A 55578-nucleotide genomic window follows, 5' to 3' on the forward strand; every position below is an offset into this window, starting at 1 on the left:
TGGAGATGGCAGCCGGATTCGAACCGGCGATAAAGGTTTTGCAGACCTTTGCCTTACCTCTTGGCTATGCCATCATATTAAGATTTCGTTGCCTTACATTTGTAATAGAGAGGTGAGTCCCTTAAAACTAAAAAGAAATTTTAAATTTTTTATTTTTTGAATGGCAGCAGCTAAATTTACATCAGCAATTAAAGCTTTGGGACCTTTGCCTTACCTCTTCCTACGCCAACATTGCAGTATTTCATTGCCTTACGTTTGTAATAGAGAAGTAAGTCCACAAAAATTAAAAAGAGTGTAAAAAAAAGAAATTCGCACCTCATAAGTACGAATTTCTTTTTTACTTTGAGAAACTGTAAGAACTCTACATTAAGTCAATTTCTTCATCACGTTCACCCACACTCTCTTTATGCCTTCATATTTAATAGGACCGTAAGTTATACGAAATCTAACACAGAAAAAATTTATATTTCTTTTTACTTTTTTAGATCTTATTTCTCTACTACTTACGAGAAGAAAAAAGCGGAGGTATTGATTATGAAGAAAAATTATGGAGTTACTGTCTTTACTATGCCCCACTGTCCGGCTTGTATTAACTTAAAGAAATGGCTTATTAAAGAGAATATTACCTTTACTGAAAAAAATATTATTAAGGATTTAAAGGCTCAAAAAGAATTTGAAGAGTTAAGCTTAAAGTATACTCCAACCATTTTTATTGAAAATGGTGAAGAAACCCATAAGTTTATTGGAGCACCCATTAAAGAACTTGAAAAAATTTTACTATCAGAATCTAGTTCAAAATAAATGAGGTTACAATCATGGATATTATTGAAGAAAAGGTTAAGAAATATAATCAAGTTAAAATTGATTTAATGAAAATTGCCCAATGTATCGATTATTGCAATGAAGATGAAAGAGAAATTTATCAAGACATTGCTCTAAACTACTCAAAACACCTTAAATGTATACAGGAATCAATCGAGAAAATCTATGGTATAGATCTTTGTAATTGTTGCACTCTACCAAAAGAATAAGTAAAATTATTCCTATTTTATAGAGGCTAATTTTTCATATATTTTCACCATTCTTACCAATGAGAGCTAAGGCTCTCTTTTTTTATTTCCTTTCGTCAAAATATAAAATTAATAATTTGCTATCATTGTGTGAAAATCTTACATTTATCAACAAATTATTATTGTATTTTCAATTTTTAGAATGTAAAATATTTCAATGTAAATACATACCATTTAGGGAGATGGAGAAAGTTATGAAAAAACTATTAGCTTCAGCAACAGCGGTCACATTATTAACAGTAGGGTACAGCTCTGCTGCATTTGCAGCCAAGAGTCCTAATGATACAAAAAACTGTGGACATTTTAAAAATCAACAAGAGGCTCAAGCGTTCTGGGATCAAAATGGATATGGTGTTGGAAATGATCCAAATCGTTTAGACAATGATAAAGATGGTATTCCATGTGAAGATTATAAGTATTCAACAAACACAAATACTACAACGGACAATAAAGAGACTACTAAGCAGGAAAATACTAAACAAGAACCTGTAAAACAAGAAAATACACAACAAAACAACCAAGCATCAAACAATAAACAAGAGCAAACTAAACAAACAGCTGTAAAGACTGAAACGAAAAAACAAGGTGAAAAATTACCTAATACAGCATCAAACGGCGTTACAATGATGCTTGCAAGTGCTGCTTTAGTATTAGCAGGTTCAATTCTTGTATTCCGTCGTAAAAAAACGAATGCATAAACTAATACCTAAAAACGGCAGGAATGTTCCTGTCGTTTTTAATGTGGAGTGATAAGCTTGAAAAAACTTGATTGGTTGGGGGTTTTACTAATTACTATAGGCTCTTTTGCCTTTGTTTATTACTTTATAGATTGGTATGATGCAAGAAAAACTGTTGAAGCCTTAACCAGTACTGAAATTCAACAATATCAAAATATACAACCTGCCACTAAAGATGAAAAAGATGTCAACAATGAATCAAACAAAGGACAATCTCAACATACTATACCAAATCAAGAATCTAATCTTACAAACACTAGTGAACCCATACCAGAATCACAAAAACAGATCCCAGCTTCTCAAGTTCAGCATCAAATGGGAGAACAAATCGCCTATATGGTTATACCGAAAATTAAACAGAAATATCAAGTTTACTGGGGGGCTGATGCTAGAACTTTGAAAAAAGGGGTAGGAATGTTTGTTAGTAATATTACCACTACTCCTTCTGGTAATGGACATACTGTTTTAAGCGGCCATCGTGATACGGTATTTACTAAGTTAGGAGATTTACAAGAAAATGACTATATTTTAGTTGAGTATGATAAAAGAGTATACATTTATCAAATTCAAAAACATTGGATCACAGATGCAAATGATCGCACTGTAATAGTCGCAAAAGACAAACCAACATTAACACTAACTACATGCTATCCATTTAACTATATTGGGGATGCACCTGAACGATACATCATTGAAGCATCTTTGGTTGCTATTAATTGAAAGTGAGGGCTTCGGCTCTCTTTTTTATTTCCGTTCGACAAAATATGACAATGTAGTTGTAACTGGATTTGTTATGATTAAATAGATATCTTACATAATATAAATGGTTAGTAATAAGCAAGAGAAAAAAGTTAATAAATATAAAGGAGGTATGGATATAACATTGAAATAAACAAAATATACGTTTTATATTAAAAATGATGTAAAATAGATATAAATAGAGCTTTAATTACCTTTTTATTATTAATTAGACTTTAATTTATGTTATTTATTTACAAAGGTGTGATCTAATTATGGACGATACTGTAAATTCCAACGAGGAAAATAAATTAGAAATTAATATTGATATTAATACTAAAATGTTTAATGAGTATAGTTATGAGATAAAACATCAAGAAAAGATTGTATTAGCGGCTGAAGAGAGGAGAGCAAATATGATTGATTTTCTTGCAAAAGAAGCTGAGGAACAATATCATACTCAAAATAGAGAAAAAATTATTGAGCTCTTAAAAGATACAGATTGTCCTACTCATAAAATTAAAATATTAGAACAGGCACATGCTGATATCTCAAAATATAATGAGGACTTCAAAAATGCTATGTGTAGACGATCATTTCTTAGGTTTAATAACCTATATAGTGAGGTAAAGCCTTATCTTGCGAAAAAACGGTCTTTTTGGATTTTTAAAAAAAGTAATTAAAATTTATTTTTTAAAAGTCATAAATTTGGATGGAGGAAATGTTATGTTTTCCTTTCTTGTTCTGAAAAATGGAGAATTCTCAAAAAAAGATTTACGGTCTATGGAAAAATATTTGAATTTGAAATTTCGTTCTCAAATGGGGGATATATTAACAGCTGATAGTGAAGATTATAATTTTAATATCGTTTGTGATAATGATAGTTTAGAAATTTCATTTTATAATGATGTAGAGTATAAAAACCTTTTCAAAAATTATTTAGAAAACAATTTAGTAGGTCATATAAAAGGTTTTTATATTGATAAAGACTATGCAGATGACAATTATTACACTGTTCTAAAAGAATTTGCTAATGAAAATGCAATTGTTATTAACTGATTAAAAATAATTAAGATTGATTATTTTTATATTAAATACATAAAGGAGTATTTGATTATTATGAATATAAAAGATAAGAAAATAAATATTATAAGTTTAGTAGAGGAACAATTAAAATTAAAGTCTAAAAAGCACGAAATAACAGAAGAAGGGGATGATCCTGAAAAAATAGATATAGTAACATTAAATTTTGTTAGTAAAGAATCAGATATAGATATTGATATGCATTTAATTTTTGAGGAAGATCCTGATAGATTAGATATTGTTATTCCAGATGTTTATGATTTAGAAGATGTAGATTCAATGAAATCTAATGAAATCTTTAAAGAGGTTTTAGATATGAATAGTTCACGATTATTATATGGTAGATTAGGTTATGCCTCTGAACTCAATTCAATAACTTATATGAATTCTATCTCTTTAAAAGGAAGAAATAGTCTTGAGGCTGATGAACTAAAAGATTATATCAATTATTCTCTATTCATTACTAATAAAGCTAAAGAACATCTCAATGAACTTAAAAATAAAGAAGAAATTAAGGATATTTAATTATTATGGATGATAAAAAAGAAAAATTAATCGATAATACTTATGCAGTGATTCAAGCATTATTTTTCCTTATATCCTGTGTAGTAATTACCTCTATAATTTTAGTTGATAAATACAAAGATATCCAGATATTGAACTATTTGAATTTAATTTCTTTAATAGGGGCCATAGCTTTACTTATATTAATGATGAGAGATAAGGTTGATTTATTCAAGGATATTTCTGAATATGATAAGACAAAGCATAAAAAATTATTAGGCATATGTGCATCTATTTTCATCGTTATTGTTATTTCTATTGTACTACTCTTAATTTTAACAAATAAATTAATAATAGATTCAAGGACTGATGCTATAATAGGAGCAGCAGCCTTGGGGCTGGCTTTATCAAGTGATTTGCTCTCCATTCTTCTATTAAAAATAGTATTACGAAAATCTATAAAAAAATTTAAAAATATCTTTGATGTTTATGATAAAGCAAATTAATTATATAAATTCGAATTATACTTCTCAAAAAAATTTATATACCAGCGTAATAAAATGAAATAGGATTTCAATACATATTATTAAAATTAAAGTGATTCAAGTCGGAGGAAGGCACCTTTGGGTGTCTTTTTTTGTCTCCCTAATTTTATTTTTATTCCATTTTATTGGAGAATACCACTTACAATAATTACTTCCATTTTTAAAACAATTAACAAAGACCCTGCTATCTAAATAACAGGGTCTTAAATATAGTAAAGTGAGTACCTCTTCCTTTTGTATAGGTACTGCTGCATAGTCTGGTATATTTCAATGGTATCACGCACCCATTTGTTAGGATTAATTAATACGTTTTACTCTAGCAATCCTAACATCATTAATCTCAAATTCATTACAATATAATTGTGCTCTCTTTTTTTCGTGATTCTCAAATGTGAATAAGCATCTGTATATCGGATGAACATCAGGCCATCCCAGATAATCTTCTTCTATAAATTGTACATATTCACCTTTTTTAAAATCTTCACATGTATCAGTAGTAACTTTAACATACTGCCCTGGGGTTAATTCAGGATATTTCATATATACCACCTCAAACAAATTGAGTATTTGCGTGATTAATAAAATTATATAACAAAACACTACATTTTTACAATCCTTACATAGCCTCTTGAAATATTAAATTACCTTTACTTAATAACTTCATTAAGCCATTCGGGTTTGATTTGGTCACCTTGAACCAATCGTAACTCCCTAAACAAAAAAACTAAATCCGCCCCTGAAAATAGCTTTACAGGATATCCATCCTGATATACTTCCTCCTGAGCCTGTTTTGAATAATATGAAGTTGTAACAAAGATACCATATTGTCCACGAGATAACCGTGCCACTAAGCGTGATAAGTGCCTTGGCTCAACCCTATTTTTCCTGCCAAACCTTTTTGCTTCCCCCAGAAAATTTATATCATAGGCCAAGGGATATGGTAAGCTAAAATGCCCTATAAAATCGAATCCCCCATCTTTAGTCGGCCTTGTTTGCGTAATAGAGTGAGTTACATCTTTTAGCTGTTGAAATAAAGCTACTGTTACTGCTTCAAATTCTATTGGAGATAGCGAAACTAACTGTTCCAATATCTTAGCATCCGGACTTCCTTCTTTGGGTAATTGACTATCTAGAGTTCTTATTTTATTTTTCCATACATGTAATTTGTTTATTTTACCATTTTTGTATTCTCTCCATGAAGAAGGTGCATCCTTATCTATAAAGTTGATCTCCTCAAAATCATTTGCTCTTGCTCGATTATGTAACCAAGTAATATCTACTTCTTCAACATCAAGTATTGATAGGTGACATCTATAATTTTTTATTGGTAAACCACTTTTATTATCTACAAACCAAGTAAGTTCAAGTTTATCTAATATACAAAGTCCATTAAATCTAACAATTCCCGTCCTTGTTTTTGAAAAATGTAGTATTGGGGGGACATGCTTAAAATTACCATCTAATATAAATGATTGATAAGTTCAAGCGTTTTATTTCCTTCAAAGTCATCATATCTCTTTTCATAATTGAATTTTGCATCACCCCAATATAAAATTTCTCCCTCAGATAAATCTACAATATCATGCCAGGGATTACTTTCCCCCGAGTTTGTATCACTTGTCACCAATATTAGATATGCAGGTGCATCACTAAATCGTGATACATATTTTAAAGGGCGAATCCCTGGCGAATTTCTCATACCACTGTTCTTTATGTTTATCCAACGTGAAAACTGGTCTTCTTCATTACGGGTTGAAGCTTTATCTATGTATTCATGTCCTAACCTATATATGTTTCCCAACATAATTGCCCCCATTGACGAGTTATTCTTTTATAAGACTATCTTTATTTTAGAAAATACGATTAAAAACTCCTTATATTTTAACAGGAAAATCAAACCATAATAATATTGTTTTTTTATATAAAAAAGTAAAACATCTTGTAAATACTAACCTCATAAAAACTGTATACCGCGTACCTACAATCACTCACCGCAACGATACGAATTTAAGAAACGCTTTCTTCCCCCAAAACGATAAGAATGAACTTTAGCGTTATTAAAATAAAAACAATTCTGTTTAGAGAGAACTTTAAAATCTTATATTAATAGGGATATTTGTACCAGACCACCCCCAATAACATATGAAGATCAATAACTTTAAAAAAACAAGTTTTTAATAGTGGTTTTAAATTAAAACAAAAAATAAAACCCTATTAAGTCAAAACAAACGTTTATTTAATAGGGTTTTATTTTAAAAATGAAATCACCAAAAAAAATTACCTCTTGCATTCCATATACACACATTGTATACTGAGTTTATCGATAAGCAGTCAAAAAACTTGCTTTTCGCAATGCAATAAAGTTCCAATGACAGCAACACCAGCACTCCCATACATCCCCATGCATGAATGCTGGTGTTACACAAAAACATTAGGAGGTAACGTTAAAATGCAATTATATCAAAATGAAGAAATAAGAAGCAAGAAAATAGGACTTGTATTACAACCAGTCGGCCCACAAGGAAATGAAGAACGTACAATTCTTAAGGCAGTTCATTTAGACAATATAGCCGAGGCTTTAACTGATGTACAATATACATATTTAGAAAAAATTTTCCCAAATAAGGAATTTCTAATTTGGGGAGTAAACGATCGCGGACCTACAGCTACTCAGTACGATCTAATCGAGAAAGATTTTCATGTTTGGTTTTATAAGCAACGTAATTATTTTTTACGTGCAAAAATAGCTTGCAAGTTCCATAACCCAAAAGTAGCAAGCATGTTATGGAAACCAGATAAAAACGGTCGAAATTTCAATAATTTATATTTTTGCCCCGTTGAATCATTAGAGAATATCAACTTATCTGTATTTAAAGTGAATGAAGTATTGGAATCAAAGGAAGATATTTTACGTCGTATGACCGTTTATGTCGATGAAATAGCAACAGCTTTATTGAAATTACTATAAATATACAAAATCGTGACCAAGGACCTAATTCTCTGGTCACGATTTTATACTAGAAGTACTAAAAGGAGCAATTTAAATGACAGAAATAATGACAGGCTTACGTTATTTAATGAATGTCAAAGGGCAAAAAAATAAAGATATTGCGAAAATCCTTGGCATCTCTACCCAAGCAGTTTCACTTTGGACAAAGAAAGGCACTATTCCCAATAAACATTTAGAAAGACTTGCAAATCACTATAAAGTATCTCAAGAGTATTTAGTAAACCCACTCACTGCTGATACCATTAGTGTCATTGAAAAAGATGCAACACCCATGATGCAAATTGTCCATAATGGACTTAACATGTATGGAGATTTTAATATTGTATTGCAGCCAACCGGTGACAAAATAGCGCGTACAAATTATGAAAGCACAGTTCGTCAACTGCAAGACATTGAGGATTTTTCTGATTATGTAAAAACAAACGAATTAGCTGATTTACATATGATTTTTCCAGAAGGACAATGCGCGGTGTGGGGAACTAAGTCTGGTGTCAATGACACAACAAAGAAACAGTACGATAAATTAGCCCTTGGTGATTTCGTACTATTTTATCAGGATAAACATTTCTATAGCCGTGCAATTGTAGCATATAAAATACATTCACCTAGACTAAGTGAATACTTATGGGGAACCCCTATTTTTGAAAATATATACTTACTGCAAGATGTTCAACCATATAACTTATCTATTGTACGATTTAATGAAATTGTATATGGAAAATCAGAAGATTTCCCAGTAATGGCATTCCGCGTTTTAAACCGTGAACAAAGTTTACAGATTATTGATGCATTGGATATTGAAGCTGATTATTCTCCAACTAAATTAACTAGCAGAAAACAACCTCGTGAAGATATTTTGAAAGCATTGTTAAATTTAGAAAATAATAAAGAACTTGACCGTAATACAAAACGAAAATATCGCATTGAACAAAGTTTATTACGTGAATTTTTATTTAATGGTAAAAACGAGGTTGTATGTGCCTGCTGCCAAACAAAACTTTCGCCAGATTTTTTTGCGACAGCTCATATAAAAAAACGCTCGCACTGTTCAAAAAAGGAAAAACTAGATGTTAACGTTGTAATGCCTCTCTGCTACTTAGGATGTGACATGTTGTTTGAAAAAGGTCTACTTGTCGTCAATTCACATGGCCATTTCCAACGTACTGATGTAATAAATAAAACAGTTCCCTATGAAGGACGTTTAGGCAAACTGCTTGCAAAGTATGACCAAAAACCTTGTTCCTATTGGAACAACGAAACAGCCTTATATTTTCAATGGCATTATAATCACCATGTAATGAAATAAAGATCTACAATAAGTATTGGTGTAACAATGGAATCAAATCATGCGATAAGCATTAGCGGACATTAAAAATGAGAAAAACCATATTAATTGAAGCGGTAAAATAATATTTGGATGGGGGTCCAATACATATTATTAAAATTAAAGTGGTTCAAGTCGGAGGAAGGCACCTTTGAGTGTCTTTTTTAATGTATAAAAAAAGAGAGAAACAGTTGTGTTTCTCTCTCCTTTTATAAATAATTATAAATTAAAATTGCAAATGATACTTAATACTTACTTACAAGGCATCATATCACCAGTATGGCCATCCGAGTACTCTCCAACGCAAATTGCTTGCTGTGTTTCAGCTTTAGAATCAAATGAATACACCCCAACTACTCCAACTACTCCTAATAACCCTGCTAGTACTAAATTGCGAATCTTTTTCATCAATAATTCCTCCTTTAAAGATATTCAATTAATAAGATTCTCCATTTTTTTACTATTACCTTCTTTTAAAGCATACCTTTTCGATAAATTTAATAAGATATATTTCGACTCTTTTTTCATTTCCCTTCGACAAAGTATGACAATATACAGATATTTATTTTGATAAGATTGTCCAGAAATATTACATTTTATATATCTTGGAGGAATTAAATTATGAGCAAAAAATTATTAATGGCTTTATCATGCAGCGTGTTACTTATGGGATTGGCTGCTTGTGGTTCAAATGATAAAGCAAGTACATCAGAAGAACCACAACAAGAAACTAAAAAAGAAGAGGAACAAAAGAAGTTAGATGAGCAAAAACAGGAAGATGAACAAAAGAAAATAGAAGAACAGAAAAAGGTCCAAGAACAAAAAAAGGCTGAAGAACAACGCAAACAAGAAGAAGCTACGAAAAAGGACCAATCAACAATTACTTCTGGTAACACTATTAAAGGCTTAAAAGACGAGCTATCCATTGGTATGTCATTTAAAGATTATCTTGCTAAAAAGAAATCATTAAACGTAGAGAATCCCTTCAGTATTTCACTTGGGAAAGGTAATGTAGGAAGTGTCCTTCAAGCTCAAGATGGAGTACTAGTCGTATGTATTGATGGAGAAAAAATATTTGATTTAAAAACATTTAAAAATGTTGATGAAGCTAAAGAATACGAAAAGAGTTTAAAAGTAAAACACTAGAATTAATTCATATTTCACAATGACCAACTGTTGGTTTGAAATAAAACTTAATCAAAAAAGTATCACGTCCCCATATTATATGGTAAATACAAAGACTCTATTTTGAAAAAAGTTTAATCAAAATAGAGTCTCTTGTTAGAAAGCTAAATTTAGTTTTTATAAAAAAGATTGATCAAAACCCATAATCTTATCTATTATAACAATTTACTTATACCTAACCTATTCTTGAAACCAAAACAGAACTTCAATAGGTGCTTTTAAAACCTTTGCAATATCATAAGTAAGTTTGAATGAAGGGTTATATTTCCCATTTTCAAGATTGCCAATTGTTTCCCTTCTAACACCAACCTTATTAGCTAAATCTTCTTGAGACATATTTAACTTTACTCTATATTCTTTCATTCGAGTCTTAAGTGGCATCTTGCATCCCTTTCTTTTCTCTATGCTCAAATACTTCTAAATTAATTATGAATGTGCCTAAAGGTATGGAAAATGAAATTATAACGAATAACCGAATTATATGTGCATTTTCAAATATAAAAACACTTAAGAGTAGTATACTGCCTAGTACTATTGCTACGAAAAAAGCTCTTGTAGCGGCGATTCGAACATGCAGCATAAAAAGCTCATCTGGTACTACTCTTGCATATGCGAAGAAGAAAAAGAAACCGAAAAAGTAATATGCCCATAAAATATTACCTAAAAATGTAAGCGGACCTAAAAACCCCAAAAAACCAAGAAATCCTAAGTATGCTAATTTATTTTTCATACAAACCTCCTATGTGATATATTTCGCTCTTTATGTTATAAATATATCACATAAATTTGATAATAAAAAGGACAGAAAACAGTACAACTGTTTTATAAACGTCGCAAATTTATCTAAAAGTTACATCGATATTACTTAACATGGGAAAATAATATTCGTATGGGAGTCCATATTATTAAAATCAAAGTGGTTCAAGTCGGAGGAAGACACCTTAGGGTGTCTTTTCTTTATAGGGGCCCGCCAAATCATCATCAACAAAAAAATAAACGCCTCCAAAACGAAAAAAATGAGCTACCTTCTCAAAGTAACTACCTGTAGAGAAAGAAAATTTTCGTTAAGGGGGGACTTTAAAAGCTTAGCTTGATAGCGATGGGGTAGCATCACATGCCCTTTAAGTTAATATTTTTAAGTACCCAAAAACGATTTTTCCACCTTTTCACAGTTATTTAAGGGTAGTAGGCTCACTTTTTCCTTTTGGGGGAACAATTAATTTCTTAACTTGACGGCGATGTATGATGACCCCTAATAAGAAGAATGAAAAAATCAAGATTACAGCCAAATTTTTGCTAATTGAGAAACTCCTTCTATTATCTTTTTTTCACATAAATTACCCAATCCAAGTTGAATATGCGGATATCGTGGTGTATATTTCGAGAAATATTTTGAACAAGGATAAACTACAATTCCGTGTTCATATGCCCTTTCAATTAGCATTTTTTCACTCATTTCCGTTTTTACTTCAATAATAACGAAAATTCCGGAGCTACCACCTTTTATTTCAACATAATTCTTAAAATGTTTTAATAATTCCCTATTCAATAGTTTCATTTTACGTTTATACAAAGCTTTCATCTTCCTTAAGTGTGAGTACCAATATCCTTCATTCATAAAGGCCGCCAGTGTTCGCTGATGGATAGATGAGGATGTTTGCTCAAGCAAAGGGAGTATCTTTTTATATTCACTTATTAGCCTCCTAGGCAAAACCATATAACTGACACGGATAGAGGGTAGTAGTGCTTTTGAAAAAGTTCCTAAATAAACCACCCTATCATTAGAATCTAAGCTTTGAAGAGACGGTATAGGTTGATGGATGTATCGAAATTCACTATCATAATCATCCTCAATAATATATCCTTCCACCTTTTTTGCCCATTGAATTAACTTTAATCTTTCATTGACGGGTATAGTCACTCCATATGGAAAGTGGTGAGTAGGAGTGACATATACAAGTCTAGAAGGCGATTTTAAAAGGAGATCGACTTGGATGCCTTGTTCTTTTACCGGGATTGGATCAATGATAAATGATTGAAGAACAAAAAGTTCTCTTGCCACATTATATCCAGGGTCTTCGACTGCCAGATAATGATAGTCTTGCTGCTTTAGCAACAACGACAAAAGTAATAACAAGTGCTGTGTGCTACTGCCAATAATAATTTGTTCTGCAGAAGTATTAACTCCTCTTGATTGAAACAAGTAATCTGCTAGTACCTTTCTTAATTTAATGTCTCCTTGTTTTTCTCCATATGAAAACATGCTAGAGTCTTTAATGATTTTGTTTGTAAGCATTCTCCATTTTTTCAAAGGGAAGTTCTCTTGATCCACTGTCCCAATTTTAAAGTCAATAGTATTCATGGCAGCATGATTTGTTTCATGATGCTGTTCTCTAGTGGGTTCATAATTAAGTATCTCATCCGATATAGTAGCCTCTACAAAAAATCCCTTTTTGTTCTCACTTCGAATATATCCTTCCGATTGCAGTTGTTCATAGGCTACTTGAGTTGTGTTTCTACTGACCTCTAATTGGATAGCAAGTTGTCTAATCGATGGCAACTTTGTATTCTTTTCTAATTTACCAGATAAAATTTGAGTACGTATGTATTGATAAACTTGTTGGTACATAGGAGTGTTGCTTTCTCGATTGATATTAAATATTAGTTCATTCATCATTGTAATACCTCATCTGTCATTTGTTTTTATTATAAACTGTACCTTTTAGAAATGACGGTATAAATGAATAATAAATTTAGAAAAAAATTGAATTTGGGAGAAAACTTATGACAATATTTATGTACATATTTTGTTTGATTGTATGGGGACTCAACTTTATTGCAGTAAAAATTCAAGGAACTCCTGTCAGCTTAGAATTATCCTTAACGTATCGTCTAGTTATGACAGCTTTTTTATTTTTGATACTTGTTTGGTTCCTTCGACCAAGAGGGATACCAACAAGAAAAGATATCCCATTTGTAATAATTTTTGGTGTATGTAACTTTGCATTAAGCTATTTATGCCTTTATTACGCCACAATTTTGAGTTCTGCAGCAATCGTAACATTGATTTTTTCATTAAAGGTGATTTTGACCCCGATTACCCTTCGGATTTTTTTAAAAGAAAAGTTACATTCACGCGTTTTGGTTGGGGGGATTTTTGGTGTATTAGGCGTATGTATTCTCATCTATCCGAACTTGCACAACTTTCAAGGGTACAATGACATAAAAGGAATTATAGTTGCGATCTTAGGTACGTTTCTTACAGCAGTAGGCGATGCCAGCTCGGCACGAAATGCAAGTCACAAGGTGAATCCTATCTATGCAAATGCCATTGGATTTACAGTGGGCAGTATATTGATGGGAGTAATTGTATTATTTCAAGGACAAGAATTTATATTTCCAACATCGTTTTCATATTTATTTGGATTGTTATATTTAACTCTGGTTGCTTCATTTGTAGCATGGTTATTCTATTTGAAGCTTGTAGAAAAAATTGGAGGAGCTCGAAGTGGCTATATGGTTGCACTTTTCCCGGTAATTGGAGGAATAGCTTCCGTTTTAATCGGTGAGTCAGATCCATCATTGTATTTGTTTGCTGGTTGTTTTTCTAGCTGTATTGGCGCTGCTATCGCATTAGGGTTTAGAACTCGGAAGCAAGTTACGAAATTACCTCTAAAAAGAGTTACTTAAATGGTTAACAAATAACATTAAAATTATTAATTCACTAGATTATTAGAAAAAATGGTTCCCTATATAATTTTCCGGTAAAATATAGATATAATTTAAGAAGATAAAGTTAATATAGATCAACTAAATAACACAAAGAAAATGTTTTATTGCATAAAAAAAGGCTCCATTGCTGGAGCGCTCAAAAATAAAATAAGTAAATGAATTAAAACAAATAACAGACAATTTAACTATATAGATTAAATATAAATAAATCTATATATATGCAACATTGCATGTAAAGTTCTATTTATTGATGCTATAATAAGCTTACTCGATGATTGTTATATATTTTTATGGTTTTTAAGCAATATAATACCTTCTTAACACCAAGTGTACAAGTAAAAGAAGACATCTTAATTGATGTCTTCTTTTCTTATATAATAATAACACAATAAAATTATAAAGAGGCAAGTTGAAGGAAGGCACCTTTGGGTGTCTTTTCTTTTAGGGCACGGAATAAATTTTACTAGGATACATACCTAATAATCACTTTTTCTTCAGTAATAATCCCTTGATCCAACAACTCTTTATACCTCAATATTTTTTCAGCCCCACGGTTCTCCATGCGTATATTGTATAACGTTTGTTGTATTAACCTTTGATTGGTCCGTTGAAACATTTACTCCATTTAATAGTATGACCGTAATTATTAATCCAATTGAACTGCTGATGATTCTTTTCATTTTAAAGCCCCTTTCTGAAAACCTTTTTCTTTTTCTTTATATCCTAAATAGAAGTATTCACTGGATTTCATTGAATTTCCTTCTTCATGGTATTTAACCGCTAATTTTTCAGCATATTCCTGGACATATTGCCATAAACCTACTTCATTAAAGAAAGATATTCCTTTAGAAATAGCTAACTCTAATTCTTCAGCAGAAACATTTTCATTCATTCCCTTTAGAATTGTAAAGTGATGTTCATATTCTTTTTGTTCTAGTTCATTACAGATTACTAATCCTTTTTCAATTAAGGACGCTGCAAGCTTTGTGTTTCCTAACTTTAAATTCTCTCTAGCTTCCAAAAAGATCGCTCTAAAGTGATTCGGAATTTTTTGTGATACTTCAGATAAGTAACGAAGTGCTAAATCAGATAGGTTTTGCTCTGCATACATAACCCCTAAACTATGTCGAACTCGTAACATTAGCTCCTCTTCATTCTGCTTTTTCAAAATATCCAGAGACGACATAAAATAAACTTCTGCCTGTTCAAATTCATTTAGCTTTACACATGCTAAACCCATAACATTGTCACATGCTGCGACCTTCCTACTATACCCGTACAGCCCTTCAAATACATTTCTTGCTCTAGTTGCATATTGAATTACTAAAATAGGCTGGCAAACATGATAATAATAGCTGGATAGCTTAAAGTTAAATTCTGCTTTTTCGATTGGATCCTGAATATTTTTCAACAAAGATTCTGCTATTCCATAATGCTTTTCAGCCACTTTAAAATCACCGTTTACCGTAGCATGAGAAGCCTTAAAGAAATGGTAATAATATAATAAAGATTCATCTGATGGCGCTTCATCTAACTTCATTTTTCTTAGATCATTCTTAGATATGTCAGATTGATGGGGATAAAACTCTGCACTCAACATTTTAAATCTAAAATCTAAAAGTGAATAAAACTCTGTATTCTTTTGATCTTCTTCCATACTATTAATTTTTGTATCAATACTTTGTTTTAATTCCTTTGCCTTAACGAAATTCTGTGAACGAATTTCTCGATACCAATCATGTAAAAGTAAAGTAATTTCTTCCTTTTTTATTACATGTACACTCATATAGCTCCTTCTCCTTTGTCTATAGATTACTAACATAATAACAAAAATAAGCATATAAAACATTCAATTTTCTGAATATTATTGTTTCAAAAATATTTCTCAATACATTTTCACCATTTCAACTCTTTAAACTTATAACTTTTTCTGTTCCTTATTCGTTTCTATATAAAAAATAACAATTCATTATTGGTAATGATGAAATATGAAAGTCTATCCTCTCATAAGAAAGTCCCTTTTCTTTTTTTCAATGATCGATATTACCTAACATGTAAAAAAAGATTCGGACGGGAGCCCAATACATATTATTATAATTAGAATAATTCAAGTCAGAGGGAGGTACTCTAAGGATGTCTTTTCTTTTGTACATTATATCCATTACATGCTCATTGATTTTTTATATACGTTTGATATAATTATTGTAATAGTATTACAGTAATACCTTGTGTATATAATAAAAAGAAGAGATGCGCTAACATCTCTTCAAGTAACTGCTACCGCAAGGTGGTCGGTTGCTTAAACTTATTTTTTGCGTTTAGAACCGCCCTTTCGCTTGCCGGCATTTGGGGCGGTTCTTTTATTTCGTTTACTGCTAATCTTCTTCGCCAGCTCATTCGCATAAGCTGTTGCAAATACTGTAAGGAATACCTTAGCAGCGTCATACAATAAATTAAATAAAGAATCCATTCGGTCACCTCCTTTCTCTCTAGAATCAGAGAAAGGATAGCAACCTCCCGCCCTCACAATATACAGTTACATACAGTCTATCACACAATTTTATTAGAGGAAATATCATCGGAATAATCTCAAATTACATCGAGCTAAAAATAGAATATAGATTTTGTTCACTTTTACGATACATTTATGAAACATTCATATGTTACGTTATATAAGTCCTTTTTTGAATCATTTTCATTCTGTCAAAAAGTCCTAGTCCCCTCTAGGGCTTTTTACGTTTAAATAAAAGATTATAGCCTCTTTCTCAATATATAAAATAATATTTGGGTGGGAGTACAATACATCGCTTCTTCTAAATGGTACAATTAGGAGAAAGGGGTGGAAGAATATGTATGATTACAAATTTGCGAAAGTCGAAATTGATGGATGGAAAGGGCAACCCAAAGAAGATTATAAGCGTATTATTATCGAACATGCTGAGGATGGTTGGGAATTTGTTCAAGTCCTTACTCTCACAACCTCAGGATACACGACTTCTTTGGAGATTATCTTCAAACGAACCAAAGAACTTCTTTAAAAAATGAAAGAGGTTTGCCTTAAATAACATACAAAAAGAACTGAAATATTTGGATGGGAGTCCAATACATATTATTAAAATTAAAGTGGTTCAAGTCGAATAAAGACACTCCAAAGAGTGTCTTTTCTTTATAAAGGATAATTCTATTATTGTGCTCTTCCTTCATAATATCCCGTACTACCTTCGTAATATTTTAAATACCATTTTATTTTTACATACTCACCGTTGTAATATTCCCATTTTTCAAAGTAATTAGCGAAAACTCCACTCGGCTGACAAATATATTTTGAATACTTATCACCATCAAATCTAACTCTATCAAATTCAAATCTAGAATCACATTCCTGCGTAAGACTTGTTGTATTTTCTGTACTCGCTGACGCAGCCACTCCTCCTGTTAATGCGATACCAGCTGCTAATGCTCCTACTACTAATTTCTTGAACATAAAAATTCCCCCTCAAATATTTTTTGACTTGCACTTTAAATGTATCACCTTTGTAATTTTTGTAAATATTTTGAATTTGTAGAAATATTTATTTAAATCTTGTTAATATTGGTAATATACTTTATCAAATGGAAAATAGAGGGATTTGCAATGATATGTAATAATGCATGTTCATTCAGGAAAAAATTGTGATAAAATCCAAGCACCTGTTCTTTTTTCAGTTATATTGGAAACCTTACTTCTTATTTACCCCAACACAAAAACCCGCTGTCATGAAAATACAGTGGGTTTTTCTTTTGCACATAAAAAAGCCTCTCCACCCTATGGAAATGGATACCACTTTGCTATAGGATCGTTCAATTCGGAGGAAGGCTCCTTAGAATTTCTTTTTTCATTAAACTAACATGTAACCTGTAGCAAATCCTTTTATTTTTTATCATGTAAACCCCCATCTACAAATAAATCAGAGCAAAAATGACTATCTGTCCAAATTAGTTTTAAGGTAATATTTTACAATAATTACTATTATATCAAATTAAAAACTATTAAAATAGTCTATTAAATAAAAATGTTATATTTTACAATTTTAACAAATAATATTATTTTTAGGAGGTATTTTCCAGATGGATAACAAACAAACAAAAAAAATTATTAGTGCAGTTTTAGCGGGTACATTTATGTTTGGCGTTGCAGCCCCATTAACCTTTAATGTACAAGAAGTGAAAGCCTCAGGATTTGAAACAGTTGATGAAAGATTAAGCCAAGAAGAAATTTTAGATTTACTAAAATTAGAAAAAGAATTGAAAGAAAATAATATTTCAATTGAAGATATTATGACAGGGATTGAACAAGAATTAGCTAAAGAAGTTCCTGGAGAAGCATTACCATTATCAATCAAAAATGTTGATGGTCCACAATACGGTCCTAAGTCTCAAGCGGCAAAGATAGCAGCAAAACAAATGTTAAAAAATCTAAATAGAATTGGGAGAGTTGCTTGGGATAGAAGTGTAAGACAATATGTTGATAAATTACCAATTTCATGGGACAGTAAAAAAGCATTAAAAGGATATTTGAGTTATACTGTAGTTGTTAAAACTCTTAATGTAGTCATTGGTTTTAGCGGAACTATTACAACAGCTATATCAAACCAGCTTAAAAAGATGGGCTGCCCTGCATGGTTAGCAGATATGACAGCAAGAGCAATTGTAACATTGTTATTATAAATTTGAATTTCCAAAGAAGGTGGATATTCTATGAAAAAACTATTGCAAATAGCTATTACCTTTTTCGCAATATACACAATTTTACACATTATAGTAGGTTTTGATTTTAATCCAATTATTAGCTTAGTAACTAGAATTATTCAAGCCTTATTGGCACTTTGTTTATTAATTTATGTTATCAAATTTACAAGAAAAACAAATCGTTAAACTAAATCATATTGTTCAATTACGTACATTGTAACACTCGTAATTAGACATAGATATGTCGTACACCAAAGATACCTAAAAGTGCTCAATTCATTCATTAAAACATAAAGTAAGGTGAACCCGTTAAAATCCATAGAATGAACCCTAATTTTACCCTCAGATCTAAAGGAAGCACTATTGTTATGGAATATAGTGATAATCGCGGCGAAGGCTGCAGTTTTGCCGAAGAATTTACTTTACTAGTTGTATTGTTTATTCTATTAATCATTATCGGGTGCAGTTGTTTCTGCTAAAAACTATTAGAAAAGGCACCTTAGAGTGTCTTTTCTTTATTACATAATACCAAATTATGCTCTCGTTTTTTCAAAACTTTATGCAATTATACATAGTTGTATAAAATACACCAAATAAATATTACATGTAGTAAAATATAAATTGTGGATACATTCTATAAAGCAGATTCTTTTGAAAGGCGTAACATATCGATCATTACAGAAGGTGTGGCGTCACTCTAATACTGATCTCAAATCTCTTGTATTTTGTAAACTAACAATCTGATGTATATAGACGATTCTGTTTTATAGGATGTGTTTACACGTATAACAAAGGGGAATACGGATAGGTTTATACTATATGAACGTGGTTCAAGTCGGAGGAAGGCACCTTAGGGTGTCTTTTTTTATAAAAAAAGACGCATATTCCTATTGAAAGGATAAGGCCTTTACAACAAACAATAATTGCAACTAAATTATTTTTACATTACATTAAGATTAGAGAATATTATACTAATAAAGCACTAAATAGTAGGTGGAGAAAATGGAATTTAACGATTTGGGTATTACCATTAAAGAACTTCGAATGAAAAAAAATATATCACAATCCGAATTATGTCATGGAATATGTTCACAAAGTCAAATTAGCAAGATAGAAAAAGGTTTGATTTATCCATCTAGCATATTGTTATATCAATTATCAGAAAGACTTGGTGTTGATCCAAATAATATATTTGCACTAACTCAAAACAAAAAATTAAAATACGTACAAAATGTAAAATATGTAATGATCGATTGTACAAAGCAAAAACAATTTAAAGAACTTTATGAAATAGTCAAAAAAGAGAAAAACGAAAATAATTTCCAATCAAGAGAAGATAAACAATTTCTACTATGGTATGAAGCAATTGCTATATATCGTGTGAATAACGCAACAAAATTAGCTTTAACTCTTTTAAATAATGCATTAAAACTAACTGTAACGAATGTTGATTGTTTATCAGAAAGAGAAATAGATATTATGCAGTCAATTGCTATATTATATGCGGAAAATAAAGAATATGAAAAATCTATTAATATATTAAAAAGATGTTTAAGAAATTTTGACAATTTGGATTTCCCTAGAGATAAAGAAATTAAATTAAAAGTCGTTCTTAATTTAACGAAATGTTTAAATCTAATGGATCAATATGAAGAATCAATAAAATACAGTGACAAGGGCATCAAAATAGCTATTAATCTAAATACTCTCTACCTATTAGGTGAATTATACTATTTTAAAGCTTCGAATTTATTAAAACTTAAACAACCTAATGAAGAAGCTATTGTTAATAACATGAAAAAAGCATTATTTATATTTGAATTAACAGAAAAAGAACATTATATACAAATGATTAAAGAAAAACTTATTGAAATACAGAATGAAAAACACTCATAATTACGTAAAAACTACCTACAAAGCCCACAGGAAAAGTCCCTATAACTTTTAAAGTTAGCACTATATTATTAAAATTAATGTGCTTCAAGTCGGAGGAAGGCACTTTAGGGTGTCTTTTTTTATGGAAACTACAAAAACGAGTTTAATTCAAATCCTTTGGGATGGACCATACAGTATCACAGACCTCGTAAAACTAAAAAATGAAAAAATCGATTATGAAATTTATCAGATTTATGGGAATCACCCTGTGTATGGTAATGACGTTCTGTTGTATATTGGATGTTTTTGCCCATTCCTAAAAAAGGGGGGCTGTTACAAATATGGAGAAATATAGAAAATCACTGAAAATGATTGCAATTTGAGTTAACATAGTATTAAGGTAAATTTCCTAAGTAAGTATTTAAGGGGTGAATAATTTGAGTTTCACATATAAGAGACCGTTAATTTTTATAGTCCTACTGTATATTGTATTGGTAGCTTTTAACTACGCAAATCATAATCAATTTAATTGGTTTGAAAACCTTATAAAAACACTATTTATAGTAATGTTCTTTGAAATTATGATGTGGTTATTTTCTTCAAAAAAAACAACCTCTAGAAAATAAGAGGTTGTTTTTTATCAATCACCATGTTTTTCCTGTCCAGCCTTCTTCTTCATAAATACATGTACCTAGATACCAAGCAAGCTGACCAGCTAAACCAATTAAATTACCTTTGACGCCTAATCTAATCATTTTTCTAGCTGCTAATTCATATTCTTTGTTAGTAATATTAGCAATAATAGAACCTATAAAGCCTACTGATAGAAATTCTTTATAATTTGCTATAAGTTTTCTTTCTATACAGTTATCTACAGCTTCCGTTTCTTGTTTGAATGGATCTTCATAGCCAGGTGGTGTATTTACACGTTGGATTTCTTGTCTCAATTGTTCTAATTCTTCAGTTTTACCATATTTGTTTTCTATCATATCAATATCAATATCTACTACTCTTCCATGTTTATCTTTAATTGCAGCTTCTTCAACAACAAATTTCAATTGTGCAGCTACTTCTTGCACTAATTTTTCTTCTTCACTATTAATCTCTTGAGCTTTGGAGATTCCAGCGAAAGAAGTTGCAAACAACGCGAGTACAAGAGCCATCGATACAATATTTCTTAATACAGTCTTCATTTTTAATCCCATCCCTTTTTCCTTATTTATGCTTTTTTACCGGTATTTTCTAGCACAACTCTATCTTAATACATAAAACTATAAAAATATATACCCTTCAAAAAGCGGAAAAATAGTGAATTCCAACGATTATTACCTTTAATACTGCGGTTTCAAGATATTTACAATTTAATTATTTGAATATTCTGCATTTTATTTATCAATTTAATTACGGATACAGATATAATGTTAAATGGTAGATTAACTGTCTGTAAGAGCACGATTCGGGAGGACTGCTTAAAGTTTTATTGTTATCTAATCGTATGAAATTCGTAAAATGTCTGGTGCTATCTCTTATAAAAAAGTGGGTACAATGATATTTTCTTATTCCCCCTTTTCGGGGGATAGACAAAAGCACCCATAATCTGTTTTTCTTAAATTTCACGTACTATACCAGTTGTATAAAACCAAATTCAGCAATAAGGCCTATTCTACCATCCGTCCCCTTATCCTCTAACCAAGTAAGTAGTAAATTCCTTATTTATTCCACTATCTTAGTAAGTAGTTCCCCCAGGACTTAAACAATCTTAAGTTTTTCATCTTTTCTTCGTAATTAAGCTTGACTGAAGGTTTTGAGGGTTTTTATCATGTGGGAACGATTAAGGAACACGGCTGGAAGGCAGATTTATCCCCTACTTTGAAAGACTACAAAAAAGCAATCGATCAAAATAGATGGATAAGCGTCTTGTTTTCGCCATGCGGTCACTTATAAGGTATCCGTATGTATAGACCCTGTTCACTCAGCGATTTTCACCGCATACATCCTTTTTCTATGGCTTGTCCTTGTAATATCGTCCCTACACGACAAGCTGAATGTACTCCCTAGCACCGTAATGCTAACGATAACCACCCGAACCTTTTAGAGAATCGTCCCTGGGTAAGTTCTCACCCTCCCTCACCAGAAGAACAGGATTCCAATGAGGGGTGCTGTTTTTGTAGGCGCATACTCTGTACCCCCTGCACGACCAACAGCTAGCCACGCACGTAACACGTTCCTCCTATATGTATAGCAGCACGGAATTACGGCTTATCAGTTTTTATTTACGTGGTTTCAGGCAATTCCACGCGAACCAAAACAAAAAGGCATCTCCAATTCCTAAAATGGCCTGTAGATCCACAAGACTTCTAGGTTTAGAGATGCCCGTTATATATCTTTTGACTACAAAAAATACAATTCTAGCATTTACTAGTTGAATTTTAGTCAAACAATAGATAAAATGGGTATATCAAAGAAGCCTCGTGAAAAGGCATAGTTGTTTAAGGTTAGTGGTGGTACACTACTTAAACGTTAACACTGTCGTTGAATACAGTTCATTTCTAGCTAAGTGGTGGTACACTTGCTAGAGCTAGTCATTCCCGCTAAAGGTTGGTAGCCATTAGCATATGGGAGTGGCTTTTTGTTTTGTGTTCATATTCAATTGTTATATGGATCTTCGTTTATGTAAAATATCAAATTGTGTTTTGTTTTGTAGAATGTTGCTTGTTGTGTACTACGTTACAACAAGCATTAACCTTTGTAAACAGCGAATTTGCGTGCTTTTTTAATAATATCCCTATTTCCCTATTTCCCTATTTCCACTTATAGATATAGGGATATTTCCCCTTTTCCCTATATCTATATTTCCCTATTCTTCTTGTTTTTCCCTCTACTATTTTCTCTACGAAATTACATATTTATTTCTTAACTCTCTCTACTTCATACATCAAAAAGATCTTTTTATATCAACGTTTTTGTTATTAATTACTAACTCTATGATTCTATTGCATAACCCAAATATCATTGTTATAATTTCTTTAAAGATATAGAAATATCCCTATTTCTATAGTTAGAAATATCCCTATTTCCCTATTTCTATTTTTCCCTATTTCTATAAAGGGATATAGGGAAATTTCAAAAACTATAACTGGAGTGTTAAAAATGGCTATTACAATTACGGTAGGTAATTACAAAGGTGGCGTCGGTAAAACCACAAATGCTGTATTGAACTCTTATGAATTTGCTAAAAAAGGTAAGCGTACATTACTCGTTGATCTTGATCCACAAAGTAACGCCACAAAATCTTTAATGTTAACAAAATCAATCCTTAATCCTGATGAAATCGTTACTGTTGAAAAAACATTAATGAAAGGAATACAAGAGGGGAACTTAGATGGCTTAGAAGTAGAAATTACAGATAACTTATATTTAATTCCTTCTTACGTTGATTTCCAAGACTTCGCGAAATTTCTTTATAAAAATTGTGCTTCAGAAGCTGAAGAAGATCATTACTTTAAAGGATTACTCGAAAAAATCAAACATAAATACGATTACATATTTATTGATGTTCCTCCAATGTCGCTAGAGGTTACAAAGAACGCCGTTGTAGCTTCTGATTACGTTCTAATTGCTTTGCAAACGCAAGAACGTTCTCTAACTGGTGCTGAGAATTATGTTAATGAGCTTATCAAGTTAAAAGAGCAATATGATCTTGATATTGAAGTTGTCGGTATTCTTCCAGTTCTATTAAAAAACAACGGTAAGGTTGACGAATATATCATGGAAAATGCACGTGAAATTTTCGGTGAAGAAAACCTATTCAAAAACATCGTTCCTCAAATGGAACGTATTAAACGATTTGATGTTAATGGTATTACTGAAAAAGATAGACATGATATGAATGTAATTGAACTATACGAAAAGATTAGTGATGAATTGTTGTCTCGTATTGATATGTTCGAAAAAATGAAGGTTGGTGTGTAAAATGGCGAGAACTCCTGGTTTACTAGGCAGAAAGAAAAGTAACTTTGAACCTACTGAGCCTTATGTACCGGAGCAAGGACAAGCTGTAGTGGAAAATAATGAAGTGCCAGCTGCTCCTTCTCAACCTAAGACAGAAGAAAAACAAGTAACTCGAAAAGAAAAAAGAAACGAAAAAAATGAACCAAAAAAGAAATTTAAAAATCAGCAAGGTAGCATTAAAATTTCTAATCAATCAAAAGAAGAACTAGAAGTATTAATGAAACTTACAAATACAAAATTCGCTTATGAAATCATCGATTTACTTATAGATCGATATGTAGAAAATGAGTTAACCGCTGAACAGAAAAGGAAATTCAAGCTCTTAACAGAGATGTAAAAAATATAGAAATATCCCTATTTAGAAATAGGGATATTTCTATATTTTTAACTTTTCCACTATATAAAAATAACTTTACTTAAGAATAGGAGACGTTAGCAATATGAACAAAAAATTTCCAACTTATATTAAAATTTTTGAAGAAACTCAGAGAATATTAAAAGAGATACGGAGAATCTGTTCAAAGAATAAAGAAATAGATGAAGTAGATGAATTAATGTTTTATCTTGTCGGAAATATCAATTTAAGAATGAATACTATTTTTCACCTGTTGGAGAATAATATTACTGATGGAGTTCTACCATTACAAAGGACGTTGTTTGAGTTACAAATAGCATTTGACACTTTTAGAAATGCTGAAGATAAAGATAGATATGTTAATTTTTTAAATAAGAAAAACAGCTTTGAAACTGCTAATAAATTGAGTAAATTCTTCCAAATTGACAATGAATTAATAAAAAAAATTGCTAATCCTGAGGAAATTGATCTACTGTCTCAGCTTAAGAGTACAGCGTTAGAACAAATTAAATTAGAAAAATTAGAAGGAAGGCGACCAGAATTTAAACCGTGGTATGAGTTAGCGAGCGGAAAAGGCTTGTTCGATTTGAGTGTTGAAATTCAAGAAATAACCTATTACCAATGCTATGATGAACCTTCAAATTGGGTCCATCCACAAAGAATAATTGAAAATATGAATCTTGAAACATTTAGTCAGCAAATGCCTCACCATTTTTATGGATTAATGTTAAGTAATACACATTGGAGTATCGATAAACTTTTACACAACATTGCATTTTTAGCAGATTATTATAATATTAAAAAAAACAATTCGCTATTTGAATATGGAGAAAAGCTTTTTGAATTGGCCAGTCAATTAAAGTTATTAATAGAAAATAGGAATAAATAGGAGTGGTACCTTTGGAGAATGAAAGTAAATCTTTTGTAGTAACTGTGACACCTATTACTGAAAGTTCAGATTTAACTATTCAAAACGATCAGACTAATACGAAAAAGGAAATACAAGCACCAGATAAACGTTTAGTTCCATCTAAAACAGCAAAACTTTCACCTGCTGTTTTGCTAAAGCTAAATACTCTTAAACCATTTATACAGGAGCAAGAAGGTATGGATAAAACATCAATTAACAACATCATTGACATGCTTGTTGAGCATTATGTAGATTCCCAACTAGTCAACCGACATTCTAAAGCATATAAAGACATGTATAAACGCCTATATGAGACGTTAGAGAATAAATAAATAAAAAAGAAGTGTCCCTGTTTTTCATTAAGGATACTTCTTTTTTATGCGACCTCTTACCAGAACCTCTACAACTAGCTCATTTACAGATTTTTCGTTAGCAGAAGTCATTTTAAAATTCTATGTGTCGATTTTTTCTTTGCCCTTGCAGATAAACCACCATATCAAAGCTACAAGCAGTATGAGGAGCGGTATTGCCTGAATAAAGAGAAATCCTCCCCAAAAATCAAGTTCCGTACTATATGGTGAGTCTGTTGCCATCACACCTATAAATAAAGCCACTGGAATTGTGCATAGATTTACCCCTAAACTGACCATTATGAATGTTAGATTTTTATTCTTAGTTTTTGGTGAATCAGAATTGAAGAATGAGAATACTGCCATACCGCTTATAAAATACAGTATTACATAAAGCTGATTAAGATATCCCATAATATTCCTCCATCATCCTAATTGTACCATCAGCAAGGACGAATTTGAACAAATAGGATATTTATGTAAGTCAGGTATAGTGTCTCATTATCAGTAACAAGAAAAAAGTGGCTCCCTATTCTCACAAGGAATCCACTCTTTCTATTTCTACAACTCTATTTTTTTATGTTCCTCTTCTGATCCTTACCAAAACTTCCACCAAGGCTTTTTTTTCTCTTTTGCAGCAGCAACCTCGTCCCGAAATTCCTGCATCATTCTCTTTGTTTCCTGCATCTCACGCAGTGTCTTCATAAGCGTCTCATCCCGCGCTTCCAATCGTTTTTCCACTCGTTCATTATGCGCTTCAACGCTTGCTTTGATTTCCTCGTTGCTTTGCTTCGCCTGCTCACTCAATCGCTTCTCCATCGCTAACATACTCTGATTCATTTCTTGCGTCATAACGCCGTACTGTTGCTGGAGTTGTTCTTGAATGTGGAATGGTATTAAACTCTTGTCTTCAGGTTCTTCTTGAATCAGATCCGGATTAACTTTCTCTATTTGCTGCGCAATCATCTTCGCTGCCTTCTCTAGCGTCATACCGTCATGCTTACTCAGTTCAATTAATTTCTCAATCACCATAATGTCACTGTCTGTGTACTGGCGTCTGCCGCGATTATCTTTCTTCACTGCGAATCCTTCACGTAATAATACTTCCATGTACTTTCTAAGGGTGCTATCACTTATTCCTAGCCTTTTGTATACTTCACTAGCAGAATAAACAATTTCGTCCGTCATAACGTCACGACACCTCCTAGTGAGAGTATTCCATGATGGTTAAGAAATTCCTGCAAATAAAAAAAGCCCTGTGAACACAGAGCTTTTTTTATTTATATACTGTCGTGCAACTATTGGTATAATGCTATCCATAAAACTGCATTGTAATTAAAATAATAAGATTTTAGGGTCAATATTTTACCATCAACCTCTATTTCCTTTTCTATATCTTCTTTATTACTGTAAGCTCTTTCATAGTATGTTCCTAATAATTGTGAACTTTTGTCTGTCTCCACTACGTTGACGTTGCTATTAGTTTTAAGTTCAACAGCTGAAGCCCCTACTGCCCCAGAGAAGATAATACCAGTAGTTAACGTTCCTATTACTAACTTTTTAAACATAAAAGATCCCCCTTTTTATATTTTTATAGCTTGCATCTAATCATATTTTCAAAACAAACAATTGTAAATATATAGGATTTTTAGAAATATAAAACAGTTAATTTCGAATGTTTAGTTAAGATATGTTGTTTGTTAATAACGATAAAGAGTTATTTTTATATAAAGAATGATATCTATTAGGGACGACTAAATAGCTTTAGCAATCTCAACAAGCAGTCTCATAAACAACGGAATCATTTGAACCACTATATAACCAATCCCAGCACGGCTTATTAGCGAGAATCCCCGTTCCTGGCTACCCACCATAATTAATAAACCACCGCATAGCGTTACAACGGATGCAATTGGATAGAACACTGCTTTAACCCAAAAGATAGTTAGCTCAAAACCAATTCCTTATAGTTTGTTTTATTTTTTTATAAAAACCTCTTCATAAAAGAACATACATTCGTATATAATAAGAACTAACGTTCTGTTATTTAGGGGGAATAACGGTGTATGACTATTCAATATTGCCAAATCGAATTGTTTTATGTGTAGATCTTCGTTCGTTCTATGCCAGCGTATCGTGCATCAAAATGGGATTAGATCCACTTCATACTAAATTAGCTGTAGTTGGTGATGTGAATAGGAGTGGTTCAATTGTTTTGGCTGCAACTCCACCATTAAAAGCATTAGGCGTTAAGAAAATGGCGAGATTGTATGAAATACCACGTCGTAAAGATATTCTTGTGGTAAATCCAATTATGGGCACCTATATAAGATGCTCTAATTTCATCACTAAGCTGGCTCTACAATACGTACCAATTGAGGATTTTCACCAATATTCCATCGATGAGTTCTTTATGGACATAACGGATAGTATTCATTTGTTTGCTAACGATCCATATGAATTTGCATTGAAATTTAAACGTGAAATATATGCAAAGACACGAATCGAATGCACGATAGGAATTGGTCCAAACCCATTAATGAGCAAGGTTGCCTTAGATGTGGAAGCGAAGAAAACGAAAGATTGCATAGCATACTGGAAATACGAAGATGTACCCATAAAATTATGGCCAATACGACCGCTTAGCAAGTTTTGGGGAATTTCGGGTAAAACAGAAGCGAAGTTAAACCGAAAAGGAATCCATTCAATCGGAGACTTAGCACAGTATCCACTCAAATATTTAAAACAGAGCTTTGGGGTAATTGGCGAAGAACTACACTTACATAGCAACGGCATTGATTTTAGCCGCATATCAGAAAAATACGTTCCAGCAACAACTTCTATTGGTAAAAGCCAAATACTCATGCGCGATTACACCATAGAAGAATTCCCAATTATTCTACTGGAACATATCGAGGAAGTTTGTTATCGAATGCGAAGGCAAAACAAACTAGCTCAAACTATCCATTTTTCTATTGGTTACAGTAAAAATTACGCTGGTGGTTTCAGAAAAACTCACACTATGAACCGACCAACCAATTTAACAATGGATATTTATAAGATTTGTACATACTTTTTACATGAGTTTTATACTGGGGAACCCATTAGAACCATCAATGTTTCTTTAACTAACTTAATCAATGAAGGCGAAGAACAAATCTCACTATTCGATAATGTAATACAACGAGAAAAAGAAATGAAACTAACTCAAGTAATGGACGAAATACGCACTAAATTTGGTAAGAACAGCATATTACGAGGAATTTCGTATACAAATAGTGCAACAGCAAGATACAGAAACACATTGTTAGGGGGACATAAAGCATGAACAACGCTAATATGCCAAAGGGAAGAGGAATGGTTAAATGGACTCCATTCGCAGCGATGCCGGAGCAATTCGCTGGTATCCGTGAAATAGTTAAAGAAAAAACGAAGGTAGAACGACCTACATTAACTCAGGATGAACAAGAACTTATTGAGAACATGCTATTATGTTCATTGTTATCTGAGGAAGAAATACTGATTACATATTACGAAGGTGGTTTTTTGCTTACTAACTATATGACCGTTGTTGACATTGATCCGCTGAATAAATCTATAATTTGTACGGATGCATTTTATAATAATATGACTTTAAAGTTTATTGATATTATTGATGCAAAATAACCAGGGATCCACATAGTGGATTCTTTTTTTATAAGACTCTATATCATTTTTTATAACAGTTTAGATGCCAGTAAATCTACTTTATTTATAAAGTTATAAATGTTAATATATTAACATAAAAATATATAGAGGTGTTTTTAGTGAAAAAAGCAAGTCTGTTACTAACTACTTTTGCAATGATTCTGTCATTTTTCATTCCTAATCTTGCAAGTGCTAAATCATTCCCAGATGTACAAACTACTCATTGGGCGTACAAAGAAATTAACTATTTAACTGAAAGAGGAATTATCAATGGTACTCCAGAGGGTTATTTCAAACCTAGCGATAATGTAACTCGTGGTCAAATGGCTGTAATGTTAGATAAAGCGTTAGATTTAAAAATGCCATATAACTATAAGGACACATTCCAGGATATTCCGGCTGATTCCTATTACTATGATGCTGCACATAAATTAATGCATTACGGTTACATAGCTAATAGTTTTAATTTCTCTGGCGAACGAGAATTAACACGCGCAGAAATGGCTGTAGCACTCGTTAAGGCTTTTGATTTAAAATCGACTGGAGCTCACGTTAGATTCAAAGATGTTCCATTTACTCATTGGGCATATGACTATGTTGTAATTTTAGCTCAAAATAACATTACTGTTGGATTCCCAGATGGCTCATTTGCACCTACAGCAAAAGTTACGCGTGAACAGTTCGCTGCATTCTTAGCACGTTTGCAAGAACCAAGTTTCCGTCCAGTTCGTAATTAATCAGTGGTATTAATTAAACGTAAAAAAAGGTCTGCTCATATCTGAGTAGACCTTTTTTCATCTTATTTCACATACACATAAGCTTTATTTACAATTAAACAGATTTTATTTCACATAAATATTATTATACTAATCTAAAGTTTCTGTATTTACATTTTTTTCTTTTTATCTCATAATTTTAATTGGGGAAAGGGAGGAAAGAAATGGTTCAAATCAAAGTAACACCTGAAATGCTAGAAGAAATCGCAAATCGTGCAAGTAATACCAGAATCGCATTAGAATCTATACATAATAATTTATGTAATGAAATAGATCGTTTGTGTTTTCAATGGATCGGTGCTTCTAATCAACAATTCGTTCAAATGTTCAATGATGCGAGACCAAAAGCTTTTACAGCTATCAATTCAATTATACAGGTGGAAGAAGATTTAAAACGAATTGCTGAAAAATTCCGTAATGCGGATGATCAAGATGTTACAATGGAAGAAGGTGCAATGTGTGGTAAGCCTTCTTCTGAAGAAAAAGGCTTTGATAGCGGTAAACTAGCTCGAGATATTACTGGTGAATTAACTGGTGAGTATGATATTCGTCGCGTTTGGGATGGCATTGATCCATCTACTGGCGAAAAACTTTCGGGTTGGGAACGTGCTGGAGCAGGTTTCATGGCTGTAGCTGGCCTTACCCCTTTTGGAAAGCTAGCTAAAGTAGGGAAAGGGGTTAAAATGACTGCAAATGCGGTTGAAAGTGTTAAGACCGCTGAGAAGGCTGCTGAAGGTATTAAGACCGCTGAGAGGGTGGCTGAAGCTAAAAATATTCCTGGTAGAGGCTATCACAAAGAAGTGTATGCTAATAAACCTGTGAAAGTACAAGACGCCGTAACTAAGTGGGATGAATTTTTAGGAACTGGTACGCATACTAATATTCATCCAAGAACAGGATTAGAAGACGCAGATAGAATATTTTCAGCTGATGGAACTAGAAGTATACGATTCGGTTCTCATGAAATGAACTCAAAACCAAGTAAGTTCCACTATCATGAAGAAACATGGACCTATGACCCAGTAAATAATGTTATGAACGTTGACAATACCCTTGTTAGAGTACCATATAAAAAATAATAAAGGAGTACTAAGCAATGAATGTAAAAATAGTAGATATATCAGAAAAGTTAATAGATGGATATAAAGTATTAGTTCAAGTTGATAGCAGTCAATTTATCGCTGAGTGGGATGGCGATAAGCCAGAAGAAAATGAAAACTATAATGTAGAAATAGATATAGATGATGAATTTATATGGAATACAAATATAGCCTTTTCAGATGAAAATGCAAATGCAATAATTCGGAATGATGAAGGCTTTAAAGTCATCGCTAAGCTAGATTATAACAGTGAGGATAACTTAGCAACACTAAATGTCTATGATAGTATAGTACTAATTGATATAGAAGGAATCGAGCAAGATATAGCAAATGAATGGGTAGAAATGCAGTGCACTTCAATTAAATTATTTAATACCAATTTATAATAAAAACCAAATACAATAACTATGGCATAGTCGTTATAATGTAGTAAGATATAGCAAAAGTAAACTTGTATAAAAAAGCCGTCCAATTAAGGGCGACTTTTTTTATACACCAAACTATTCTTTTGTTTTATTTTTTAATGTACTCGTACCACCAGTTTCTTTCATCCATCCAAACTGTAATCTTATCAAGCTCGCCATTAGGTAGTACTTCAGTTTGTAAGTACGCTAAACCAGTTAATGGATCAGAGACGACCTTCCCTTTTGTTCCACGCTCATTCATAGCATTTACGACTTCCTGAACCAGCGAAATGCCAAAACCACCAGATTTAACATATTGATATCCGCCATTTGAAACTGCTTGTTCTGGTCGTTCTTTTTCTGTGAACCAAGATAACGGTTTGCTACCGATTAGAGAATTCAAATCACATTTGCCAATACCAGGTACATTGCCCGTTTCAGTGTATTGCCAAATATCACAAGGATATGCTGGTTTATTACCGCCATATCGTGGAATCCATACAAAGTCACAATTCACATTAGCCATGCCAAAAGGAGCATACATATGATGACCGACATATAAACCAACTTTCTTAGCTCCTAATCGGCGCAATTCATCGATAAATGCTTGCGTGCCGGCTCTCATATCATCCATTGTCTTTACTTCCACATCAGCAACCCAGACTGTAGCGCTCTTGTCTCCACGGTTCCAGAAGTCACGAGCTTCTATACGTGCATCATTTTCAGAAACAAAACGACAGAATGCATAATTACCAAAAGGGATGCCGTGTTGCTTCATAGCTTGTACATATCCTTTATACAATGGATCTACATAATTTGAACCATCTTGTACACGAGCGATGATGAAATCAATGTGTTGTTTTGCTACAGGCCAGTTAATATTACCATTCCATTTTGAAATATCTACAATGTGTCCCATTACTCAACATCTCCTTTTTTCGTTTCTTGTTTTGCTTTACCACCTAAAATCTCAACTGCATTTGTTAAATCTGAAGGTAAAGGAATACCCATTCGACCAGCATTTTCTAAAAGTGATAACAACTCATTCCCAATAAAGAAAAAGATTGTTGCTTCACGAATAGCGCTATTGCTGCCAAACGCTGAATCTAACTGTGCTGCAACTCCAACCAAAAGAAAAAGCACCACCTTTTTTGCGATGCCTTTGAAACCAACTTTACTTTTCAACTCTCCGTTATATCCTGCTGCGAATACTCCTGTGATATAGTCGATAGCTGCCATGATAACTAGAACTTTCAATGTTGTATCCCATCCTCCCAAAAAGTACCCACAAAAAGCTCCGAAGGTAGCTATAAATGTTTTCAGTAATACATCGATACGATCCATCTTTTCACTCCTTTTCTAAAAATAAAAAAGCCTGCTATAAGCACGCTTCGTTTTGTTATAAAAGCCGTATTTTGTTCAAAATAAAAAGACCAGTTAATTACACCTGCTCTTTGTTCTCTAAATCAGCTATTCGACTATGCAAATCAACAATTTGCTCTCCTAAATTCGGAATGACTTGCTTTATTTTATTAATTTCTTGTTCATAATCTGGTGTATCTTGTATAGGCGCTGCGAATGCTATTGGCACTTCTGTTTCATCAATAGTTGGTGGCTTCTGATTTTTGATATCTTCGAGTTCTTTCTGAATATCAGCTAATTGTTGTTTTATTTTTTCTAACTCTGAAGGTTCTTCAGGCTTTGGTTCCTCTGGTTTCGGTTCAGCCGTCTTGATCCATTTACCCTCTTTAAATAATGGATAATAGATACCATCAGGTGGAATATCTAAAGTGCAATTTGCAGGAATGTCCGGTTCATAACCTATAACAACATCTTCTTCGTATGGTACTTTAATAGTTTCATAATCTACCCTTGCCATTACACAATCAGGACAATCATATTTACTAATTGCTTCTTCCGTACTCTCTGGATCCGGTACATAAGTACCGTCCATAATTGATTGATGAAGCTCACAAAGTTTTTCTTTTGTGATAATTTCTTTTGTTTCTTCTCTATAAAAGGTTTGCTTTTCAGTGATTTCCTTCTCTTCCAGAGGAATCATCTCAGTGAAGCGTCCTTCCTCGTCATAACAATAACCGTAATATTTAGCCATGTGGTTACCTCCTTAATCGACTACATAAGAGATAGTTACATAATAATCCTTACCTTGTGCGTTGTTTGATCCAACATTCTGGATAGAAAATTCACCGTTAGTCTGTATAGTTATCAAACATGGTGTTCCATCCGTTGATATTGTGTTCTGTTGAACTGTTAATAGTGGTCTCATATCTACAGGTAAAGTAAAAATAGCATTCGTATGCGGAATACCTACTTTTCTTCTTACCCCTGCTCTCAGTGTTACAGTATTACCTCTTCTGTCCGCGATAACGCCATTGCCAGATATTAATTCTCCATCTGCTGTGATCGATATATTAGCACGGCCGTCTTTCTTTGTACCGAGTGAGGGGACAGTTACCTTTCCAGTATTTAAATCCATAGCAAACTCGTTAGCCCATACTGGGTTTCCGTCCATCTTAGGTGCAACAGACCATTTATTAACTGAAGAGTTGACTACCATATTTACACCTTTTAATCCGTCAGCTGTTTCTTGGTTGATGTTGTGCCTGAAAATCATATGACCTGTGGCGGTGTCTCCTGTTTTCTTCATGAGGTTGGTGTTAGGCGCCAGTACATTAAACGCCTTATTAGCCTTATCATACTCCCAGATACCGTTGCCTCCAACTTGATCCCACGCAAGGAATTTTCCTGAAGTATTTAGACCTATAGATACATCAGCAGTGCCATTTGTATCAAAACGTAGATTCCTGTGAGTAGCCGCGTTAGGTCGATCAATTAATAAATCACCTGACATCCTATCTCCTGTTTTCCTAACAAGGTTTGTGTTGATTCCACTGAGAATATCAAACGAATTTGTATCTGTATTGTATTCCCAGACATTCTTATTATTTTTCACATCACGTAAACCTACATGCGTATCTGAGAAGTTATAGAAGTTAAATGTCTCTACTCCGTCTTTCAGGAAAGCATACTTCTTTGTAACATTTCCTGCACGGTCTAGGTACAAGTCTCCCGAAAGCACCCCACCTTTAGAGTCTATCAATCTCTCCCAAGGGTTCCAAATAACCCCTGTCTTTCTACGTACCCACGAACCCATTGTGCTTCCTGTCAATGTAGTTGCTCTTTGCATTACGTAATTAGCATCATGGTATTTAAGAACTTCAATGTATAGATAGTCCTGAGTAGGCGCGTTTACAAGTTTCGGACCTCCGTAGATTCCTGACTCTTGGACATTATTCAGGTCATCACCTTCACGAAGTATTATTGTTCTCCCGTTTGGTTGTATCCATCCTTTATAGATTTCATTATTCTTGACAAGGGTTTGGAATGTAATAGCCTTGGAAGAGTCCCACCCAGGAGCACCTATATTTGTGGGAGTAATACTTAAGTTATCCCCTACCATGTCCCACTTCCAAGATCTGTTACTATTGTTACCGTTGAAGATTAAGGGTGTCATATCAGTTGTTTCCATGCGAGGAACCTTGAGGTTTCCTGTCATGGTACCGCCTGTTTTTGGTAGTGCTCCCTTTGCTAATTCACCTGCTGCAATAATCCCATCAATATCTATACCTTCAAATTTCTTACCTGCTTCAATCGCTTTTTGGATTACTGGAAACTCATTTGTAGATTTCATTGCCTCATCAGACATTATTGATTCATCTACTGTAAATGCGAATTTACAAGTTTCAATTACTTTGTTATTCGGGAAAGTGAATCTCAATTGTGCAATGACATTACCGTAAGCAATCAGAGTTTGCGTACTTAAAACAACATAGTACTTACCCTGCATTTGATTCACATTCTGCACATCTTGAAATACGCGTTTACAATCCGGCTTTAAAAATGCAATTTGTACACTTGTTGCTGATGAAAAGTCTGTCACCACTTTGTCGTGAGTAACATTGATTAATAGTTTGGCAGAGTTTAAATCATTCTGATAAAACCGGATGAGCTTCAGTTCCTCTTCTTTTACATTGAATTCTTTATGCTGCATAGTATCAATTGTTATTTCTCTTATTTTAAGTATTTCTGCCAAATTCACTCACCCCTTTATGATAGTCTTTGTTCTAATAACGATAATCTTTCTTCAAATGCTTTGATTTTAGTCTTTAAATCATCAATTTCTTTATCTTTCGCAATCTTTTCTTCCTGAAACGCTCTAATCTGAATAGATAAAGATGAATAGATCTCAGCCGCATTTCTTTCTTTTGTAACAAAACACTCAGGATTATTTTCATCATCTGCAATCCAACCGTATCTAGTGGTAATATCCTTTGTAGTTAATACTGTCTCGTCTTCTTGACGATTCATCCGCATTTCATACAGCTGTTCCATATCCGTTTTCAAATTGTATTGTTGAATATTTAACGCCATAATTTTTTCTAAAGCACTGAACTGTACATCTCGAATGTTTGTTTTATATTTGCGTTGCGATGAAGTTTCAAAATTACTTGCTACTACAGGGGAATAAGAAGTACCTGAACCGGATTTAACCTGTAATTTACCAGCATAACCAGGCACTGATCCATTTCTAAGTAATAATGTTTGAAATCGTAAATCCGTTTCTCCATTGTTATCCACTACATCAAGCATGTTTTTATCGTTTAAGCTGAAAACAATAGCTGTTCGACTGTCTATCAATACGTTTTTATTTCCGCCTTTTAATCCGATACCATCAGTAGCTTCTACCCAATACGATCCACTATTTGCGTAATGATTTATACCTTTACCCGAGTTAACGGTTACATTACCATTCATGCCACCCTTTAGGATTAAATCGCCTGATCTTCTAAACATAACTGAGCTTACAAAATAAGGTTCTCCGTTAGAATCTTTTCCGTTTATTATCCCTAAGAATCCTTGTGTTGGTTGTTTACTTAAAACAACCGAACCGTCTTGGAAATCAGAATCCCCTCCCAATACAACTGTTGGTTGAATTTGGCCTGTGCGATCGTTATAGTATCCAAGGTAAACCCTGCATAAATTTGACTCCATTAAACGTATGAATTGTTTTTGAATGTGAACATAGTTATATCCATCATCTGTGCGCAGTGTAGAACCTTTAATTTCTCCTGCTAAAATCCGTTCTGCTACAATACCTCTACCTGTGATAGCATTCCTGAATGTAGTACCTCCGTCAGTACTTACACCTAATCCCGCACTGTTCAAGACTACAACATAATTTGGGTTGTTCTGATCCTTTGCTATTAATCCTTGTGGCGTAATATCTAATTCGCTAGTTACTCCTAAAATCATACTTGTAACATTTGCAACTTCTTGTGCCATCGCATTAATAGGAAGTTTTTCTCTTCCCTCTATCAAATCATTAATTGTTTTAGCAGCATGATCTAAATTAGACTGATACCTTTTAGTAATGTCTTGATTTCCAAAGGTTAATTGAACATCCAGTATATTCCCACGCCAATCACGTAATACACTCCGATTTACAACGCGTACTTCTGCATCCAATCCAATTCTTTCATCAATAAGAAATACCCGATCACCAAGTCCACTCTGAGCAATCGGGTATTTCTGTTTCGTTAAATCGTGTATATCAGCAGTTACGCTAATTTTTAAACTTTCATTTACAATTGTTTTTAAACCACTATCCATTGTTGCAGATAATTTTATGCGACCGTCTTTTAAAGGTGGAGCATGACGCACTCCGATTCCAGGAATACTTGCAAGCGGTGATGTATGCTCACGAATCAATTTAGCGCCTTGCCATCCATCTTCTTCTGTAAAATCACCGTACCCTTTAGCGTATGTCCAAAATCCTGATGCATCAACTTCTTGAACTATATTAGAAGCATTCAATCTATGGCGGTACATGACATTTAAGTCAACTCCGATTTGCGGTTCAATGGTTACAACCTTGCCAAGCACCTTAAATTCTGCCCCATAACGATTCAATGCATCTTTAAACATTTCAAGTCGGGTAGATCCACCACCGAATCCTTCCCATTGTAAAGAGTTGTAACTACCATTCAAATGATAAACATAGCCACTTCCATTGAAGATAGTTGCAAAGCAAGCATTCGCAGTAAAGGATTGATTATATTCTTCATACACGCGGCCACTGTCGAAGTCATCATAAAATTTCGGTACCGCTTTAATCTCAGCAGTAAATGTTTTCCCTTCACCCTGTTTCTTCAGATAAACAACTTTGTATTCCGTTTCATTATCATCGACTAAAGTCCACATTTCTGAGAGTCTATTAAGAAATGTTAAATTCACTTTATTGGGAGGTATCTTTGCAGAAAACACACAATTTCCATTTAATTCTTCTTCAATTAAATAAGTTGTTTGTGTGATATACTCTATATTTTCTAAATCACGTACATACATATTAAATCACCTCACTTGTAGTAAAACCTAAAATCGAATTCTATTGTTGCTGAGGTGCAATTAAACACTTCTAAGGCATTCCACCCTGGTACAAGTTCAATGAAATCTTTTTTTGTATTCCTTAAAAAAGATAACCCGTTTCTACCTATATTCGGGCCTGAGTAAATAATGGTGTCTGTAATATATAAATCTGATGTTATTGTTGCAGTGCTAAGGTTTGTATGATTCTTAAGCATAAATCCTGCTGTACTACCAGCTACATCATTAATTGTTATTTTTAACTCTTGTTCAAAAGGATGAACTGGAATGTTACCAGGATTAAAAATTTGAAATCGCTGCCCTGCTACAGCTTTGTGCTTATATATCTTTGAAGTAGGATCACTAATAATTCCCATACCTGCTCCCCATAATCCACTCCCTGGACTAACTCCATCACGTTGAATATCTGATGATTTACCAATCGATTCAGCAAATGGCAAGTCCGCTGTTTCAAATTCCAATTCACCAAATCCATATTTGAGTTGCTGATCTATATCGAATGTAGAGGAGATATTTACTTTATATCGTTTGCCACTAACAATCAGATTATCTCCATTTTGATACTCTAATCGTCGTAATTCCCGAATATAAAAAGGTTCTGTACTTAGTAGCATTTCAAATAGTTTATCTCTTGTTATCGCTACATCTAATAAATCCTGCGCTTTAAAATAAAAAGGTACGGTTATAGTCCGTACCCCATAAGTAGATCCTGTGCTAATTCTTCCACTTGCGCCCTCTACATCTATATAGGTAGGACGTATTTCAATCGATCCCACACGGAAGTCTTGTACTTGGACGTTTATGTCAGATAGTTTTATAGTTTGTCCATTCATTCTTGTGATTTGCACGTCCATTAAAAATACCTCCTTACTGTGTTTTCGACTGCATTCCCTTCATTTACATGAGGTCGTACAATTCGCCCTACTGTTTCACCTTCCATAACAACTTGTAAGTTATCTAATTTATCACCTAGGTTTTTAACTGCCGCTGCTACTAATCTATTATCATTTTGACTTGCGACATTAGCTGATTGGGAGTTAATCATTGCTTGTTGTCCGAAATCTGATGATGAATTAGCACCAGATACATATGATGGAGTCCTGTAACTTCCTGAAATAGACGGTATTACAGAAGTTACTACATTCCCAGGAAGAATGTCACCCATTTGAATAGAGTCCGTCAAACTTGAAAATCCATCTTTAACCGCAGATGCCATATCTAACGCGGTACGCACCAGTGGGTTTATCATACTGTCCATCCCCTGATCCAAACCTTGACCTACGTATACCCCTATATCTCTCATCACGCGTGAAGGAGAGTGGATACGGAAAAATCCGGTAATAGTATCTTTTATGGAACGGCCAATATTAAACACCTGGTCTATAAGTTTATTAGCATAACTGTAAATACCATTAATCAGTCCGGAGATAATCTGCTGACCAATCGTGAAAAAGTAGCCTACAAAACGCTGGACTGTATTTACCGCTTGCCCTAGTACCCACCCAATAGCCGAAACCACGTTATTCATTTTATTTTGTATTCCGCCTATAATAGCGTCCCAAATTCCAACAAAGAAATTTTTGAACATACCGCCCCAACTCTGCGCTATACGGGTTATAGTTTCTAATTTTGAACCGAAGAATACATATAAATCTGCAAGGGCATCATTCCAAATTTTCTTTATATCTCCCCAAAATTTACCGAATAACCGACCTATGTCATTTCCAAATTTACCAAGCCACTTTAGGACTCTCCCCACACCCCATAATTGCAGGTAACCCCAAATCGCTTCTAGTGCTCCGAACCAAATTTCCTTAACCCCTTCCCACACTCCAGCCCAATCGCCAGTAAAAAGGGATGAAAAAACTTTCACGATTCCAAGTATAACTTTTAGAATTCCTTGTATAAAATCACGTATCGCTTCTAGCGTTCCAATCACAATCTCTTTAATAATCGGCCACGCAAATTGGAAAACTGCAACTATAATCGGCATTACCGATTTTATTATTTCACTCGCTACGGACCAACAATCGGAAAAGGCTTGTTTTATCTGACTGCCGTTTTCTAGCCAAAACTGGGTTATTTGGGTTCCGATTGCAGTCATGAAGGACCATATCTCACTTAAAAATTCGCTTATTGCCTGCTTGATAGACGATACAGTATTAACAACCGTTGTAATTGTTGCCTGATTCATCCCTAACGATTTTAATAATGCTGTTCCGTTTTCTTCATCACCTGCGAACAACGCAAAAATGCCTTGCATGAATACTGCAAAGCCTGAAAAAACTTGTTTAATTGTTTCAATTACCCCTCGGACTGTTTCACCAAATGATATGATCGCTCTAGTATTCTCTGGTGACATTCCTAGTGAAGTGAGCATACTAGCTGCACCATCACTATTTCCTTGTAAAACTTGCCAAAGCGCTTTAAAAACGGTTATCACGTTATTTACTGCGTTCCTAAATGGTTCTATATTTTTATAAGCATAAGTAAACCCTAAAGCTAAGCCTGTTATCGCAGCTGCTAGCGCCCATGCTACAGGACTCGCCATGGCTAACACCATTACTGCCGGTTTAATAATCATCCATAAAGCAGCAAACGCCGCTCTATACCCTTTTAATAATCCCATTCCTGCACCTAATGGCAGCAATAGGAGTGTTAAGGCTGGAACTAGCATCATTGTCCCTTGGATGAATTTTGCTAAAGTAGGATGTGCTTCATTAAATGCGATGACCATTTTTGCCATCGTGTTAACAAAATTATAAATAGGTATCATTAAAGCAGCAAAAGCATCCCTCATTGGCTGTAACGCTTCAGTAAGTGACTCCATCATGTCTTTATATGCCTTTGCGTATTTAGGGTTCATTTCCATATTAGCTTTATGCAATTTGCCATAAAACATAACTGCTCCGGCACCAACGACTAAAAATGCTTGTCCCATTCCCATAACAGATTGGTTAATAATACGAATTTGATCATTTAACTGCTTCATATTCGCAGTAGGTCCAAGAAATTCTAAAGCTAACTGAGCAGCACTACTTCTATTCGCCAATCGCTCCATTGCATTTGTTGCTGCTAAAGCACCTCTAGAAACGTTGTATAATGGATTACCCATACGTTGTAAGTTTCCTTGTAGTTTACTTGATGTGGTAGACATATTATTCAACATACCGATGGTTTGCAAAATGCTAGCTTGTTTCATTCTGTCTAGTTTCATAATTTCATCATTCGCGGCTTTTTCTGCTTTACCAATTCTGTTAACTTGAGCAATTAAATCCTGAGCGCTACCAGAGTATGTTGCCATACTCATAGCAACATCTAAATAAGCGAGTTTAGTTCGTTTTAGTTCTTCAATATGAGGCTTCATAGCTTCTCGTTGTTCATATTTCATTTGCCGTAATCTACGACTATATTCACTGTTAGCATTCCCCATATTTTCAATGCTACGTCGATATTCTCTGGAGCTTCGACTGGTTGATGTGACAAAATCGTTCATTTCACGACGCATCTGTTGAATCTCACGACGCATTTGATCAGTTTCAGCCCTAAACTGAACAACTAATTCTTCTTGTGTGGCCAAATCTCTCCCTCCTTTCTAATTGAAGTTGAGAGTTTGTAAGAACTGCATATGCTCTTGCGCTTTCTTCATTTTTTCTTCTATCGTTAAATCTTGAGTGTTTTCTCCATTCAACTTATTTCGGTCGAATAAATCACATGGTTTCAATTTCTTTTTAGGGTCATGATGATAGGCTACACGCATCATAAGTGCAAACACGCTATTTGTTTGCAACTCATCAAGGTGTTGCTCATTCCGACCTATCATCAAATTTTCGAATTCACGAGGGGTAAGCTCCATAACCTCTCTAGGCAATAAATTTAAATATCTAAACCCATCTTGTTGAATTTTATCTAAGTTCTCTCGGGTAAATTCTCTTATTCTTCTACCTTCCCGAACATTTCCTCTACCATTTCCATCATCTCTGGGTTCTCCGCTGCTTCTGGATTCTTGGCTAGATACTGCTTCTTCATTTGTTTTCTCAACTTTTTTGTTGTCTTTTGGTAAAAAGTACTTTCTGCTACCACCTCATTTAAAAGTTCTTCAATGAATTCTTGAGAAATTTTCCCCTCTTCAAATTGTTTTTCAATGTTCTCCATGACTTTATCTCGTGTAAAGCCTTCTTTTGTATGCATTAATCCGTAGTAGATAGCATCGACAAACAACTCTAAATCTCCTTGCATACAAGCCATTACAACTTCATTTGAACCGCCCTCATATTTTTTATTTAATTCATAGATGTTCCCAAACGTAAGTTTTAATTCGTATTCCTTTTTATCGATTTCAAAACGCATTTATATCAATCTCCTTTTAATTGGATGTTGTTTTCAAATTTAAAAAGAACAGTAAAAACCGCCCTTTACTGACCTGCACCTTTAGGGATTTCTGTGAGTGTTTCTGTCCTTACAAATCCGGATAATTTTACTTCCACTGAATAAGAAACAAATTCACCGTTAGATGAAGAACGTTCAAAAGAAGTAATCATATAGTTACCAGCTTCTGCTTCTTTTGTTCTCATATTAATTTCATAAATCTCCATATATTCACCATTTCTAATGGCAGCCTTAACAGCAGGATAATACGGATCCCCTTCTGCTAACGTACAAGAGAACGAACGAGTTTCTTTTCTTTTTCCATAATCGGAATATGATCTATCTTTTGACTCTGCTTCAATTTCATCAGCTTCAATATTATGAGAGTCTTCAGTTTGGTCAAATGGTCTAACTAATAGTGTCTGATTAGTTTGATCCTTGATTTTAGCAGCGATTATAAACTCATCACCACGGTACATTTTGTTCTTAACTGTTCCAGGTGTTTCAGCCATATATATCACACTCCTTAATTTACATAGGCTTGTTGGTATTCAAAAATCATCGTTAATTGTGCAGAACCAACTCCACTTGGAGCGGTTGTTACTCTTCGAAAATAAATCGTATCAATCGATTCACTACCATCTTCATTTCGCAGATGTACTGTGTAACCGTTGCATCTGATTTTGTTAGCAACCTTTTCTGCTTCTTGCATTGCCTTATCTGTCGTTTTATTAAAAAACCTTACTACCATTGTGTATAGTAAGGTGTAATGATCTTTTGAAGTTTTATCATCATTTATAGATAAAATCGGATAATATACCGATGGAATGACTAGTTCTTCTGGAACTTGATCATGATAAGCGAATGTATTAACAGGTAAACTGTCGTATACAAAAGCTTTCATAGAGCCATGTACTTGCTCATACATAATTATCTCGCTCCATTCTGTACCCATTGCTTAAATTGGCGGTCAAATGAACGCTGAAACATACGCTTATAAATGGCAACTGCATTATCCCAATAGGGACGACCTTCAATAAATTTAGCAGTCAGCATCATTCCAGTAGGTGCGTGTGGGTCATATTCAAAATTATGTCCTTCCCATCTACCAGGAACGAATCTTCTTACCTGCTGCCATCCATCATTTTGTAATTTTGCATAGCTTAAGTTGCTACCAATCTCTAATGTTAATCCACCATCAGATGAGCGCCACACGTTTCCCTCTCCGCCTTTATCAAACGAGTTTAGCAGTCGTCTTGTATCTACAACTGCTAATGAAATGATTTGATTTTGAACCTCTTCTAGAAATTGAAATCCGCTAGCTTCAAGCCATAATGCAACGTTCCGATCTAATCCGCTTGCCATACGATTCAACTTTGCACTGAACTCACGGAATCCCCTAGTTGTTATTTGGCTAGCCATGGCTCACTCTTCCTCTCCGCAGTGGCCTTTATATGTGAAATCTCACCAGTAAGTGGATGTACTACTGGAAATGGATTGCGTATATAGTAAGTTACTCTCGTATCTTTTTTGATTACTTTATCATTATGCTTAACACCAGCATCTGGCATAAACAACACTCTGATTTCTTGGTTGTTTAATTGGTTTGGTACTGATTGTACAGAAACAGTGGTACCTTCTATAAAGTAGCAGCTTTGTTCTGCTATATCAGGAGTATCCTTGTATGAATACACTTCTTCTCCTGGTTGCCCATACTTACCTGGCTTTGTTTCTTTCTGTAAATGGTAAATATCACATTCGTGAACCATCAATCCTGGTAGAGACATTAAATCGTCCTCATTTTAAATGTGACTTTCCTTTTACCTGAGTTAGGTATAAATCCCTTTAATAAATTAAGCACATCAGGTTTAGTGATACTTGAGCTATCCTTTGTATAAGAATAGTCTCCACCACCAACACTTTCAGACTTAATCCCCTTCATCGCATTCGTATCAGTGTTTATATACGCATAGTACTGGGCTAACTTCTTACAAGCTAACTTCACTTCTGCTGGAACTTCAGGATGCTTCGTCTTATCCGTAAAATCTATTTTAGAGAGATTATAAATCTCTGTATCTGCCTCAAGTATGTCCTGCTCCAATAGAGGAACAGGACGTTTCTTCACTTCAGGCAGTACAGTGTAATCTATTAATTCTTGAGCAGTAATAAGTGCCATACTTATCACTCCTCTCCTTTAGTTTTACTACCATCTTTTCGAACTTCAAATTGTTCATTACCATTTAGATAATCATAGATTTTCTTTGTAACCTTCTCTTCTTGGTCCAATAAAAATAGACGTTCATGGACGTCATATGTTTTACCAACAATTAATTTAACGTAATAATTCAAAAGTCATCACTCCTTAACTTTGATAACTTTTGCAACTGCATCTTCCTCTTCGAACTTCACATCAACCTTCGCAGTTAAAACAATAATGAATTTCCGAGAGCGAATATCCTTATCTACCTCAATTCGAATATTACGGCTCATACCTGTCACGATATTTTTAGGCGGAGTTAATAAAATATCAGATACATTATTTTCTCCATCATTATATGGCTGTAACATAGCAATTCCCTCTACTGGAACACCATAAGCAGAAGCTAAACCACCTTGGAGTGAAACATCCCCTAAGTTAGTTTGTCGCATCGCTACTTGGTCTTTCCATTCAATTTCTAAACCATGCGATGTGTAAAACTTCCAGTCTTTAGGGTTACGTAAGTACTTAGCAGGAACAGCTTTATAGGCTTTCTTAAATACATCTTTAGTAAATGTACCTGCAGCACAATCTATAACATGCGAAGTTGCTTGTTTGCGAATCCCATCTAATAAAGCTAAATATGAATCTGTAGACGCTATATCACCATTTAAAATTAGCTCTTCGATATCTAATGCAGCACGATCTGCTATCATCTGCATGATAGTATTTTGAAGATTACCGCCCTCAATATTGTTTTCCAACGTATCATAAGTAATATGCACTTCCGCAATTACTTCTTTAGCATTTAACGTAATTGTGCTAGTTGATGGAGCAGAGCGATCAGAGTCTTTTAAAGGTACACCTTCAACTCCAGGGCGAAGAATACGGGAACCAAAGCCGATTTTTTCAATTTTAAGGGTGTCTGAAGCCATTTGAACAAAACGTGAGTCCTTTAGAATAGTAGGAGAATTTTGCACCATACGTAAGAATGTATCAGCTTGTTCAGGATTCATTAAACCACCACTAGCTAATGTGGCAAGAGTAACGTCCGCTTTTTCAATAATTGTTTTGTTATTAAGTGTCATATATATTTTCCTCCTTCAGGCTTACAGTAAGCCATTCCATACAGATTTTTTTACTTCTGCTTTCTCGATAACATCAGTATCTTGCTGATTACTAATACCTTGAGATTTCTTTAATGCTTCGATCTCTTCTCGTAAAGGAGCGGTAGCAACTTCAACAGCTTTTTCCACCTTAATATCTTCTTCTGTTTTTTCCTGGCCGAGATTAAGGTGTTTCTTAACATTAGCTAACTCTTCCTTAATTGGGCCAACAGCCTTTTCTACCGCTGAAGTTAATGTTTTTTCTAATTGTTTTTGGTTAAACTCCATATTGTTCCCCTCATTCTCTGCGCCTTCCGTTGAAGGTGTGACGCATGTTTTTAGATTTGTTAATGATTCAATAGCAGCTTCGATATCCGCCACATTTGGAGCACTAATTTTCTTGCCTGCCTTTTCTACTTCTTCAGCAAAAGATACAACAGGTTTGTCCTCTTTCTCTCCACTAAAAAAGCCCTTCATCAATTGGAAGAAGGACTTAAATTGCTTCTCTTCAGTTTTAGTTACTTCTTCTTCAACCACTTCTGTTTCTGCGACTCCTGCAAGAGAATATCCTTTATATTCTCCCTTTTGGATAGATTCCCACACTTCCTCAGTTGCCTTAGTAACAAGTACCCATGTTCCTTTTGCTATTACCTCACCATTCACTTCCATATCAGCAGGAGCGATATATGATTCAACTACTTCACCAACTCCTGCTTGGAAATCATGATCCCTATCAATCTGTCGATATTTCAGCATGAACTCATGAGCAGCTTTCTCGATAGTCACTTCGTCAGCGAAATCGTTATGACTATCGAGAACACCCGGTTCATAAACAATTCCATATACTAAGCGTTTTTCTTCATCATTTGATTTAATAACACGCACTTCTTTTTCAAAGTTCGGTTCTTTGTCTGATTTAGTCAAAAAGAATTCTCGTTTATTTGCACCTGCATTTACATAAGAAACATGTGAGACTTGTAGATTCTTCAATTTTCGCTTTGTCATCTGTTCTATTCACCTCCTTTCAAATATGATTCAGCATAGTTTTAGACGTCTTCATTTCCTACTCAACTCCTTCAAAGTTTCTTCCCTAATCTTCTGCTTCTCTTCTTCAGATAGCCCTAATATATTGTTATCTACTGCAGGAGACATAACACATTTGCAGTTAACTCTTTCTTTAGCAGATAGCGAACTATCTCGAGGAAACATACATCTCTCACCAGATCCAGGCAGTTCAAATTCTTCCTCTACCGGAACCGTTGTACCGTCATACGCCACATGATTGTCACGCGGTAGGTTATTCTTCGCTCCGCTATGACGCCACTTCTTACCTGTAACAGCAGGGGATTGGCAATATGATTCAAATTGAGAAGCGGAGCATGCTGCAAGGACTTCAGTCTGTGCTGTCCTCTTCGCTCTTTTACGGTCGAATTCCGGAAGCTTCGCAAGCTCTCCTGCTATTTCACGAGTACCTTTCCCTTTCTCTAATCCTTCGTTTAAAATCCGCTCTACTGCTTTGTGAGAATTAATTTTCATGATCTTACCTAATTCATCCGACCAACTATCAATCCACTTTGTAGTTCGTTTTGAAAAGATATTAAACTGGATTTCCGGGTCAATGGCATCCATAAAAGCTTTTGTCATATCTTTCATCGTGTAATCAAGAAACTTCCTTGCTGCTTTGCTCAGGCTTTTAGCAAAGGTATCAGCCCCAAATAGGCTACCAGTGACAAAGTCGATAATGTCCTTTATCTTGATACCCTTCTCCACAGCATCTTTTTTCGTATAGTTCTTAATTCCATCGACAAAGTACTTCTTCTGTTTCCGAAGCAGTTTAGCAATTTCTTTTTCAAATTCCTCAACGTATCCTGGTAACATGTCCAATACTTCTAAATCAGCAGGCAATGAAGCTATGAAGTCATCCGTATCAGCCTTTGCAATCCATTCATTAAGAGAAACTAAGAGCTTATCAATCTTCTGCATTTTGCATCGACTCCAGTAAGTCACGTAGGTCTTTCATTACATTGACTAGTTCTTCATTTGAATTGCTATCAGCTGACTTCTGTAGAGTTTCTCCTAATCCTTTTTGCCAACCACTTACTTTACGATGTCTTTCTAAAACTAAAGCAACTGGTTGATCTGCTTCAGAAATATCATAATCAGAGAACTCTTTGTTTAGCATATTACCAGCGATATTACGTATATCTCGGAATGTTAAACCGCCCTTATCAGCCAGTACCTCAACGGTTTTAACCATATCTTCCGTGTTACTAATTTCTGACTTACGTAGGTTCACATATACGTGTTTTAATCCATATGGAAGCAGAAGAACGTTATTAATGATGAACTCTAAGCTGTTACGCTCAGGTTCAAACACCTGCTCTTCTGTAATCTCACGCACGGATTCAGCAGTTGCTCTGTTAAAGTCTCTAATGTAACCAACATATACATCTGGCAAACGGAATGCTGATTGTACCTTTTGGCGTGATTTCTCATCGTATTCAAGGAATAAGGCATCATTTTGCAATACATCCGCCAGTGATTTCAACTCTATATCAATGTTTGGCTGTGTATCACCAACTATACCTTCATCTGCATTTTCAACTTGCAATAAGAGATATTTATGTTGATTATCTTCACCTTCGACATTTGAAACATAATCGGTAAGAGCAGCTTCACTTTCTTCTGATAAAATGCCATTCTTCAGCAATATAGCCATTGGAATATGCCTACCTTGTTTGAAATAACGCAGGTTTAATTCTTCTGCTTTTCTAGCACCTACCATGTGAACAACATGCGATACCCAACGTGGAATGCCATATGGTCCGTTTCCAATCTTCAAATGAATGACTTCGGTAGCGTTTTTCTCTCCTAACGAAACATCAGAAAACTCACCAGTCTCTTTATTTAAGAAACGCGGATCGCCAAATTCTTTGAAATAAGTATCTACTGATCCTACTCGTTGTACATAGCGACGGAACCTTTTCTTTCTTTTGACTTCTTTTCCGTTAATTAAGTATGTAACTTCTTGGGGGTTATCATCTTTACGAGTCACTCGCATGTACTGCGGTAACATATTTATTAATTCAGCAGGCTTTCCTTCTAAATTACGAATCGCTTCAATATAACCATTGCCAGTCGTCTCTTTATCATCAATGCCCGTTTCAAGAATCTCCTTGAATGGCTTTTCGAAGCTAAATAAAGGAATAATTTCAGTATCAACTAACGTCCACTCCGCCCTCATTTCAGGAGTTTCTTTGTTATCATCTTGCTTATACTTCATTTCATGACCAAACCCAGCTATATTACGCTTGTACGCATCAATACATTGCCCAAGAATCGTACTATTTTCTCTAATCTGCTGTAGGTCTTCTATTCTATAAGGTGGTTCAATGATTTCATTTACAGCATACTTCTCATTTTCACTCTCTTGCTGGCGGGATAGTACCTGAGCACTTGTTCCCGCCGCCTTAATTACTTTGGCACTAACTTTCCTTTTATTCATCATTAAGCTGCTTCACCTCTTTTCTTTTTCTTCTTTTTACGCAGTCCGTAAATAATTGTATTAACAAAGTATCTTGTTTCGTCCATATGGTGATCATTCTCTTTCAGTGGCTTATCTTCACCACGTTCAACCGATTTCTCATCCCATATATAAGAAGCAAATTCTTTAAATGTTTCGTTACAGCAATCGTTAAAATAAATAATGCCCGTGTTAAGCGCAACACCGACATTACCAATACCCTCTTTAACACTATTTCGGGCCTTATATACTCTTCGTTTGTTCCTAACTAGCAAAGCTATAAATGAAGCAGCGGACGGGTCAACTACTGTACCACGGATTGGCAAATCCCCTACAAATCCCTCAAAGTCTTCGTAGTATTCCTGATCTGTTTTCTGCTTTTCTGTTTCTCTACCGCTATAACGGTACTCTTTCACCTTGTACCATACTTCTTCACCTTTTTCGATGCACTTACCCCACAATCCATATACCATGGCGTTCTGCGTACCATAGTCACAAGAGACAAAGTATTCAACGTACTCCCTTTGAATCGTAGGAACTTTATGCTTATTTTCATCAAACATATCGAATATAAGTCCAGAAGCAGCTGCCCATTCACCTTTGATATATCTACGATAGAATACGCCACTATACATGCGATGATATCTTCTTTTTGTCTTCTCATCTAATGACAAATTATCATCCATGGAGAATTTAAGGTGCAGTAGATTCTTTTCTTTCTTTTGATCCAACCACTTCTCTTTAAACCAGTGATACGGGCCTGCCGGATTACAGTTGAACCACATTTTCGAACCAGTTACAGACAAACGGCCTGTTGCTTGGTTAACGAAACTTTGTACCATAAGTGCCACTTCATCAAAAAACATGCCAGCGGCAGTGATTCCTTGGATCAAATCCTGGGAACTTTCATCTTTACCACCAAAGATATAAAAGAAGTTTGTCACACCGTCTTTAGTAATAGTAAGCATATTCTCACTGCGATGATCTTTAACTTTATAACCACGAGACTTCAGCATCTTTTTAAGTGGCGTTATAACGTTACGACGGTGCGAACCAATCGTTTTACCACACATACCAAAGTTCTCGCCTTCAAATGATTCCATCGCCCACATTACATAAGAAAGAGCCATGGAAACTGTCTTTCCAGCACGAATGGAACCATCGCAAATAATCCCATCATAGTCTTTAACAGGACTGCTAGGCTTCCACCAGGTTAATACCTTTAGCTGCTTTTTGGAGAATGGCTTAAATTTGAATGGAGCAGGTTTCTTGTTACGCTTCGGAATCGTCGTCATGGTCATCCCACACTTCCTCTACCTTTCCTTCTAGCGCCTCTTTGAAACCATCATCTTCGTATTCTTCACCATCTACACCTTTAATACGAGCGGTATCGGCTTTTGTTTTCTCTATGTCAGCTTTCAGTTTATCTAACTCTAATCTTTTCTTATCATCAACACTCGCTAGCCTATCGAATCTTTCTATTAGCTGCGATAATGTAGTCATTGCCCGCGATTGTGCATTTAAGAAGGTAGCATGTTTATCCCAAGCAAATTGAATTTCCCATTCTTCTTCGAATCCACTTTCAGTAACCTTATTCTTTCGTAGTTCTTTCGTTGTATCTTCTTGATATTTAACAAACATCAATCTTTGAGCTCTAATAATAGCCGTATACTGAATCGTTATGTTTTCCCATAACATATCAATCGGATTCTTCTCCATGATCTCAGCAGCTAAGTCAGCCACATCTTCTGGAAAGTGTTTTCGAAAGAAACCATGCGTCATAGCGTTATGGTTCCCTTTTGGCGGACCATGCCCTACAGCATTCTTATTACCCCATTTAGGGTTCTTGTTGCCCGAATTACCCACTGCATTCTTATTGCCAATGGGTGCACCTGTTTTTTTGGTTTGGGTGCATCCTTTTTCATCTTTTGGGTGCACCCCTTTTCGATTCCAACCATGCCTTTTTCTCCAGGACTTAATTGTATTAATACTGACTTCGTATTTCTCAGCCAGTTCTTTATACTTCATACCTTGCATGTAATCTTCTTGAGCTAACTCGTGTTTTTGTTTCACTCCATATCACCCACCACCTTCTATATAATAGGAAGAAACTCGTTCATTTCTCCATTCGAATAACTTTTTTACAAAGAAAAAAGACCTTGTAAATTACAAAGTCTTTTTCTTCTATATAAACTTACAACTTTCATATTAGAATTAGTTAAATCCCTCCACCAGGCTCTGTGTTAGCAGGTGCTCCTCCATAATCTCCATGTGATTCTAACTTCGGTGCTGGGTAATGTCCATGGGTATAAGCCGGTGCTCCGCCATGATCTCCATCAGCTTCTAACTTAGGTGCAGGTGTATCTCCTACGTTATAGGCCGGTGCTGGATAGTCTCCATATCCATAAACTGGTGCTCCTGTATGCCCATGAGTATAGGACGGCGCTCCCCCTGTATGTCCATGTGCATAACTCGGAGACCATCCCTCTCCATGAGTATAAGATGGAGCTCCGCCATGATTTCCATGTGCATATGCAGGCGCTCCTCCGTGATCTCCTACAGAGTCAGCTTTAACAATTCCTCCGCCATTTCCATGAGTAACACCAAAAATTCCAAATCCTAAAACAGATAAACTTACAACTGCTGTACCAATTTTCCTTTTCATAATCGCTCTCCTCTATGTGTATTTCATGTAAATTGAAATGAACATATTCTGGATATCCGTCATGATGAAAATTCGACTCATTTCATTACCATATATTTATACTTCTATGTATTTTTTTGTAAAACCTTCTTGAAATCTGAAGGAAATGGTTATTTTTTGTAAAAATCAAAATGTAGTAACAAATTATTCATTTCACAATTTAAGCTTCGTTTCCTAGCTATATTCACCACCTCGTGGTAATCCCTAATTTGGTCTTGAAATTCTCTAAAACTCGATGTATTATATTTTTGTGTTTTTCTCAGTTCCCAAGCTGAAAATACATCATCACTTCTGAAAAGGACCCGAACTCCAGCGGGTTCTTTTTATTTACTTGAACTCATTTTCGATTTATTGTATTATATTTTCGGGTCTTGCTCCATAAATCATTATCAGGAGAATCTGCAGGTTTGCAGGTTCTCTTTTTGCAAAATAAAAAGCATCCACTACGTGGACACTTCATGATATTGTGATTCAGTTGTTTAAAATCAGATTGATATGTAGGTGAAACGAATGGAAGATAAAGAACAAGAACCAAAATACGATTTAAGCAAAATATACACATACGAAGAACATCCTGATAAAATCAGTGGTCGCTGTGATAATTGCGGTAATTCCGCATTTAAAAGTTCCATTAAAAATTTCATCTTCTTGAGAGAATGCCGTCATTGTGGTATGAAGAAAATCATCTAGCCCCTAGGTAGGGAGGGTTCCTTTATAAAATAAAAAGCAGCTGTTAGGCTACTTAAGGTTCGTCTTATCACCAAATAAAATGATATATATATTCTCCCGTTATACTTTCATCAACTCCTGCAACTCTAGCAAATCTCATCAAGTCAGCACCCTGAAGGAAATACATTGTTAGCATAACTGGCACCCGTGACCACATAAACCGATAAAGCTCATCCACCCTTTGCTTAGTCGTAACAATTAAATCATTTGCAGGTCCATTGATCCATGCAGTTGTCCTAACTGAGGTAAACGGAAGATCTTTCCCATTAACCACTATCCTCGCCATAATATGTGTTATATCCACATTGATCCCTCATTCCAAGAACCAAATCTGTTTTCCATATTTACATAAGTATTCAACGCTATAAGAAATGTTTAAAATGCTTCTGTATAAAATAAAAAAGCAGCGGATTCGCTACTTTAAAATCTACATAATTCCCTTTTCTTTTGCTCTTTCATAAAGAACCGTGCGACTTACACCAGTAACTTCACATATCTTTTTTACTGTAAACTTATTCGTCTCTCGGTTCGCAAGCAAATCTAAAGCATGTTCCATATTAGGATTATCATCGTCATATTTCTTAGGGCGCCCTTTATAAACACCACGTTCTTTTGCTAGTTCAATACCCTCTCTTTGTCGCATTCGAATTAGGTCACGCTCTAACTGATTAACACCAGCCATGACAGTAAGTAGAAAAGTGCTGTATGGATTTTCACTTGTTGTATCTAACCAGGTATCTTTTATCGATTTAATCGATGCACCTTTTCCTTTAATTGTTTCTATAAGCTTGAATAAATCTTGAGTACTCCTACTAATTCGAGTTAAATCAGTAACAACGACTACATCACTCTCACGTAAATTATCCAACATGCGTAGTAATTCTGGTCTATCAGTTGTCGCCCCACTTGTTTTCTCCTCAAATACATAATCACATCCATAATCATTTAACTGTTTGAGTTGTCTTGCTAAGTTTTGTTCCTGTGTAGATACACGAGCATACCCAAGAATCATCTAATGCCTCCCCTTTGTCCGCATAAGTGTCCGGAAATTATCTGTAAGTCAATAATACCATTCGTTTTCCGTACATGTAAACAGGACATTAAACCACTTATAAAACAAGGATTTAAATTATGTCTAAAATGTGAACAAAATAAATCCTGAAAGAGTAGACCCAAATAGGACGTTATTCTGTATCGTTTTTTATTTTTTCATAATTGTTACTCTATCTATTTTCAACTGTATATAATCTAACTCCATAAATTTGACCCAAAACTTTCAACTCATGCCCTTATCTAAGTGTAACCACTCAAGAAAGGAGTTATTAGAATGAAAATTACATTTGGAAAATTTGAATTAAGTGTTTCACCTGAGTTCATCATCGCAGTAACTGAACTAATTAAAGTTCTCTACCTAGCAGGAATCATTTGATTCTTGCTTTTCTTTTTCTTTAGTTGTGTTCGTTTGTTTGGTTTAAATGGGCTAATCTATCAATTCTATCAAATCAATTAATCTAACTATTACATATTAACGTTTCATTCATATACTATAGCAGATTGCTAGAAAGGAGGCGTAACCATGGATAGTTGCGTAGTGTTTGTAAATGGACAACCTTTTTTAGTTCTCTCAGTAGCTGGTATTGAAATTGCTAGGTTAGAGATTTCTCTTCAAGTAGCATTGGCTCTAAGAGTGCTTGGAATACCAATCTGCGATTAATTACCACATCCAAAAAAGAGGGCACTTGCTCTCTTTTTTTATTTTCCCCTTATCTTTCCTTAACAACAAACAAGACGCTACCCAAATCAGAGTAGCGCCTGCTATAATTGCTATTGGTTTAATCAAGCTTATTTATCCTCACATTATTTATTTCTTTGCTTCCATACCCCATTCTCTTTACGATAAGTATTCTTGCCATCCATGAAGTCAGCTGTATTACCAGGAATGCTATATTTCTTATTCTTTTTCTTAGCTTTCTTCTTCAGCCTTTTCTCTTCTTGAATAGTTTGCAAATCCGCCTTCCATTGTTTCAACAAATCCTTTTCACGTCGCATCGAATTTGTACCCCTTGATTTAAATATGAATCAAATAATTAGATTCTTCCTAATTTATATACTCATTTAAACCAAATGTCCATTTTGTTCTTATTTATATACCAACTTATGTTTTTCCTTCTAAATAGACCAACAATATATTAAAATATTCTATATACCCAAGGAGGTTTATTATGCTCGGCTTTCATAAAAAACTAACCATATTAGGATTCTTTTTGTTTTTATATGGTTTCATCGGTATCATCTTTTTATTACTATTCCTTAACGTGTAGGAACACAACGTATAAATATATGTTTAATATGTAATTTTTAT

Annotated in this window: 68 protein-coding genes, 1 tRNA gene and 3 pseudogenes; 29 read left to right on the forward strand and 43 right to left on the reverse strand. The window is 34.2% G+C overall.

What is annotated here, in order from left to right:
* A tRNA-Cys gene (locus tag ACTFRS_RS26985) sits at positions 1-74 on the reverse strand.
* Between the two features lie 460 nt (positions 75-534).
* Here ACTFRS_RS26985 and ACTFRS_RS26990 point away from each other — a divergent pair.
* The 8 genes from ACTFRS_RS26990 (at position 535) to ACTFRS_RS27025 (ending at position 4638) form a co-directional block, all read left to right on the forward strand.
* Positions 535-801 (forward strand): glutaredoxin family protein, encoded by a 267-nt coding sequence (locus tag ACTFRS_RS26990; protein ID WP_242300174.1) that lies wholly within the window; start codon positions 535-537, stop codon positions 799-801.
* 14 nt (positions 802-815) lie between these two features.
* Positions 816-1031: a hypothetical protein gene (locus tag ACTFRS_RS26995; RefSeq protein WP_063222598.1), complete on the forward strand. Its 216-nt coding sequence runs from the start codon at positions 816-818 to the stop codon at positions 1029-1031.
* Between the two features lie 233 nt (positions 1032-1264).
* Positions 1265-1768: an excalibur calcium-binding domain-containing protein gene (locus ACTFRS_RS27000; protein WP_242300176.1), complete on the forward strand. Its 504-nt coding sequence runs from the start codon at positions 1265-1267 to the stop codon at positions 1766-1768.
* Positions 1769-1825: 57 nt separating this feature from the next.
* Positions 1826-2527: a class D sortase gene (locus ACTFRS_RS27005; RefSeq protein ID WP_440025790.1), complete on the forward strand. Its 702-nt coding sequence runs from the start codon at positions 1826-1828 to the stop codon at positions 2525-2527.
* A gap of 293 nt (positions 2528-2820) precedes the next feature.
* A complete protein-coding gene (locus ACTFRS_RS27010) occupies positions 2821-3228 on the forward strand; it encodes a hypothetical protein (protein ID WP_440025788.1) in 408 nt (135 codons plus the stop codon).
* Between the two features lie 43 nt (positions 3229-3271).
* Entirely contained in the window at positions 3272-3604 is a 333-nt protein-coding gene (locus ACTFRS_RS27015; protein ID WP_440025786.1) for a hypothetical protein, read from the forward strand.
* 60 nt (positions 3605-3664) lie between these two features.
* Entirely contained in the window at positions 3665-4153 is a 489-nt protein-coding gene (locus ACTFRS_RS27020; protein WP_440025784.1) for a hypothetical protein, read from the forward strand.
* 5 nt (positions 4154-4158) lie between these two features.
* Positions 4159-4638 (forward strand): hypothetical protein, encoded by a 480-nt coding sequence (locus ACTFRS_RS27025; protein ID WP_440025782.1) that lies wholly within the window; start codon positions 4159-4161, stop codon positions 4636-4638.
* Positions 4639-4974: 336 nt separating this feature from the next.
* Here ACTFRS_RS27025 and ACTFRS_RS27030 read toward each other — a convergent pair whose 3' ends face one another.
* The 4 genes and pseudogenes from ACTFRS_RS27030 to ACTFRS_RS27045 all read right to left on the reverse strand — a co-directional run bounded on the left by ACTFRS_RS27030 (position 4975) and on the right by ACTFRS_RS27045 (position 6481).
* The gene (locus ACTFRS_RS27030) at positions 4975-5217 is read right to left on the reverse strand and encodes a hypothetical protein (RefSeq protein WP_317738832.1); all 243 of its coding nucleotides are present in this window, start codon (positions 5215-5217) and stop codon (positions 4975-4977) included.
* A 107-nt stretch (positions 5218-5324) separates the two neighbouring features.
* Positions 5325-5765, reverse strand: a complete 441-nt coding sequence (locus tag ACTFRS_RS27035; RefSeq protein ID WP_440025779.1) for a restriction endonuclease — start codon at positions 5763-5765, stop codon at positions 5325-5327.
* A 102-nt stretch (positions 5766-5867) separates the two neighbouring features.
* Positions 5868-6143: pseudogene (locus ACTFRS_RS27040) on the reverse strand (hypothetical protein); the annotation flags it as partial.
* Positions 6137-6481: a hypothetical protein gene (locus tag ACTFRS_RS27045; protein WP_440025778.1), complete on the reverse strand. Its 345-nt coding sequence runs from the start codon at positions 6479-6481 to the stop codon at positions 6137-6139. The gene ACTFRS_RS27045 and the pseudogene ACTFRS_RS27040, both read right to left, overlap by 7 nt.
* A gap of 645 nt (positions 6482-7126) precedes the next feature.
* On the opposite strand from ACTFRS_RS27045, the gene ACTFRS_RS27050 reads away from it, so the two are divergent.
* Positions 7127-7645, forward strand: a complete 519-nt coding sequence (locus ACTFRS_RS27050) for a hypothetical protein (RefSeq protein WP_440025776.1) — start codon at positions 7127-7129, stop codon at positions 7643-7645.
* 76 nt (positions 7646-7721) lie between these two features.
* Positions 7722-8993 carry a hypothetical protein gene (locus tag ACTFRS_RS27055; protein WP_440025774.1) on the forward strand — a complete coding sequence of 424 codons (1272 nt, stop codon included), beginning with the start codon at positions 7722-7724 and terminating at the stop codon, positions 8991-8993.
* 270 nt (positions 8994-9263) lie between these two features.
* Here the strand turns inward: ACTFRS_RS27055 and ACTFRS_RS27060 are convergent, their stop codons facing one another.
* Complete coding sequence (locus ACTFRS_RS27060; RefSeq protein WP_158319933.1) at positions 9264-9419, reverse strand: hypothetical protein; 156 nt, start codon at positions 9417-9419, stop codon at positions 9264-9266.
* 213 nt (positions 9420-9632) lie between these two features.
* Here ACTFRS_RS27060 and ACTFRS_RS27065 point away from each other — a divergent pair, with 213 nt between their 5' ends.
* Positions 9633-10157 (forward strand): hypothetical protein, encoded by a 525-nt coding sequence (locus tag ACTFRS_RS27065; RefSeq protein ID WP_440025771.1) that lies wholly within the window; start codon positions 9633-9635, stop codon positions 10155-10157.
* A gap of 219 nt (positions 10158-10376) precedes the next feature.
* Here ACTFRS_RS27065 and ACTFRS_RS27070 read toward each other — a convergent pair whose 3' ends face one another.
* From ACTFRS_RS27070 to pdxR, 3 genes are all read right to left on the reverse strand, one after another.
* Positions 10377-10577, reverse strand: a complete 201-nt coding sequence (locus ACTFRS_RS27070) for a helix-turn-helix transcriptional regulator (protein WP_440025769.1) — start codon at positions 10575-10577, stop codon at positions 10377-10379.
* Positions 10567-10926: a DUF3796 domain-containing protein gene (locus tag ACTFRS_RS27075; protein WP_440025767.1), complete on the reverse strand. Its 360-nt coding sequence runs from the start codon at positions 10924-10926 to the stop codon at positions 10567-10569. Before ACTFRS_RS27075 ends, ACTFRS_RS27070 begins: the two co-directional genes overlap by 11 nt.
* 549 nt (positions 10927-11475) lie before the next feature.
* Positions 11476-12873, reverse strand: a complete 1398-nt coding sequence (pdxR, locus tag ACTFRS_RS27080) for a MocR-like pyridoxine biosynthesis transcription factor PdxR (RefSeq protein WP_440025765.1) — start codon at positions 12871-12873, stop codon at positions 11476-11478.
* Between the two features lie 107 nt (positions 12874-12980).
* Here pdxR and ACTFRS_RS27085 point away from each other — a divergent pair, with 107 nt between their 5' ends.
* Positions 12981-13886: a DMT family transporter gene (locus ACTFRS_RS27085; RefSeq protein ID WP_440025763.1), complete on the forward strand. Its 906-nt coding sequence runs from the start codon at positions 12981-12983 to the stop codon at positions 13884-13886.
* A gap of 584 nt (positions 13887-14470) precedes the next feature.
* Here the strand turns inward: ACTFRS_RS27085 and ACTFRS_RS27090 are convergent.
* The 3 genes from ACTFRS_RS27090 to ACTFRS_RS27100 form a co-directional block, all read right to left on the reverse strand.
* The gene (locus ACTFRS_RS27090) at positions 14471-14608 is read right to left on the reverse strand and encodes a Phr family secreted Rap phosphatase inhibitor (protein ID WP_000821343.1); all 138 of its coding nucleotides are present in this window, start codon (positions 14606-14608) and stop codon (positions 14471-14473) included.
* The gene (locus tag ACTFRS_RS27095) at positions 14605-15714 is read right to left on the reverse strand and encodes a tetratricopeptide repeat protein (RefSeq protein ID WP_440025760.1); all 1110 of its coding nucleotides are present in this window, start codon (positions 15712-15714) and stop codon (positions 14605-14607) included. Before ACTFRS_RS27095 ends, ACTFRS_RS27090 begins: the two co-directional genes overlap by 4 nt.
* A 519-nt stretch (positions 15715-16233) precedes the next feature.
* Positions 16234-16398: a hypothetical protein gene (locus tag ACTFRS_RS27100; protein ID WP_000377658.1), complete on the reverse strand. Its 165-nt coding sequence runs from the start codon at positions 16396-16398 to the stop codon at positions 16234-16236.
* Between the two features lie 379 nt (positions 16399-16777).
* Between ACTFRS_RS27100 and ACTFRS_RS27105 the strand changes: the two genes are divergently transcribed.
* A complete protein-coding gene (locus ACTFRS_RS27105) occupies positions 16778-16966 on the forward strand; it encodes a DUF4177 domain-containing protein (RefSeq protein WP_242300141.1) in 189 nt (62 codons plus the stop codon).
* A gap of 146 nt (positions 16967-17112) precedes the next feature.
* On the opposite strand, the gene ACTFRS_RS27110 is transcribed toward ACTFRS_RS27105, so the two are convergent.
* Positions 17113-17412, reverse strand: a complete 300-nt coding sequence (locus tag ACTFRS_RS27110) for a hypothetical protein (RefSeq protein ID WP_000473807.1) — start codon at positions 17410-17412, stop codon at positions 17113-17115.
* 623 nt (positions 17413-18035) lie between these two features.
* Between ACTFRS_RS27110 and ACTFRS_RS27115 the strand changes: the two genes are divergently transcribed.
* The 4 genes from ACTFRS_RS27115 (at position 18036) to ACTFRS_RS27130 (ending at position 20552) form a co-directional block, all read left to right on the forward strand.
* Entirely contained in the window at positions 18036-18635 is a 600-nt protein-coding gene (locus ACTFRS_RS27115) for a hypothetical protein (protein WP_074603361.1), read from the forward strand.
* A gap of 30 nt (positions 18636-18665) precedes the next feature.
* On the forward strand, positions 18666-18842 hold the full coding sequence (locus tag ACTFRS_RS27120) for a hypothetical protein (RefSeq protein WP_002115188.1): 177 nt from the start codon (positions 18666-18668) through the stop codon (positions 18840-18842).
* 182 nt (positions 18843-19024) lie between these two features.
* Complete coding sequence (locus ACTFRS_RS27125) at positions 19025-19135, forward strand: YjcZ family sporulation protein (protein ID WP_440025757.1); 111 nt, start codon at positions 19025-19027, stop codon at positions 19133-19135.
* Between the two features lie 523 nt (positions 19136-19658).
* Positions 19659-20552, forward strand: a complete 894-nt coding sequence (locus ACTFRS_RS27130; RefSeq protein ID WP_440025755.1) for a helix-turn-helix domain-containing protein — start codon at positions 19659-19661, stop codon at positions 20550-20552.
* Between the two features lie 623 nt (positions 20553-21175).
* On the opposite strand, the gene ACTFRS_RS27135 is transcribed toward ACTFRS_RS27130, so the two are convergent.
* Positions 21176-21736 carry a hypothetical protein gene (locus ACTFRS_RS27135; RefSeq protein WP_000523415.1) on the reverse strand — a complete coding sequence of 187 codons (561 nt, stop codon included), beginning with the start codon at positions 21734-21736 and terminating at the stop codon, positions 21176-21178.
* A 616-nt stretch (positions 21737-22352) separates the two neighbouring features.
* On the opposite strand from ACTFRS_RS27135, the gene ACTFRS_RS27140 reads away from it, so the two are divergent.
* From ACTFRS_RS27140 to ACTFRS_RS27160, 5 genes are all read left to right on the forward strand, one after another.
* Positions 22353-22475, forward strand: a complete 123-nt coding sequence (locus ACTFRS_RS27140) for a hypothetical protein (protein ID WP_303046291.1) — start codon at positions 22353-22355, stop codon at positions 22473-22475.
* A gap of 1206 nt (positions 22476-23681) precedes the next feature.
* Complete coding sequence (locus ACTFRS_RS27145) at positions 23682-24503, forward strand: ParA family protein (RefSeq protein WP_042510694.1); 822 nt, start codon at positions 23682-23684, stop codon at positions 24501-24503.
* A 1-nt stretch (position 24504) separates the two neighbouring features.
* On the forward strand, positions 24505-24879 hold the full coding sequence (locus ACTFRS_RS27150; RefSeq protein WP_440025752.1) for a hypothetical protein: 375 nt from the start codon (positions 24505-24507) through the stop codon (positions 24877-24879).
* 103 nt (positions 24880-24982) lie between these two features.
* The gene (locus tag ACTFRS_RS27155; RefSeq protein ID WP_440025750.1) at positions 24983-25786 is read left to right on the forward strand and encodes a DUF5677 domain-containing protein; all 804 of its coding nucleotides are present in this window, start codon (positions 24983-24985) and stop codon (positions 25784-25786) included.
* Between the two features lie 11 nt (positions 25787-25797).
* Positions 25798-26139 carry a hypothetical protein gene (locus ACTFRS_RS27160; protein ID WP_440025748.1) on the forward strand — a complete coding sequence of 114 codons (342 nt, stop codon included), beginning with the start codon at positions 25798-25800 and terminating at the stop codon, positions 26137-26139.
* A 120-nt stretch (positions 26140-26259) separates the two neighbouring features.
* On the opposite strand, the gene ACTFRS_RS27165 is transcribed toward ACTFRS_RS27160, so the two are convergent.
* From ACTFRS_RS27165 to ACTFRS_RS27180, 4 genes and pseudogenes are all read right to left on the reverse strand, one after another.
* Positions 26260-26571, reverse strand: a complete 312-nt coding sequence (locus ACTFRS_RS27165; RefSeq protein ID WP_440025746.1) for a hypothetical protein — start codon at positions 26569-26571, stop codon at positions 26260-26262.
* 183 nt (positions 26572-26754) lie between these two features.
* Entirely contained in the window at positions 26755-27345 is a 591-nt protein-coding gene (locus tag ACTFRS_RS27170) for a DUF3967 domain-containing protein (protein ID WP_440025745.1), read from the reverse strand.
* 110 nt (positions 27346-27455) lie between these two features.
* Entirely contained in the window at positions 27456-27725 is a 270-nt protein-coding gene (locus ACTFRS_RS27175; protein ID WP_440025743.1) for a hypothetical protein, read from the reverse strand.
* Between the two features lie 186 nt (positions 27726-27911).
* Positions 27912-28112, reverse strand: a pseudogene (locus ACTFRS_RS27180) (hypothetical protein); the annotation flags it as partial.
* 107 nt (positions 28113-28219) lie between these two features.
* On the opposite strand from ACTFRS_RS27180, the gene ACTFRS_RS27185 reads away from it, so the two are divergent.
* The 5 genes and pseudogenes from ACTFRS_RS27185 to ACTFRS_RS27205 all read left to right on the forward strand — a co-directional run bounded on the left by ACTFRS_RS27185 (position 28220) and on the right by ACTFRS_RS27205 (position 32106).
* Positions 28220-29485 carry a Y-family DNA polymerase gene (locus tag ACTFRS_RS27185; RefSeq protein ID WP_440025741.1) on the forward strand — a complete coding sequence of 422 codons (1266 nt, stop codon included), beginning with the start codon at positions 28220-28222 and terminating at the stop codon, positions 29483-29485.
* A complete protein-coding gene (locus ACTFRS_RS27190; protein ID WP_001057807.1) occupies positions 29482-29823 on the forward strand; it encodes a YolD-like family protein in 342 nt (113 codons plus the stop codon). Before ACTFRS_RS27185 ends, ACTFRS_RS27190 begins: the two co-directional genes overlap by 4 nt.
* A gap of 140 nt (positions 29824-29963) precedes the next feature.
* Positions 29964-30569, forward strand: a pseudogene (locus tag ACTFRS_RS27195) (S-layer homology domain-containing protein); the annotation flags it as partial.
* A 215-nt stretch (positions 30570-30784) separates the two neighbouring features.
* The gene (locus ACTFRS_RS27200) at positions 30785-31699 is read left to right on the forward strand and encodes a WXG100 family type VII secretion target (RefSeq protein WP_242230173.1); all 915 of its coding nucleotides are present in this window, start codon (positions 30785-30787) and stop codon (positions 31697-31699) included.
* A 17-nt stretch (positions 31700-31716) separates the two neighbouring features.
* Complete coding sequence (locus tag ACTFRS_RS27205; protein ID WP_074603726.1) at positions 31717-32106, forward strand: hypothetical protein; 390 nt, start codon at positions 31717-31719, stop codon at positions 32104-32106.
* Positions 32107-32233: 127 nt separating this feature from the next.
* Here ACTFRS_RS27205 and ACTFRS_RS27210 read toward each other — a convergent pair whose 3' ends face one another.
* From ACTFRS_RS27210 to ACTFRS_RS27315, 22 genes are all read right to left on the reverse strand, one after another.
* Complete coding sequence (locus ACTFRS_RS27210) at positions 32234-33043, reverse strand: GH25 family lysozyme (protein ID WP_097851673.1); 810 nt, start codon at positions 33041-33043, stop codon at positions 32234-32236.
* On the reverse strand, positions 33043-33468 hold the full coding sequence (locus tag ACTFRS_RS27215) for a phage holin family protein (RefSeq protein WP_440025839.1): 426 nt from the start codon (positions 33466-33468) through the stop codon (positions 33043-33045). Before ACTFRS_RS27215 ends, ACTFRS_RS27210 begins: the two co-directional genes overlap by 1 nt.
* A gap of 97 nt (positions 33469-33565) precedes the next feature.
* Positions 33566-34237, reverse strand: coding sequence for a hypothetical protein (locus tag ACTFRS_RS27220; RefSeq protein ID WP_440025837.1), 672 nt, complete (start codon positions 34235-34237; stop codon positions 33566-33568).
* Between the two features lie 12 nt (positions 34238-34249).
* Positions 34250-36196 (reverse strand): BppU family phage baseplate upper protein, encoded by a 1947-nt coding sequence (locus ACTFRS_RS27225; RefSeq protein WP_440025844.1) that lies wholly within the window; start codon positions 36194-36196, stop codon positions 34250-34252.
* Between the two features lie 56 nt (positions 36197-36252).
* Positions 36253-38550: a phage tail protein gene (locus tag ACTFRS_RS27230; protein ID WP_440025835.1), complete on the reverse strand. Its 2298-nt coding sequence runs from the start codon at positions 38548-38550 to the stop codon at positions 36253-36255.
* An 11-nt stretch (positions 38551-38561) separates the two neighbouring features.
* Positions 38562-39443 (reverse strand): phage tail domain-containing protein, encoded by an 882-nt coding sequence (locus ACTFRS_RS27235; protein WP_440025833.1) that lies wholly within the window; start codon positions 39441-39443, stop codon positions 38562-38564.
* Positions 39443-42169, reverse strand: a complete 2727-nt coding sequence (locus tag ACTFRS_RS27240; RefSeq protein WP_440025831.1) for a phage tail protein — start codon at positions 42167-42169, stop codon at positions 39443-39445. Before ACTFRS_RS27240 ends, ACTFRS_RS27235 begins: the two co-directional genes overlap by 1 nt.
* Positions 42170-42184: 15 nt before the next feature.
* Positions 42185-42445 (reverse strand): hypothetical protein, encoded by a 261-nt coding sequence (locus tag ACTFRS_RS27245; protein WP_074603254.1) that lies wholly within the window; start codon positions 42443-42445, stop codon positions 42185-42187.
* Positions 42446-42522: 77 nt separating this feature from the next.
* Positions 42523-42939: a tail assembly chaperone gene (locus tag ACTFRS_RS27250; RefSeq protein ID WP_074603256.1), complete on the reverse strand. Its 417-nt coding sequence runs from the start codon at positions 42937-42939 to the stop codon at positions 42523-42525.
* A 65-nt stretch (positions 42940-43004) separates the two neighbouring features.
* Entirely contained in the window at positions 43005-43469 is a 465-nt protein-coding gene (locus tag ACTFRS_RS27255; RefSeq protein WP_074603258.1) for a phage major tail protein, TP901-1 family, read from the reverse strand.
* Between the two features lie 14 nt (positions 43470-43483).
* Entirely contained in the window at positions 43484-43885 is a 402-nt protein-coding gene (locus tag ACTFRS_RS27260; RefSeq protein ID WP_074603260.1) for a phage tail terminator family protein, read from the reverse strand.
* A gap of 2 nt (positions 43886-43887) precedes the next feature.
* Entirely contained in the window at positions 43888-44379 is a 492-nt protein-coding gene (locus ACTFRS_RS27265) for an HK97 gp10 family phage protein (RefSeq protein ID WP_074603262.1), read from the reverse strand.
* On the reverse strand, positions 44364-44744 hold the full coding sequence (locus ACTFRS_RS27270) for a DUF3599 family protein (RefSeq protein ID WP_074603263.1): 381 nt from the start codon (positions 44742-44744) through the stop codon (positions 44364-44366). The genes ACTFRS_RS27265 and ACTFRS_RS27270 overlap by 16 nt, the downstream gene beginning before the upstream one ends.
* Entirely contained in the window at positions 44744-45133 is a 390-nt protein-coding gene (yqbG, locus tag ACTFRS_RS27275) for a protein YqbG (RefSeq protein ID WP_275719389.1), read from the reverse strand. The genes ACTFRS_RS27270 and yqbG overlap by 1 nt, the downstream gene beginning before the upstream one ends.
* Positions 45134-45138: 5 nt before the next feature.
* On the reverse strand, positions 45139-45306 hold the full coding sequence (locus ACTFRS_RS27280) for a YqbF domain-containing protein (protein WP_071736987.1): 168 nt from the start codon (positions 45304-45306) through the stop codon (positions 45139-45141).
* A gap of 6 nt (positions 45307-45312) precedes the next feature.
* Positions 45313-46242 carry a phage major capsid protein gene (locus tag ACTFRS_RS27285; protein ID WP_440025827.1) on the reverse strand — a complete coding sequence of 310 codons (930 nt, stop codon included), beginning with the start codon at positions 46240-46242 and terminating at the stop codon, positions 45313-45315.
* A gap of 21 nt (positions 46243-46263) precedes the next feature.
* On the reverse strand, positions 46264-47265 hold the full coding sequence (locus tag ACTFRS_RS27290; protein WP_074603269.1) for an XkdF-like putative serine protease domain-containing protein: 1002 nt from the start codon (positions 47263-47265) through the stop codon (positions 46264-46266).
* Between the two features lie 51 nt (positions 47266-47316).
* Positions 47317-48243 (reverse strand): phage minor head protein, encoded by a 927-nt coding sequence (locus tag ACTFRS_RS27295; RefSeq protein WP_440025826.1) that lies wholly within the window; start codon positions 48241-48243, stop codon positions 47317-47319.
* Positions 48230-49768 (reverse strand): phage portal protein, encoded by a 1539-nt coding sequence (locus tag ACTFRS_RS27300; protein ID WP_440025824.1) that lies wholly within the window; start codon positions 49766-49768, stop codon positions 48230-48232. Before ACTFRS_RS27300 ends, ACTFRS_RS27295 begins: the two co-directional genes overlap by 14 nt.
* Complete coding sequence (locus ACTFRS_RS27305; protein WP_440025822.1) at positions 49768-51084, reverse strand: PBSX family phage terminase large subunit; 1317 nt, start codon at positions 51082-51084, stop codon at positions 49768-49770. Before ACTFRS_RS27305 ends, ACTFRS_RS27300 begins: the two co-directional genes overlap by 1 nt.
* Complete coding sequence (gene terS / locus ACTFRS_RS27310) at positions 51056-51856, reverse strand: phage terminase small subunit (protein ID WP_440025820.1); 801 nt, start codon at positions 51854-51856, stop codon at positions 51056-51058. The genes ACTFRS_RS27305 and terS overlap by 29 nt, the downstream gene beginning before the upstream one ends.
* Before the next feature lie 145 nt (positions 51857-52001).
* The gene (locus ACTFRS_RS27315; protein WP_074603279.1) at positions 52002-52448 is read right to left on the reverse strand and encodes a hypothetical protein; all 447 of its coding nucleotides are present in this window, start codon (positions 52446-52448) and stop codon (positions 52002-52004) included.
* A 549-nt stretch (positions 52449-52997) separates the two neighbouring features.
* On the opposite strand from ACTFRS_RS27315, the gene ACTFRS_RS27320 reads away from it, so the two are divergent.
* Positions 52998-53177, forward strand: coding sequence for a hypothetical protein (locus ACTFRS_RS27320; protein WP_074603281.1), 180 nt, complete (start codon positions 52998-53000; stop codon positions 53175-53177).
* A 67-nt stretch (positions 53178-53244) separates the two neighbouring features.
* Here ACTFRS_RS27320 and ACTFRS_RS27325 read toward each other — a convergent pair whose 3' ends face one another.
* Complete coding sequence (locus ACTFRS_RS27325; protein WP_098299283.1) at positions 53245-53502, reverse strand: hypothetical protein; 258 nt, start codon at positions 53500-53502, stop codon at positions 53245-53247.
* A 141-nt stretch (positions 53503-53643) separates the two neighbouring features.
* Positions 53644-54228: a recombinase family protein gene (locus tag ACTFRS_RS27330; RefSeq protein WP_000600449.1), complete on the reverse strand. Its 585-nt coding sequence runs from the start codon at positions 54226-54228 to the stop codon at positions 53644-53646.
* Positions 54229-54792: 564 nt separating this feature from the next.
* Here ACTFRS_RS27330 and ACTFRS_RS27335 point away from each other — a divergent pair.
* Positions 54793-54930 carry a DUF3956 domain-containing protein gene (locus tag ACTFRS_RS27335; protein WP_000376554.1) on the forward strand — a complete coding sequence of 46 codons (138 nt, stop codon included), beginning with the start codon at positions 54793-54795 and terminating at the stop codon, positions 54928-54930.
* A 143-nt stretch (positions 54931-55073) separates the two neighbouring features.
* On the opposite strand, the gene ACTFRS_RS27340 is transcribed toward ACTFRS_RS27335, so the two are convergent.
* Positions 55074-55265 carry a hypothetical protein gene (locus ACTFRS_RS27340; protein ID WP_440025817.1) on the reverse strand — a complete coding sequence of 64 codons (192 nt, stop codon included), beginning with the start codon at positions 55263-55265 and terminating at the stop codon, positions 55074-55076.
* Between the last annotated feature and the right edge of the window lie 313 nt (positions 55266-55578).

It is taken from the genome of Bacillus cereus group sp. MYBK139-1, from assembly GCF_051916915.1.
GTDB classification, from domain to species: Bacteria; Bacillota; Bacilli; order Bacillales; family Bacillaceae_G; genus Bacillus_A; species Bacillus_A pacificus.

What these genes read in the sequence shown, in the direction of transcription:
- ACTFRS_RS26990 (WP_242300174.1), top strand. Translation starts at nt 535, where the DNA reads ATGAAGAAAAATTATGGAGTTACTGTCTTTACTATGCCCCACTGTCCG.
- ACTFRS_RS26995 (WP_063222598.1), top strand. Translation starts at nt 816, where the DNA reads ATGGATATTATTGAAGAAAAGGTTAAGAAATATAATCAAGTTAAAATT.
- ACTFRS_RS27000 (WP_242300176.1), top strand. Translation starts at nt 1,265, where the DNA reads ATGAAAAAACTATTAGCTTCAGCAACAGCGGTCACATTATTAACAGTA.
- ACTFRS_RS27010 (WP_440025788.1), top strand. Translation starts at nt 2,821, where the DNA reads ATGGACGATACTGTAAATTCCAACGAGGAAAATAAATTAGAAATTAAT.
- ACTFRS_RS27015 (WP_440025786.1), top strand. Translation starts at nt 3,272, where the DNA reads ATGTTTTCCTTTCTTGTTCTGAAAAATGGAGAATTCTCAAAAAAAGAT.
- ACTFRS_RS27020 (WP_440025784.1), top strand. Translation starts at nt 3,665, where the DNA reads ATGAATATAAAAGATAAGAAAATAAATATTATAAGTTTAGTAGAGGAA.
- ACTFRS_RS27025 (WP_440025782.1), top strand. Translation starts at nt 4,159, where the DNA reads ATGGATGATAAAAAAGAAAAATTAATCGATAATACTTATGCAGTGATT.
- ACTFRS_RS27030 (WP_317738832.1), bottom strand. Translation starts at nt 5,217, where the DNA reads ATGAAATATCCTGAATTAACCCCAGGGCAGTATGTTAAAGTTACTACT.
- ACTFRS_RS27045 (WP_440025778.1), bottom strand. Translation starts at nt 6,481, where the DNA reads ATGTTGGGAAACATATATAGGTTAGGACATGAATACATAGATAAAGCT.
- ACTFRS_RS27050 (WP_440025776.1), top strand. Translation starts at nt 7,127, where the DNA reads ATGCAATTATATCAAAATGAAGAAATAAGAAGCAAGAAAATAGGACTT.
- ACTFRS_RS27055 (WP_440025774.1), top strand. Translation starts at nt 7,722, where the DNA reads ATGACAGAAATAATGACAGGCTTACGTTATTTAATGAATGTCAAAGGG.
- ACTFRS_RS27060 (WP_158319933.1), bottom strand. Translation starts at nt 9,419, where the DNA reads ATGAAAAAGATTCGCAATTTAGTACTAGCAGGGTTATTAGGAGTAGTT.
- ACTFRS_RS27065 (WP_440025771.1), top strand. Translation starts at nt 9,633, where the DNA reads ATGAGCAAAAAATTATTAATGGCTTTATCATGCAGCGTGTTACTTATG.
- ACTFRS_RS27070 (WP_440025769.1), bottom strand. Translation starts at nt 10,577, where the DNA reads ATGCCACTTAAGACTCGAATGAAAGAATATAGAGTAAAGTTAAATATG.
- ACTFRS_RS27075 (WP_440025767.1), bottom strand. Translation starts at nt 10,926, where the DNA reads ATGAAAAATAAATTAGCATACTTAGGATTTCTTGGTTTTTTGGGGTTT.
- pdxR (WP_440025765.1), bottom strand. Translation starts at nt 12,873, where the DNA reads ATGATGAATGAACTAATATTTAATATCAATCGAGAAAGCAACACTCCT.
- ACTFRS_RS27085 (WP_440025763.1), top strand. Translation starts at nt 12,981, where the DNA reads ATGACAATATTTATGTACATATTTTGTTTGATTGTATGGGGACTCAAC.
- ACTFRS_RS27090 (WP_000821343.1), bottom strand. Translation starts at nt 14,608, where the DNA reads ATGAAAAGAATCATCAGCAGTTCAATTGGATTAATAATTACGGTCATA.
- ACTFRS_RS27095 (WP_440025760.1), bottom strand. Translation starts at nt 15,714, where the DNA reads ATGAGTGTACATGTAATAAAAAAGGAAGAAATTACTTTACTTTTACAT.
- ACTFRS_RS27100 (WP_000377658.1), bottom strand. Translation starts at nt 16,398, where the DNA reads ATGGATTCTTTATTTAATTTATTGTATGACGCTGCTAAGGTATTCCTT.
- ACTFRS_RS27105 (WP_242300141.1), top strand. Translation starts at nt 16,778, where the DNA reads ATGTATGATTACAAATTTGCGAAAGTCGAAATTGATGGATGGAAAGGG.
- ACTFRS_RS27110 (WP_000473807.1), bottom strand. Translation starts at nt 17,412, where the DNA reads ATGTTCAAGAAATTAGTAGTAGGAGCATTAGCAGCTGGTATCGCATTA.
- ACTFRS_RS27115 (WP_074603361.1), top strand. Translation starts at nt 18,036, where the DNA reads ATGGATAACAAACAAACAAAAAAAATTATTAGTGCAGTTTTAGCGGGT.
- ACTFRS_RS27120 (WP_002115188.1), top strand. Translation starts at nt 18,666, where the DNA reads ATGAAAAAACTATTGCAAATAGCTATTACCTTTTTCGCAATATACACA.
- ACTFRS_RS27125 (WP_440025757.1), top strand. Translation starts at nt 19,025, where the DNA reads ATGGAATATAGTGATAATCGCGGCGAAGGCTGCAGTTTTGCCGAAGAA.
- ACTFRS_RS27130 (WP_440025755.1), top strand. Translation starts at nt 19,659, where the DNA reads ATGGAATTTAACGATTTGGGTATTACCATTAAAGAACTTCGAATGAAA.
- ACTFRS_RS27135 (WP_000523415.1), bottom strand. Translation starts at nt 21,736, where the DNA reads ATGGGATTAAAAATGAAGACTGTATTAAGAAATATTGTATCGATGGCT.
- ACTFRS_RS27145 (WP_042510694.1), top strand. Translation starts at nt 23,682, where the DNA reads ATGGCTATTACAATTACGGTAGGTAATTACAAAGGTGGCGTCGGTAAA.
- ACTFRS_RS27150 (WP_440025752.1), top strand. Translation starts at nt 24,505, where the DNA reads ATGGCGAGAACTCCTGGTTTACTAGGCAGAAAGAAAAGTAACTTTGAA.
- ACTFRS_RS27155 (WP_440025750.1), top strand. Translation starts at nt 24,983, where the DNA reads ATGAACAAAAAATTTCCAACTTATATTAAAATTTTTGAAGAAACTCAG.
- ACTFRS_RS27165 (WP_440025746.1), bottom strand. Translation starts at nt 26,571, where the DNA reads ATGGGATATCTTAATCAGCTTTATGTAATACTGTATTTTATAAGCGGT.
- ACTFRS_RS27170 (WP_440025745.1), bottom strand. Translation starts at nt 27,345, where the DNA reads ATGACGGACGAAATTGTTTATTCTGCTAGTGAAGTATACAAAAGGCTA.
- ACTFRS_RS27175 (WP_440025743.1), bottom strand. Translation starts at nt 27,725, where the DNA reads ATGTTTAAAAAGTTAGTAATAGGAACGTTAACTACTGGTATTATCTTC.
- ACTFRS_RS27190 (WP_001057807.1), top strand. Translation starts at nt 29,482, where the DNA reads ATGAACAACGCTAATATGCCAAAGGGAAGAGGAATGGTTAAATGGACT.
- ACTFRS_RS27200 (WP_242230173.1), top strand. Translation starts at nt 30,785, where the DNA reads ATGGTTCAAATCAAAGTAACACCTGAAATGCTAGAAGAAATCGCAAAT.
- ACTFRS_RS27205 (WP_074603726.1), top strand. Translation starts at nt 31,717, where the DNA reads ATGAATGTAAAAATAGTAGATATATCAGAAAAGTTAATAGATGGATAT.
- ACTFRS_RS27210 (WP_097851673.1), bottom strand. Translation starts at nt 33,043, where the DNA reads ATGGGACACATTGTAGATATTTCAAAATGGAATGGTAATATTAACTGG.
- ACTFRS_RS27215 (WP_440025839.1), bottom strand. Translation starts at nt 33,468, where the DNA reads ATGGATCGTATCGATGTATTACTGAAAACATTTATAGCTACCTTCGGA.
- ACTFRS_RS27220 (WP_440025837.1), bottom strand. Translation starts at nt 34,237, where the DNA reads ATGGCTAAATATTACGGTTATTGTTATGACGAGGAAGGACGCTTCACT.
- ACTFRS_RS27225 (WP_440025844.1), bottom strand. Translation starts at nt 36,196, where the DNA reads ATGCAGCATAAAGAATTCAATGTAAAAGAAGAGGAACTGAAGCTCATC.
- ACTFRS_RS27230 (WP_440025835.1), bottom strand. Translation starts at nt 38,550, where the DNA reads ATGTATGTACGTGATTTAGAAAATATAGAGTATATCACACAAACAACT.
- ACTFRS_RS27235 (WP_440025833.1), bottom strand. Translation starts at nt 39,443, where the DNA reads ATGGACGTGCAAATCACAAGAATGAATGGACAAACTATAAAACTATCT.
- ACTFRS_RS27245 (WP_074603254.1), bottom strand. Translation starts at nt 42,445, where the DNA reads ATGGAGCTTACCCCTCGTGAATTCGAAAATTTGATGATAGGTCGGAAT.
- ACTFRS_RS27250 (WP_074603256.1), bottom strand. Translation starts at nt 42,939, where the DNA reads ATGCGTTTTGAAATCGATAAAAAGGAATACGAATTAAAACTTACGTTT.
- ACTFRS_RS27255 (WP_074603258.1), bottom strand. Translation starts at nt 43,469, where the DNA reads ATGGCTGAAACACCTGGAACAGTTAAGAACAAAATGTACCGTGGTGAT.
- ACTFRS_RS27260 (WP_074603260.1), bottom strand. Translation starts at nt 43,885, where the DNA reads ATGTATGAGCAAGTACATGGCTCTATGAAAGCTTTTGTATACGACAGT.
- ACTFRS_RS27265 (WP_074603262.1), bottom strand. Translation starts at nt 44,379, where the DNA reads ATGGCTAGCCAAATAACAACTAGGGGATTCCGTGAGTTCAGTGCAAAG.
- ACTFRS_RS27270 (WP_074603263.1), bottom strand. Translation starts at nt 44,744, where the DNA reads ATGTCTCTACCAGGATTGATGGTTCACGAATGTGATATTTACCATTTA.
- yqbG (WP_275719389.1), bottom strand. Translation starts at nt 45,133, where the DNA reads ATGGCACTTATTACTGCTCAAGAATTAATAGATTACACTGTACTGCCT.
- ACTFRS_RS27285 (WP_440025827.1), bottom strand. Translation starts at nt 46,242, where the DNA reads ATGACACTTAATAACAAAACAATTATTGAAAAAGCGGACGTTACTCTT.
- ACTFRS_RS27290 (WP_074603269.1), bottom strand. Translation starts at nt 47,265, where the DNA reads ATGACAAAGCGAAAATTGAAGAATCTACAAGTCTCACATGTTTCTTAT.
- ACTFRS_RS27295 (WP_440025826.1), bottom strand. Translation starts at nt 48,243, where the DNA reads ATGCAGAAGATTGATAAGCTCTTAGTTTCTCTTAATGAATGGATTGCA.
- ACTFRS_RS27300 (WP_440025824.1), bottom strand. Translation starts at nt 49,768, where the DNA reads ATGATGAATAAAAGGAAAGTTAGTGCCAAAGTAATTAAGGCGGCGGGA.
- ACTFRS_RS27305 (WP_440025822.1), bottom strand. Translation starts at nt 51,084, where the DNA reads ATGACCATGACGACGATTCCGAAGCGTAACAAGAAACCTGCTCCATTC.
- ACTFRS_RS27315 (WP_074603279.1), bottom strand. Translation starts at nt 52,448, where the DNA reads ATGAAAAGGAAAATTGGTACAGCAGTTGTAAGTTTATCTGTTTTAGGA.
- ACTFRS_RS27320 (WP_074603281.1), top strand. Translation starts at nt 52,998, where the DNA reads ATGGAAGATAAAGAACAAGAACCAAAATACGATTTAAGCAAAATATAC.
- ACTFRS_RS27325 (WP_098299283.1), bottom strand. Translation starts at nt 53,502, where the DNA reads ATGGCGAGGATAGTGGTTAATGGGAAAGATCTTCCGTTTACCTCAGTT.
- ACTFRS_RS27330 (WP_000600449.1), bottom strand. Translation starts at nt 54,228, where the DNA reads ATGATTCTTGGGTATGCTCGTGTATCTACACAGGAACAAAACTTAGCA.
- ACTFRS_RS27335 (WP_000376554.1), top strand. Translation starts at nt 54,793, where the DNA reads ATGGATAGTTGCGTAGTGTTTGTAAATGGACAACCTTTTTTAGTTCTC.
- ACTFRS_RS27340 (WP_440025817.1), bottom strand. Translation starts at nt 55,265, where the DNA reads ATGCGACGTGAAAAGGATTTGTTGAAACAATGGAAGGCGGATTTGCAA.